General features: G+C 71.6%; 56 protein-coding genes, 1 pseudogene and 2 riboswitches (2 of these 59 only partly in view). Of the genes and pseudogenes, 26 read left to right on the top strand and 31 right to left on the bottom strand.

The window, feature by feature from the left end:
- Positions 1-687 carry the start of a CHAT domain-containing protein gene (locus ABT092_RS05250; protein WP_351239953.1) on the bottom strand. Its footprint begins 3045 nt before the window's first position, so only the first 687 of its 3732 coding nucleotides appear in the window; it begins with the start codon at positions 685-687; the stop codon falls past the left edge of the window.
- A gap of 54 nt (positions 688-741) precedes the next feature.
- Positions 742-1728 (bottom strand): hypothetical protein, encoded by a 987-nt coding sequence (locus ABT092_RS05245; RefSeq protein WP_351239951.1) that lies wholly within the window; start codon positions 1726-1728, stop codon positions 742-744.
- Positions 1729-2007: 279 nt separating this feature from the next.
- Between ABT092_RS05245 and ABT092_RS05240 the strand changes: the two genes are divergently transcribed.
- Positions 2008-3834 carry a caspase family protein gene (locus tag ABT092_RS05240; RefSeq protein WP_351239949.1) on the top strand — a complete coding sequence of 609 codons (1827 nt, stop codon included), beginning with the start codon at positions 2008-2010 and terminating at the stop codon, positions 3832-3834.
- A 21-nt stretch (positions 3835-3855) separates the two neighbouring features.
- Here the strand turns inward: ABT092_RS05240 and ABT092_RS05235 are convergent, their stop codons facing one another.
- The 3 genes from ABT092_RS05235 to ABT092_RS05225 are packed head-to-tail and all read right to left on the bottom strand — an operon-like array spanning position 3856 to position 6333.
- Positions 3856-4518 (bottom strand): RES family NAD+ phosphorylase, encoded by a 663-nt coding sequence (locus ABT092_RS05235; protein WP_351239947.1) that lies wholly within the window; start codon positions 4516-4518, stop codon positions 3856-3858.
- Between the two features lies 1 nt (position 4519).
- Positions 4520-5179, bottom strand: coding sequence for a hypothetical protein (locus ABT092_RS05230; protein WP_351239945.1), 660 nt, complete (start codon positions 5177-5179; stop codon positions 4520-4522).
- Entirely contained in the window at positions 5176-6333 is a 1158-nt protein-coding gene (locus ABT092_RS05225) for a macro domain-containing protein (protein ID WP_351239943.1), read from the bottom strand. Before ABT092_RS05225 ends, ABT092_RS05230 begins: the two co-directional genes overlap by 4 nt.
- Before the next feature lie 408 nt (positions 6334-6741).
- Here ABT092_RS05225 and ABT092_RS05220 point away from each other — a divergent pair, with 408 nt between their 5' ends.
- Positions 6742-7419, top strand: coding sequence for a hypothetical protein (locus ABT092_RS05220; RefSeq protein WP_351239941.1), 678 nt, complete (start codon positions 6742-6744; stop codon positions 7417-7419).
- A gap of 105 nt (positions 7420-7524) precedes the next feature.
- Here the strand turns inward: ABT092_RS05220 and ABT092_RS05215 are convergent, their stop codons facing one another.
- The 9 genes from ABT092_RS05215 to ABT092_RS05175 all read right to left on the bottom strand — a co-directional run bounded on the left by ABT092_RS05215 (position 7525) and on the right by ABT092_RS05175 (position 15449).
- Entirely contained in the window at positions 7525-8409 is an 885-nt protein-coding gene (locus ABT092_RS05215) for a 2-hydroxy-3-oxopropionate reductase (protein WP_351239939.1), read from the bottom strand.
- Between the two features lie 178 nt (positions 8410-8587).
- Positions 8588-9409 (bottom strand): PAS domain-containing protein, encoded by an 822-nt coding sequence (locus tag ABT092_RS05210; RefSeq protein WP_351239937.1) that lies wholly within the window; start codon positions 9407-9409, stop codon positions 8588-8590.
- A 22-nt stretch (positions 9410-9431) separates the two neighbouring features.
- Positions 9432-10172 carry an SDR family NAD(P)-dependent oxidoreductase gene (locus ABT092_RS05205; RefSeq protein ID WP_351239935.1) on the bottom strand — a complete coding sequence of 247 codons (741 nt, stop codon included), beginning with the start codon at positions 10170-10172 and terminating at the stop codon, positions 9432-9434.
- Positions 10172-10408 (bottom strand): acyl carrier protein, encoded by a 237-nt coding sequence (locus ABT092_RS05200; protein WP_351239934.1) that lies wholly within the window; start codon positions 10406-10408, stop codon positions 10172-10174. Before ABT092_RS05200 ends, ABT092_RS05205 begins: the two co-directional genes overlap by 1 nt.
- Before the next feature lie 15 nt (positions 10409-10423).
- Positions 10424-11581 (bottom strand): cytochrome P450, encoded by a 1158-nt coding sequence (locus tag ABT092_RS05195; protein WP_351239933.1) that lies wholly within the window; start codon positions 11579-11581, stop codon positions 10424-10426.
- On the bottom strand, positions 11569-12006 hold the full coding sequence (locus ABT092_RS05190; protein ID WP_351239932.1) for a hypothetical protein: 438 nt from the start codon (positions 12004-12006) through the stop codon (positions 11569-11571). The genes ABT092_RS05195 and ABT092_RS05190 overlap by 13 nt, the downstream gene beginning before the upstream one ends.
- A 60-nt stretch (positions 12007-12066) precedes the next feature.
- Positions 12067-13608 (bottom strand): amino acid adenylation domain-containing protein, encoded by a 1542-nt coding sequence (locus ABT092_RS05185; RefSeq protein WP_351239931.1) that lies wholly within the window; start codon positions 13606-13608, stop codon positions 12067-12069.
- Positions 13609-13643: 35 nt separating this feature from the next.
- Positions 13644-14027, bottom strand: a complete 384-nt coding sequence (locus ABT092_RS05180) for a cupin domain-containing protein (RefSeq protein ID WP_351239930.1) — start codon at positions 14025-14027, stop codon at positions 13644-13646.
- A gap of 195 nt (positions 14028-14222) precedes the next feature.
- Positions 14223-15449, bottom strand: a complete 1227-nt coding sequence (locus ABT092_RS05175) for an MFS transporter (protein ID WP_351239929.1) — start codon at positions 15447-15449, stop codon at positions 14223-14225.
- Between the two features lie 259 nt (positions 15450-15708).
- Here ABT092_RS05175 and ABT092_RS05170 point away from each other — a divergent pair, with 259 nt between their 5' ends.
- Positions 15709-16560 carry a class-II aminoacyl-tRNA synthetase family protein gene (locus tag ABT092_RS05170; protein ID WP_351239927.1) on the top strand — a complete coding sequence of 284 codons (852 nt, stop codon included), beginning with the start codon at positions 15709-15711 and terminating at the stop codon, positions 16558-16560.
- 56 nt (positions 16561-16616) lie between these two features.
- On the opposite strand, the gene ABT092_RS05165 is transcribed toward ABT092_RS05170, so the two are convergent.
- Together ABT092_RS05165 and leuA are read right to left on the bottom strand one after the other, a co-directional pair.
- Positions 16617-17426, bottom strand: a complete 810-nt coding sequence (locus ABT092_RS05165; protein WP_351239925.1) for an ABC transporter ATP-binding protein — start codon at positions 17424-17426, stop codon at positions 16617-16619.
- Complete coding sequence (gene leuA, locus ABT092_RS05160; protein ID WP_351239923.1) at positions 17423-19222, bottom strand: 2-isopropylmalate synthase; 1800 nt, start codon at positions 19220-19222, stop codon at positions 17423-17425. Before leuA ends, ABT092_RS05165 begins: the two co-directional genes overlap by 4 nt.
- A 184-nt stretch (positions 19223-19406) precedes the next feature.
- Between leuA and ABT092_RS05155 the strand changes: the two genes are divergently transcribed.
- Both ABT092_RS05155 and metE read left to right on the top strand, forming a co-directional pair.
- Positions 19407-20096 (top strand): FadR/GntR family transcriptional regulator, encoded by a 690-nt coding sequence (locus tag ABT092_RS05155; protein ID WP_351239921.1) that lies wholly within the window; start codon positions 19407-19409, stop codon positions 20094-20096.
- A 104-nt stretch (positions 20097-20200) separates the two neighbouring features.
- A riboswitch (cobalamin riboswitch) is annotated at positions 20201-20398 on the top strand.
- Positions 20399-20579: 181 nt separating this feature from the next.
- Positions 20580-22898: a 5-methyltetrahydropteroyltriglutamate--homocysteine S-methyltransferase gene (gene metE, locus ABT092_RS05150; protein WP_351239919.1), complete on the top strand. Its 2319-nt coding sequence runs from the start codon at positions 20580-20582 to the stop codon at positions 22896-22898.
- A gap of 81 nt (positions 22899-22979) precedes the next feature.
- Here metE and ABT092_RS05145 read toward each other — a convergent pair whose 3' ends face one another.
- From ABT092_RS05145 to ABT092_RS05125, 5 genes are all read right to left on the bottom strand, one after another.
- Entirely contained in the window at positions 22980-24053 is a 1074-nt protein-coding gene (locus ABT092_RS05145; RefSeq protein WP_351239917.1) for an enoyl-CoA hydratase/isomerase family protein, read from the bottom strand.
- On the bottom strand, positions 24050-25198 hold the full coding sequence (locus ABT092_RS05140; protein ID WP_351239915.1) for an acyl-CoA dehydrogenase family protein: 1149 nt from the start codon (positions 25196-25198) through the stop codon (positions 24050-24052). Before ABT092_RS05140 ends, ABT092_RS05145 begins: the two co-directional genes overlap by 4 nt.
- A gap of 6 nt (positions 25199-25204) precedes the next feature.
- Positions 25205-25468 carry a hypothetical protein gene (locus ABT092_RS05135; protein ID WP_351239913.1) on the bottom strand — a complete coding sequence of 88 codons (264 nt, stop codon included), beginning with the start codon at positions 25466-25468 and terminating at the stop codon, positions 25205-25207.
- A 178-nt stretch (positions 25469-25646) separates the two neighbouring features.
- Positions 25647-25820, bottom strand: a riboswitch (cobalamin riboswitch).
- Between the two features lie 142 nt (positions 25821-25962).
- Complete coding sequence (locus ABT092_RS05130) at positions 25963-27396, bottom strand: tyrosine-type recombinase/integrase (protein ID WP_351239911.1); 1434 nt, start codon at positions 27394-27396, stop codon at positions 25963-25965.
- 122 nt (positions 27397-27518) lie between these two features.
- Positions 27519-27788, bottom strand: coding sequence for a helix-turn-helix domain-containing protein (locus tag ABT092_RS05125; RefSeq protein WP_351239909.1), 270 nt, complete (start codon positions 27786-27788; stop codon positions 27519-27521).
- A gap of 514 nt (positions 27789-28302) precedes the next feature.
- Between ABT092_RS05125 and ABT092_RS05120 the strand changes: the two genes are divergently transcribed.
- On the top strand, positions 28303-29595 hold the full coding sequence (locus ABT092_RS05120) for a helix-turn-helix transcriptional regulator (RefSeq protein ID WP_351239907.1): 1293 nt from the start codon (positions 28303-28305) through the stop codon (positions 29593-29595).
- An 87-nt stretch (positions 29596-29682) separates the two neighbouring features.
- Here the strand turns inward: ABT092_RS05120 and ABT092_RS05115 are convergent, their stop codons facing one another.
- The 4 genes from ABT092_RS05115 to ABT092_RS05095 form a co-directional block, all read right to left on the bottom strand.
- Positions 29683-30393 (bottom strand): HAD family hydrolase, encoded by a 711-nt coding sequence (locus ABT092_RS05115; RefSeq protein ID WP_351239905.1) that lies wholly within the window; start codon positions 30391-30393, stop codon positions 29683-29685.
- Positions 30390-31889, bottom strand: a complete 1500-nt coding sequence (locus tag ABT092_RS05110) for a helix-turn-helix domain-containing protein (RefSeq protein ID WP_502968388.1) — start codon at positions 31887-31889, stop codon at positions 30390-30392. Before ABT092_RS05110 ends, ABT092_RS05115 begins: the two co-directional genes overlap by 4 nt.
- A gap of 255 nt (positions 31890-32144) precedes the next feature.
- Positions 32145-33326, bottom strand: coding sequence for a helix-turn-helix domain-containing protein (locus tag ABT092_RS05100; protein ID WP_351239903.1), 1182 nt, complete (start codon positions 33324-33326; stop codon positions 32145-32147).
- A gap of 6 nt (positions 33327-33332) precedes the next feature.
- Positions 33333-33776, bottom strand: coding sequence for an NUDIX hydrolase (locus ABT092_RS05095; protein ID WP_351239901.1), 444 nt, complete (start codon positions 33774-33776; stop codon positions 33333-33335).
- Positions 33777-33944: 168 nt separating this feature from the next.
- Between ABT092_RS05095 and ABT092_RS05090 the strand changes: the two genes are divergently transcribed.
- From ABT092_RS05090 to ABT092_RS05045, 10 genes and pseudogenes are all read left to right on the top strand, one after another.
- Positions 33945-34760, top strand: a complete 816-nt coding sequence (locus tag ABT092_RS05090) for a TauD/TfdA family dioxygenase (protein WP_351239899.1) — start codon at positions 33945-33947, stop codon at positions 34758-34760.
- A gap of 176 nt (positions 34761-34936) precedes the next feature.
- Entirely contained in the window at positions 34937-35473 is a 537-nt protein-coding gene (locus ABT092_RS05085; RefSeq protein WP_351239897.1) for an ATP-binding protein, read from the top strand.
- Between the two features lie 468 nt (positions 35474-35941).
- Positions 35942-37066, top strand: a complete 1125-nt coding sequence (locus ABT092_RS05080) for a hypothetical protein (protein ID WP_351239895.1) — start codon at positions 35942-35944, stop codon at positions 37064-37066.
- Positions 37053-38102 (top strand): enolase C-terminal domain-like protein, encoded by a 1050-nt coding sequence (locus tag ABT092_RS05075; protein ID WP_351239893.1) that lies wholly within the window; start codon positions 37053-37055, stop codon positions 38100-38102. The genes ABT092_RS05080 and ABT092_RS05075 overlap by 14 nt, the downstream gene beginning before the upstream one ends.
- Positions 38103-38107: 5 nt before the next feature.
- Positions 38108-38551, top strand: coding sequence for a hypothetical protein (locus tag ABT092_RS05070; RefSeq protein WP_351239891.1), 444 nt, complete (start codon positions 38108-38110; stop codon positions 38549-38551).
- A pseudogene (locus ABT092_RS05065) lies at positions 38548-39144 on the top strand (HAD family hydrolase); the annotation flags it as partial. The gene ABT092_RS05070 and the pseudogene ABT092_RS05065, both read left to right, overlap by 4 nt.
- 103 nt (positions 39145-39247) lie before the next feature.
- Positions 39248-40027 (top strand): class I SAM-dependent methyltransferase, encoded by a 780-nt coding sequence (locus ABT092_RS05060; RefSeq protein WP_351239890.1) that lies wholly within the window; start codon positions 39248-39250, stop codon positions 40025-40027.
- Positions 40028-40097: 70 nt separating this feature from the next.
- Entirely contained in the window at positions 40098-40868 is a 771-nt protein-coding gene (locus ABT092_RS05055) for a phytanoyl-CoA dioxygenase family protein (protein WP_351239888.1), read from the top strand.
- Between the two features lie 11 nt (positions 40869-40879).
- On the top strand, positions 40880-41533 hold the full coding sequence (locus tag ABT092_RS05050) for an L-threonylcarbamoyladenylate synthase (RefSeq protein WP_351239886.1): 654 nt from the start codon (positions 40880-40882) through the stop codon (positions 41531-41533).
- The gene (locus ABT092_RS05045) at positions 41523-43634 is read left to right on the top strand and encodes a phosphoketolase family protein (protein WP_351239884.1); all 2112 of its coding nucleotides are present in this window, start codon (positions 41523-41525) and stop codon (positions 43632-43634) included. Before ABT092_RS05050 ends, ABT092_RS05045 begins: the two co-directional genes overlap by 11 nt.
- Before the next feature lie 75 nt (positions 43635-43709).
- On the opposite strand, the gene ABT092_RS05040 is transcribed toward ABT092_RS05045, so the two are convergent.
- Positions 43710-44795 carry a helix-turn-helix transcriptional regulator gene (locus tag ABT092_RS05040; protein ID WP_351239882.1) on the bottom strand — a complete coding sequence of 362 codons (1086 nt, stop codon included), beginning with the start codon at positions 44793-44795 and terminating at the stop codon, positions 43710-43712.
- A 997-nt stretch (positions 44796-45792) separates the two neighbouring features.
- Between ABT092_RS05040 and ABT092_RS05035 the strand changes: the two genes are divergently transcribed.
- The 10 genes from ABT092_RS05035 to ABT092_RS04990 all read left to right on the top strand — a co-directional run bounded on the left by ABT092_RS05035 (position 45793) and on the right by ABT092_RS04990 (position 53920).
- Positions 45793-46140 carry a hypothetical protein gene (locus tag ABT092_RS05035; protein ID WP_351239880.1) on the top strand — a complete coding sequence of 116 codons (348 nt, stop codon included), beginning with the start codon at positions 45793-45795 and terminating at the stop codon, positions 46138-46140.
- A gap of 2 nt (positions 46141-46142) precedes the next feature.
- Positions 46143-47129, top strand: a complete 987-nt coding sequence (locus ABT092_RS05030) for a hypothetical protein (RefSeq protein ID WP_351239878.1) — start codon at positions 46143-46145, stop codon at positions 47127-47129.
- Entirely contained in the window at positions 47129-47842 is a 714-nt protein-coding gene (locus tag ABT092_RS05025; protein WP_351239876.1) for an ATP-binding protein, read from the top strand. Before ABT092_RS05030 ends, ABT092_RS05025 begins: the two co-directional genes overlap by 1 nt.
- Before the next feature lie 97 nt (positions 47843-47939).
- On the top strand, positions 47940-48512 hold the full coding sequence (locus tag ABT092_RS05020; RefSeq protein ID WP_351239874.1) for a WhiB family transcriptional regulator: 573 nt from the start codon (positions 47940-47942) through the stop codon (positions 48510-48512).
- Positions 48509-49471, top strand: coding sequence for a DUF2637 domain-containing protein (locus tag ABT092_RS05015; protein WP_351239872.1), 963 nt, complete (start codon positions 48509-48511; stop codon positions 49469-49471). Before ABT092_RS05020 ends, ABT092_RS05015 begins: the two co-directional genes overlap by 4 nt.
- Positions 49472-49586: 115 nt before the next feature.
- The gene (locus ABT092_RS05010) at positions 49587-49811 is read left to right on the top strand and encodes a hypothetical protein (RefSeq protein ID WP_351239870.1); all 225 of its coding nucleotides are present in this window, start codon (positions 49587-49589) and stop codon (positions 49809-49811) included.
- Positions 49812-49900: 89 nt separating this feature from the next.
- A complete protein-coding gene (gene mobC / locus ABT092_RS05005) occupies positions 49901-50437 on the top strand; it encodes a plasmid mobilization relaxosome protein MobC (RefSeq protein ID WP_351239868.1) in 537 nt (178 codons plus the stop codon).
- Positions 50438-50440: 3 nt separating this feature from the next.
- Positions 50441-52147 (top strand): mobilization protein, encoded by a 1707-nt coding sequence (locus ABT092_RS05000; protein ID WP_351239866.1) that lies wholly within the window; start codon positions 50441-50443, stop codon positions 52145-52147.
- A gap of 67 nt (positions 52148-52214) precedes the next feature.
- Positions 52215-52658, top strand: a complete 444-nt coding sequence (locus ABT092_RS04995; RefSeq protein ID WP_351239864.1) for a hypothetical protein — start codon at positions 52215-52217, stop codon at positions 52656-52658.
- Positions 52659-53284: 626 nt separating this feature from the next.
- Positions 53285-53920, top strand: a complete 636-nt coding sequence (locus tag ABT092_RS04990) for an Rv1352/Rv1906c domain-containing protein (protein ID WP_351239862.1) — start codon at positions 53285-53287, stop codon at positions 53918-53920.
- 147 nt (positions 53921-54067) lie between these two features.
- Here the strand turns inward: ABT092_RS04990 and ABT092_RS04985 are convergent, their stop codons facing one another.
- From ABT092_RS04985 to ABT092_RS04965, 5 genes are all read right to left on the bottom strand, one after another.
- Positions 54068-54460 carry an esterase gene (locus ABT092_RS04985; protein WP_351239860.1) on the bottom strand — a complete coding sequence of 131 codons (393 nt, stop codon included), beginning with the start codon at positions 54458-54460 and terminating at the stop codon, positions 54068-54070.
- A gap of 267 nt (positions 54461-54727) precedes the next feature.
- The gene (locus ABT092_RS04980; protein ID WP_351239858.1) at positions 54728-54949 is read right to left on the bottom strand and encodes a hypothetical protein; all 222 of its coding nucleotides are present in this window, start codon (positions 54947-54949) and stop codon (positions 54728-54730) included.
- 26 nt (positions 54950-54975) lie between these two features.
- The gene (locus ABT092_RS04975) at positions 54976-55353 is read right to left on the bottom strand and encodes an SPDY domain-containing protein (RefSeq protein WP_351239856.1); all 378 of its coding nucleotides are present in this window, start codon (positions 55351-55353) and stop codon (positions 54976-54978) included.
- A gap of 237 nt (positions 55354-55590) precedes the next feature.
- Complete coding sequence (locus tag ABT092_RS04970; protein ID WP_351239854.1) at positions 55591-55881, bottom strand: hypothetical protein; 291 nt, start codon at positions 55879-55881, stop codon at positions 55591-55593.
- 413 nt (positions 55882-56294) lie between these two features.
- Positions 56295-56409, bottom strand: partial view of an SPDY domain-containing protein gene (locus ABT092_RS04965; RefSeq protein WP_351239852.1) — the 3' end only. 740 nt of this gene lie beyond the right edge of the window; only the last 115 of its 855 coding nucleotides appear in the window; its start codon lies off the right edge, out of view — the gene reads right to left on this strand; the stop codon is at positions 56295-56297.

Below are 56409 nucleotides of genomic sequence, written 5' to 3'. Positions count from 1 at the left end.
GGCGAGGTGGACGGGGGAGGGGTCGACGCCCCGGTCGCGGAGCGCCCCCTCCAACCGGCGGACGGTCCGCTCCCGTTCCCCGGGGTCGCCGCCGGGCGCCGGGTGGTCCACGAGGAAGCAGACCAGCGTCACCAGGTCCCGGGGGTCCGCCGCCGCGAGGTGTGCCGGGGCGGCGACGAACGCCCGGAGCCGTCCGAGCTCCGCCTCGTCGGCCGGTCGGGCCCCCTCGCGGCACCGGCGCAGGACGGCCGCCCGCGTCCGCAGCCGTATGGAGTGACGGGCCCACTCCTCGTCCCCGGCCGGCGCCGACGCCTCCTCGACCTCGGCCAGCAGCACGTCGACGCGATCCGGAACGGCCTCCGGGCGCGGGCCCCGCTCCTCGCTCAGCAGCAGCTCCGCCAGGGTGAGGAGCCCGTCCGGCCGCAGGGGGAGGGCGGGGCCGCCCGGGGCGAGAGCGCGCTCCAGCGCGGCACGCGCCAACGCCCGGTCGTAGTCGGCCTGTTCGGGGTCCTCCTCGGCGGCCAGCCGCTCCCGGCAGAGCAGCCCCAACTCCAGCCAGTGCGCCCGGGCCGTCGCCTCCTCGACGGACCGCTGCGCCCGGGTCAGCAGCAGGTCGCGCTCCCACCGCGAGGCGTCGTGGGCGGCCCGCGGGGGCGGCGGCAGCGGGGGCGGGCGGTGCTCGGTCACGAGGGTGTCCCTGGGAGAGTGCCGGTCGGGGTGGATCGCGGAGGCCGCGGGCCGTCAGGCCCGGAGCACCACGCCGTGCCGGTCGGTCAGCCGGTGCACCTCCCACCAGGCCACGGCGGTGACCGAGAGGGGCCCGCCGAGCAGGAACAGCAGGGCGAGCGGCAGCGGGCCGGGCGGGAGTCCGGACAGCGCGGCGCCGATTGGGACGAACTCCCACACCAGCAGGGTGGTCAACAGGGCGGGCAGCGCCTGGTGGACGCCACTGGTGCCGAACCCGCTGCGCACGACCACCACGGAGGCGAAGAACGCGAAGGCCAGGGACCACAGCAGCGCGGCCACGCCGGTCAGCCCGACCAGGAAGCCCAGCAGGGCGTTGTCCCCGGTCGCCTCCGCGAGGGCGGAGAACCCGAACACGAGCAGCGGCACCGTGGAGAGGGCGCCGACGTACTGGGCGAAGGTGACCAGCGGGGTGCGCAGTTGGCTCCGCATGCGGGCGTACTCGCCCTCCGAGGCCCATCTCATCAACAGGTACACCAGGAGCGGCGCGGTGACGACCAGCAGCCAGGGCGCGACCAGCAGCCGCGCGGCACCGCCCGCCACCACCTCCTCGTAGTCCTGCTGGGAGCCGTAGGAGAACAGGAAGAGGGAGGAGGCGAGCACGGCGAGCACGGCCCGAAGCCGCTTCACCCGCGCCAGCGGGACGTCGTCGACCGGCCGGTGGGCGTGGGTGAACACGGCGTGCGCCCGGTTCCGCGCCGAGCTGACCAGGGCGTACGAGGTGAGCATCGGGATGCCCAGCGGGACCAGCAGCACGAACGCACTGACACAGCCGGGGACGCGCTGGAACAACTCCCGCACCGAACGCCACTCGCGGTACGGGGGCGCGGGCTCCGGCACGGCGCCGGGCCCCCACCCCTCGCCGGGGACCGCAGCCGGCCCGCCCCAGCCGGGGGGCGGCGGACCCGCCGTCCCGCCGCCCTGGAACGGGCCGGCACCGGGCGGGCCGTAGGGGTTGCCGGATGGTGGGTTCGTACTGGTCATCGTGTCCTCCCAGCGCACCGCCCCGAGACGGGGCGGGCGATGCGGTCGGTACGGGCCGCCCGGGGCGGTCCCGGCAGGGGCGCGCGGTGGTGCACGGGGGCGGGGCGGTACGCGACGGAGCACGGCACGGTCGATGGCGCGTTCCGTACGGTGCGGTGCGACTGCCGCCCCCAGTGAACCCCAACACGGCGACGGAATAAGCCATTTCGTCGTACCTAACCGGAGGGTGACCCGGATTCGCCCTGCATGTGCCCAAGGCCCGGTGTCAGGCTCGTTCCCATGCAGAAGGTCAACTGCCTCTTCGTGGGGATCGACGCCTACGCCATCCAGCCACTGCGCGGCTGCCGCAACGACATCGCCGCGGCGGAGCGCTGGGTGCGCTCCCTCCCCGACACCCGGGCCGCCGTCCGGGTACTGGCCGATTCCGAGGCCCGGTTGGACGCGGTCGTGGCGGCGATCGACACGCACCTCGGGGCCAGCGGCCCCGGGGACACCGCCCTCCTGTGGTTCAGCGGCCACGGCTCGCGCCGGACGTGCACGGACGGGCGGGAGGCCACCGGCATGGCCCAGGCCCTGGTCTGCCACGACAGCCAGGGCGCGGACGGGCAGGCGCTGACCGACGACGTCCTCGGCGACCTCCTCGACGGGATCGCCGCGACCGGGGCGCACGTGGTCGCCGTCCTCGACTGCTGCTACTCGGGGGGCGCCACCCGGGAGGAGGACCCGCGGGTGCGCAGCGTCCCCTGGCAGCCCTCCTGGGACCGCCGGGCCGAGCGCGGTGCCGGCGGGTCCACGGCGGGGCCCGCCGCCGGTCCCCGCCGTCACGTGCTGCTGGCGGCCAGTCGGCTCGACGAACCCGCCTACGAGACCGGGACCGACCCCGTGCACGGCGTCTTCAGCAAGGCGCTGCTGGACGCCCTCGCCGACCTGGGGCCGGGAGCCTCCTGCCGGGAGGTGCTCGACCTCGCCGCGGTCCGGGCGGACGACGGCACCGGACGGCAGCACCCCACCCTGCACGGGGTGGGCGACCAGGGGTTCCGAGACGGCCGCAGCACGCCCGTCTCCCGGTTCCGACTGCGCCGCGAACGCGGCTGCTGGACGGTCAACTGCGGTGCGGTGCACGGACTGCGCGCCGCCGGCGGCGAGTTCACCGCACGGCTGGCGTCCGGCCGGACGGGCACCGCCGTGGTGCGGGAGGTGTTCGCCGAGCGGTCGACGGTCGAGCCCCTGGGCGACCTCGCCGAAGCCCTGGACCCCCGCGGCACCACCCCGGTGGTGCCCTCCGCGCTGGCCTTCCCGCCGGCCGCGGTCACCGTCACCGGCGACCGCGCGTGGGCCGACCCGCTCGCCGCCGCCGTGGCGGCCCACCCCCTGCTCGCCACCAGCGCCGGCGGCACCCCGCTCGGGGTCGAGGTCCTCCGGGGCACCGCACGCATCCACGACGAGGTCCGCCCGCTGCCCCCGCAGCCGCTCCGGGACGCCGACGACCTGGCCGAGGTCATCGCCTCGCTGGCGCACCTGGCCCAGTGGCACCGGGTGCGCGACCTCACCAACCCCGACCCCTCGCTGTCGGGACTGGTCCACCTCACCGTCGAACCGCTCCGGGGCGGCCGGCGCGAGAGCGTGCTGGGCGAGTCGATCCACGAGTACACGGCCGACGGGCGTCCCCCGCAGGTCCGCATCACCCTGCACAACCGGTCCGACCGCACGCTGTGGTGCACCCTGCTCGACCTGACCGACAGCCACGGCATCGCGCACGAACTGTACGAGGGCGACTTCATCCGCTCCCAGGGCACGGCGCAGGCACTGCGGGGCGACCCGGTCTGGCTCTACCTGCCCGAGAACCGTCCGGTGCGACCCGGCGCCCAGGTCCGGGACTGGCTCAAACTCATCGTGGCGGAGAACGAGTTCGCCCTGGAGCCCCTGCTGCTGCCCCCGCTCGCGCCCGGTGGCGCCCGCGGCAACCGCCCGGACCCCGAGCCCCTGCTGCGCGTCGCCGCCCGCGACGCCGGGCGCGACGCCGGTCGGCCCTTCACCGATCCGGGCGACTGGGGCACCGCCGACCTCGCCCTGCGCACCGTGGTCCCCGAGCCGCTCGGGTGGTGAGCCTGACCCGGCACCGCCTGGTCAGGCCGGGGCGGGGGCCACCCGGGCCCCGTAGCCCAGGAGGACCTGGTTCAGCCACCGCTCGCCCCGCGGCGACGCGAAGTCGATCGGCGGCGTCGGGGCCGGCTCCAACACCCCCTTCGGACAGCGGTCCTCGAACAGCACGGCCACCCGGTCGGCGGGCTCCCGCTTCGAGGGCCACACGAAGCCCTGCGCCCAGGGCGCGGCCCGCTCGCGTATCCAACGCGCCCAGTCCCGGGTCTGCGGGTACTCCGGATGCTCCGCGTGGATCAGCCACGAGTCCTGCCCCACCGCGGCGAGGTCGCCGCCCGACATCAGCGACACCACCTCGACGTCCGTGGACAACCGCAGGACGGAGAGGCTGCGCCGGGCCACCGCGACCCGCGGCACCAGACGGAGCCCGCCGTCGGGCGCGAAGGGCAGCGACCTCAGCAGCACCTCGCTCACCGCGGAGCCCACGCCGAAACCGGCGTACAGGAACCCGAAGGGCGCGCGGGGCGTGCCGTCGAACCGGCCGCCCCCGTACAGCTCCTGCGCCGGGACCGGGTTGAACGCCGAGGCGGACCGGTGGGAGGCGTGCACCCGGTACACCAGGGTGCCGGCGGGTAGGGCCGCCCGGTGCGGAACGCCCGGCGGGGCGGCGGGCGGCGGCTGGTTGGGCACCTCAGTCCTCCTCCGCCCCGCCCGCGGCGGCGGCCGCCGCCCAGAGCGCGGCCTCCCGACCGGTTCCCAACAAGGCCGCGGGCGGCTCCCCCCACCACGGGTGGTCCGAGAGCCACCAGTCGGCGGAGCCCCACGGGTCCTCGGCCGCCCGCAGGAGCCCGTTCACCCGGACCACGAGCTCCCGGGGCGCGCCCCCGGCGGTGAACTGGAACGCCGGGTAGCGACGCCGTCCGCGGGCGTCCGACAGGGCGATCAGCCGCCCGCGGGCCGGGTCCGCTCCGCCGGCGGCCACCTGCTGTGCGGACAGCGAGGGGGCGCTCAACAGCCGTTCGCGGACCGGCCCGAGGAGCGGCCCCACCATCGGGTTGCCGTCGACGACCAGCATGCACAGGTCCAGGGCGTCGAAGCCGGCGGCCGCCGCGTCCGGCGGCCCGGAGAGCCGGGAGGGGTCCGGGTCCGGACGGAGTCGGGCCGCCTCCTCCTCGGGCAGGGCGGCCAGCACCAACCGAACGGCCCGCTCGGCCAACTCCTCCCGTGCGGCGCCCTCGGTCCGCAAGCCGGCCAGGAGCACGCCGAGTTCCCGCCGCACCGACGGGGGGAGCCGGTGCGCCAGCAGCTGCCAGCGGGCGGCGAACGAGCCCAGCAGTTCCCAGGAGCTCACGGTGCCGCCTCCCGCACCACCCGGTCGCAGCCGGAGACGCTCCGCCCCTCGGCGTCCGCCACCAGCCGACCGCCCAGCACCTGCAACACCGTCGCCGCGACCGCCGGCCGACGCATGACGAGGTGCACCTCGCGGCCCGTCGCGGCGGCGCGGGCCAGGGTCGGCCACAGGGCGCTCGCGCTCTCCCGCGCCGGCAGCCCGCCCCGCCCGGCCCCCAGCAGGCTGAAGCAGAGCGAGCGCAGCGTGGGTGCGAACGAAGGGGCTTCGCGGTCCATCAGGTCGAGGGCAGCGGCGGCGGCGGCGACCACGTCCCGCGGCAGGACGTCGTAGTCGTTGGAACCGGTGCGGGGGATGGCCACCGCCGCGTGGTAGATCCGGCGCACGCCCTGCCGGCCCAGGGCGCCCGGCTCGGTGGGGACGACCGTCCCCGGATCGACCGGGTGGGTCAGGCCGTGCCGCCGCCGCCAGGCGGTCAGGCCCTCCTGGACCGCGTCCCGCAGCACGGTGCCCGCCGGGTCCCGCACGGCGGCGGCGCGCCGCAGGGCGGCCGACACCGAGCCCTTGTACACGGCGGGCAGCTCCAGATGGGTGTTGGTCGGGGCCACCAACACGTCCACCCCGCGGACCAGTTCCACCGGATGGACGTGCAGCAGCACCCGCGCCCGGTGCCCGCCCCCGCGCAGCTCGACCCACTGGTGCTGGAGGTCCGGCGCCGGTAGCGCGGCGGCCCGTTCCTCGCCCCGGCTCCGGCCGTCCGCCCCGTGCCCGGCTAGCCAGCACACCCGCTCGGCCACCTGGCCGAGGACCACCAACTCCTGGAACTTGCGGAACCGTTCGGTGCTCACCCCGTAGACCCGGGCGGCCAGCCGCCGCCGATCGGCGGCCGGCCGGCCCCGCAGGGCCGGCCGGATGCCCAGCGAACACTCGGCGGCCTCCCGCAGATCGCCCTCGCCGAGCAGTTCCACGGCGGTCCGCAGCACTCCCTCGACGGCCAACGGCCAGGCCACCGGGTCGCGTTCCGCAGCGCCGGCCGCGGCGCGGCGCAGCATCGGGACCTCCAGTTCGCGCAACCGGGTCAGACCCTCGCGGCGCACCGTTCTGATTTCGGCCAGCATTGACGCCGGGTCGAGGGACTCCTCGATTGCCCATCGCATGTCCCCATCGTGGCACGGCGGTTGGGGGAACGCGACGGGCTTGCGGTTCCCGACCGAGCCGCCCCGCCCCAGCGGAGCCGGCCAGCGGGCGGTGCCGCGGGCGGCACGGGTGCCCGGGAGCGGCGGGGGCGACACCCGGGGCGGACACCGGTCCACCGGTGGCCCTGAGGTCGCTTTCACGCCAGGACGATCCTCGTGCGTGCGTTCGGGCGGGGAGCCCTGCACCTAGGGTGGTGCCGTGCCCGGCGGGCCCTGACCACGTTCGCCCCGCGGCACGCCACACGTCATGGGGGAATGCACTATGAGGGACTCCGCCTCGTCGCGGCTGTGTCCGCGCGCCCGTGGCGCGCGGCCCACCGGCCCCGTCCGGGCACCTCGGCCGCGGGCCCCGCGGGAGGTGGGCTAGCGGTGCCGGCCGTGGACCTCGTCGAGAGGCTGCCCGGTCGGATCGCCGCCGCCCTGGCGCTCGCCGGGATCGTCGCCGGGGTGTTCGTCGGCGACACCAGCCTGGAGACCGTGCCCGGCTGCGGTTACGCCGGCGACCCCTACCCGTCCCAGACCGCCCGGGACTGGGTCGACCACGCCGACCACGTCGTCGTGGCCACCCCGGTGAGGGAACGCGAGGTCAACCGGAAGGACTTCCCGCCGCCGAACCCCGTCCGGTACCGGACCGACCGCGCGCTGACCCTCCGCGCCGACGAGGTCCTGTGGTCGACCCGGAGCCCCGGCCGGACGATGGGCGAGGAGTTCGAGCTGACCGCCCCCGGCTGGCGGGTGTTCCGGCCCAAGGACCGGCGGGCCAAGAACAAGGCCGGCAACGCACCCCGCCTGGAGGCCGGACACACCTATCTGCTCGCCTTGCGCTGGAGCGGGGGCCGCTGGACCGTCCTCGGGGAAGGCGCCGCCGTCCCCTTCGACGAGGGCACCGCCGGTCGGGGCGAGTGGTGCGGCCGGGAACTCGGCGAGGAGGACGTGGCACGCGGCGAACGCTTCTCCCACCCGGACGACCGGAGCCTGGAGAAGGCCCTCCTCGGCAGCGGCGCCGAGGAGTTCACCCGGGAACTGGAGCGCGCGCGCCGGAAGTGAATCCGCGCCCGGAGCAGGGCCACGACCCGGTGGTGCGCCGAGCCCCGCAGACGGGCGGAGTGCCCTCGGGGTGGCCGCGCCCTGCCGTCCTCCCGGGCGGCGCCCTCAGGGGCGTTGGTGGCCGCTGAGGAGTTCGACCCCGCGCAGCAGCGCGGAGTGGTCGAGGGCCGCGTCTCCGCGCGCCACGGCGGACGCCAGGAGCTGCGCGGTGACCCCTCCGAGGGGGAGGGCCGCGCCGAGGGCGCGGGCCGTGTCGAGGACGATGCCCATGTCCTTGTGGTGCAGCCCCAGGGCGAAGCTGGGCGTGTAGTCGCGGTGCAGGAAGTTGTCCTTCTTGCGGGTGAGGACGTTGGACCCGGCGAGGCCGCCGCTCAGCACGTCGAGCGCGGCTTCGAGGTCCACCCCCGACTTCTCCAGGAACACCACGGCCTCCGCGCACGCCTGCATGGTGACCGCGAGGACGAGTTGGTTGGCGGCCTTCACCGTCTGGCCGAGACCGTGGGCACCGCAGTGCGTGACGGTCCTGCCGAGGGCTTCGAAGACCGGCTTGGCCTCCTCGAAGTCGTCGGCCTCCCCACCGACCATGATCGACAGGGTGCCTGCGACGGCCCCGGCCTCGCCACCCGCGACCGGAGCGTCCAGAACACGGACCCGCCGTTCGGCCGCGGTGCCGGCCAGCCTGATCGAGCTCCGCGGAGCGATGGTGGACATGTCGATCAGCAGGGCCCCGGGCCGGGCGTTGGCCAGTATCCCCTCGGGGCCGTAGGCGACCTCCTCGACCTCGGGGGCGTCCGGGAGCATGGTGATCACCACATCGGCCCCGCGGACCGCCTCGCCCACCGTCGCGGCGGTCCGACCGCCCGCCGCGAGCAGGGGCCCCGCCTTGCCGGCGCTGCGGTTCCAGCCGCGCACGGTGTGGCCGGACGCGCAGAGGTTGACGGCCATGGGGCTGCCCATGGTGCCGAGGCCGAGGAAGCCGATCGTCTTCACGGCGTGAGCTCCTTCGCGGGTGGTGACGGAGGGGAGCACGGACGGGCCCGGCGAGGCGTGCTCGCCGGGCCCGGCGTGGTGGTCGCGCGGCCCCGCCCCGGGGGAGCGGGGCGGGGCGGGCAGGACCGACGGCACCGGTGGCCGCCGGTCCGGAACGCGACCCGTGGCGCTTCGCGCCTCAGAAGTTGAGGTCCAGCGCCTTGACCTTGTCCCGCTTGCGGTCCGGGTGGCTGTCGGGGAACACGAAGCAGCGGGTGTTCCGCAGCTTGTTGTCCTCGACCTTGGCCGTGGAGAAGATCACCACCGGCACGCGGGCCCCCTTGTTGAGGAAGTCGGCGCGGAAGTCGATGATCGGCGCGTCCTCGCCCCAGCGGCCCAGGAAGTCCTCGACCACGTCCTGGTCGGCGTAGATGCGGCGGATGTGGTGCCCGACGTAGGAGTCCGGCTGCTCGCTCGCCCCGACGATGGCGATGTCCTTCCAGTTCGCGTGGGCGACCGTGCCGTCCTCCTCGATCAGGTGGATGGCGACCGGGCAGTGGTCGTAGTACGCCCGGATCAGCTCGACCGCCTCCTCACCGACCGGCAGGTAGGACTCGTTGGACTGGTCCACCTGTCGGATCCACGCCTGCGCGGTCGAGGAACCCTCCCCCGCCGTGGGCGAGGGCGTCGGGTGCGTGGTGATCGGCCGCAGGGCCCAGAAGCCGTGGGTGGTGCCGTTGACCTCGCCGAAACCGAGGTTGGCGTACCCGGAGGCGAAGTCGGGGTGCGCGAAGGCGACCTCGCGGTTCTCCACCGGCGCCCCGGCCGTCCGGAGCGCGTCGTGGTCGTCGATGCCCAGGACGCCGGCGAGCTGGGTGCCGACCGCGGCACCGTTGCCCAGGAGTTCCGTGGCGGCCTTGTTGGCCAGCACCACGGCGCCCGAGGCGTCAGTGACCAGCATGCCGGGAGAGGCCCAGTTGAAGAGGTCGAGGAGCTGTACGGAAGAAGGGTAGCTGGACATGGTCTGCCTGCCTTTCTCGCGGTTACAGAACCTTGCGGCTGTAGTTGAATATCTGACCGGTGGGTCCGTTCGACGGGAACTCGGCGATGGTGACGATCCACTCCGCCACGGTGCGCGGAGACTTGAGCCAGTCCGTCTTGAACCCCGCGTTGACGGCGCGGATGAGCTGCTCGTTGACCTCGCCGTCCAGCCCGGCCATGGTCATGGCGGTCGCCACGGGGCCGGGACGCACTTCGTTCGCCACGACGCCCTGGTCGGCGAACTCGACCGAGCACGCCCGCATCAGGGTGGTCATCGCGGCCTTGCTGGCGGCGTACGCCCAGCGTTCCGGCCGGTAGCCGTTGGCCAGGCTGGCCCCGACGAAGGTCAGGGAGCCGCCACCGTCCGCCCCGAGCGACGGCGCTGTCGCCTGGACCAGGTTGAGGGCCGTGTGGACGTTGGACTCGTAGGCGTCGGCCGCCACCCGCCACTCGACCTTGACGAGGTCGGCCGGATCGGGTGAGGCGCCCGCGTTGAGCACCACGGCGTGGATCCCGTTCCCGGTGGTGCCGGCCACGGACCCGAGCGCGGCCCGCACGGCATCGGCGTCGCGCAGGTCGGCGACGAGGTCGAGGTACCGGTCCTGCTCCGCGAGGGCCGGATTGCCCCGGCGGGACAGACCGACGACGGTGTACTCACGGCGGAGGAACTCCGCGGCCACCGCCGCCCCGATCCCGGACGAGGTGCCGGAGACCACGGCCACCCGGGTGGCTCCCGCGCCCATCAGCCGGCCTGGAAGACGGCCGTGTCGATGGACGTGAGCGTGCGCATCGACTCGATGTTGATCACGTCCGGTTCCAGCTTCTGCCCGTGGAGGCGTTCTATCTCGATCACCATCTGGACGAACTGGAGACTGGTCACCGTGCCGGACTGGATCAGATCGGTGTCGTCCTGGATGTCGAGCGGCTCCTCGTGCAGGTCGCCGAGCCACTTGCGCAGCATGACAATCTTGCTTTCCACAGTGCCCTCTTCCCGTTACCTGGTCAGGAACTCGACGGAGAAATCGGTGGGGTGGGAGAACGACTGGCTCTCCATGCCGAGCCGGTCACGAGTGATCACCACGTCCGAGCAACGGCGGACGACCTCCTCGATGAGCAGGGAGAACTCCGTCTTCGCGAGCATCGCCCCCGGGCAGGCGTGCGCCCCCACGGCGAAGGGCACGGACCCCTTCCTGCTCCGGTCGACCTGGAAGCGGTCGGGGTGCTCGAAGACCCTCGGATCGCGGTTGGCGCCCGCCACCGAGGCCAGCACCGCCGAGTGCCGCGGCACCGGCACGCCCTGCACCGTCAGGTCCTCGCTCGCGAACCGGACGACCGTCTGCACGGGCGGGTAGAGCCGGAGGGTCTCCTCGATGTAGTCGTCCCGGGCCGCCTCGTCGTGCAGTTCGTCCAGACCGAAGACGCCGCGCCCCATGCAGTACACGAGGGAGGTGATGAACGCGCTGCTCGTCTCGGTGCCGGCCAGGAAGAACAGCAGGGCCGTCGAGCGCACCTCGCCGTCGGTCAGCGAGATGCCCTTGCGGTCCCGGGTCCGCTCGATCGTCGCCAACAGGGACCGGGGGCCCGCGGACCCCGCCACCCGCTGCTCCTCGACCAGCTGCAGCAACTCGGCGACGTTGGCGTGCGTCTGGGCGGTCTCCTGAGTGGGGTAGTCGAGGAGCCGGGCCAGCGGACGGGTCAGTTCGTGGAACCGTTCCTCCAGGGAGGTGTCGATGCCGAGGATCGTGCACACGATGCCGTACGGCACCCGGTGGGCGAAGGTGCGGTGGAAGTCGGCGGTCTCGACGCCCGCGATGCCGTCGACCAGTTCGCGGATCAGTCCGGGCATCAGGGCGCGCTTGTACTCCTCGATGCGTCCCGCGGAGAGGATCGGTGCCAGGAGCGCACGGAACGCCCGGTGGCTCGGTCCGTCGGCGTCGAGGACGTTGGGACCGAAGGCGCGCGCGCTGGCCTTGAGCGGGTGCTCGGCCACGATCGCGGGGTGGGCGAGGGCCTCCTGCACGGCCGCGTTGCCCGTGACGGCGAACAGCCCGTCGTCCAACCGGTGCACGTCGGTGCCGCTCGGCAACAGCCGGTACCAGTACGGCTGTGACAGCAGGTGCGCCGGGGCGGCCGCCGCCGCTACCGCGGACATGTCGCCCGCCCCCCGAGGCCCAGGCCGGCAATGCCCGTCACCAACCGCATCGCGGTGTGCCATTCGGCGGGGGAGAGCCCCAGGGGGCCCGGTGGGACGTAGCGGGCGGTCAGTGCCCCGACCTGACCGTCGCGCCCGTGGACCGGGCAGTGAAAAAACGTTTCCCCTTCGGTCTCGTCGGGCGGTGCGGAGGAGGTGGTGGCCGCGCCGAGTGTCAGGTCCCCGAGGCGGACGGCCACGTCCGGGGCGAAGTTCCGCCGGATGAGTTCGAAGGCGAGCCGCAGGCGCTCGTCCGGGTCGTCCTCGGTCGCGTACCGGTCGAGGAGGGCGTTCGCCGCCTCCAGGACCCGCTCGATCCGCCGCTTGCTCTGGATGGATTCGAGCGCAACGGAGAATCTCTCTTCCGTGACGTTCTGTGTGCTCAATGTGATTCCTTTGCTGTGCGCAGTTTCTGGCACGTGCGATGAGGGAATCCGAGCGGGCACTCAGGAGCTGTAGCCGAAACGAGCCGAGAGCTCCCGCTTGTTTATCTTGGTGTTTTCCAGGAGCGGCATCGAAGAAACGAAATGAACCTTGGCGGGCACCATGTAGGCGGGCAGCGTTTCCCTCAGCCGCTCATGCGCTTCCCGTTCGGTGATGACCTCTGCCGGCTTTTCGGCGAACAGAATGATGCGCGGCGTTCCGCTGCGATCGGGAATGGGGAGGGCGACCGATCGCGCACTGCCCAGGGCGTGGATCGCCGACTCGATCTCGGCCGGCTCGATCCGGTGCCCGGAGATCTTTATCTGGGTGTCCTTGCGTCCCGCGAAGTGCAGGACGCCGGAGTCGTCGAGTCGGCCCAGGTCGCCGGTCAGGTAGACCGGGACCTCCTCGGGGTCCGCCCCGGTGGTCGAGACGTTCCGGAAGGCGGCGGAGGTCTGCGCCGGTGCGTTCAGGTATCCGAGGGCGAGCCCCGAACCGCCGATCGCGATCTCGCCCGTCTCGCCCCGCGGGACCGTGGTGCCGTCCCGCACGACGTGCAGTTCCGTGCCGGGCACGGGCAGCCCGGCCGGGATGCCGGACGCCCGCTGCGTGTCGTCCTCGGTGATGCGGTGGACCGTGGCGAACACGCAGGACTCGACGGGGCCGTAGCCGTTGTACAACTCGATGTCCGGGTGGGCGTCGAGGAACTTGGCGCAACTCGCCGGAGACGGCCGGTCCCCGCCCAGGAGCACCGCACGCAGACCGCGCAGGCAGTCGATGTCCCCGCCCGCGATCACGTCGAAGAGCGAGGGCGTGAGGAAGAGGTGGGTGGCGCCCGCGTCGCGGACGTACCTGCGGATCGCGGGCGGGAGCAGGAGGTCGTCCTGGTGCGTGACGGCGGTTCCGCCGTTCAGCAACATGCTCCACAGCTCCAGGCTGAAGGCGTCCCAGGCGACCGCCGCCGCGTGGATCATCACCGGACGGTCGCCGAAGTCCATGAAGCCGTGCGGGGTGAACAGCCTGGTGGTGGCCCGGTGCGGGGACATGACGGCCTTGGGGCTGCCGGTGCTGCCCGAGGTCCAGAAGAGCGTGGCGCAGGAGTCCGGCGACACCTCGGGAAGGTCCACCGGCCTGGTGCCCGAGGTCGTCCCGCGCAGTGCGTCGAAGGTGGTGTGGTCGATGCCGGCCCCGTCGAGGAGGGCGGCGCCCGAGGCGTCCGTGAGCACGACCGGGGACCGCATGTCGTGCAGCAGCCGGGCGGTGCGGGACGCCGGCCACCGCGCGTCCAGGACGCCGTACGCGCCGCCGGCCATGAGGATGCCGAGGAGCGCTGCGGCCAGCTCCGGCGACCTGCGGGCCACGACGGGAACGATGCTGCCGGGCCGTACGCCGAGTCCGACCAGGTGGCCGGCGATCCTCCGGGACTCGGCGGCGAGTTCCGCGTAGGTCACCGTCCGGTCGGAGGAGACGACGGCGGCGCGGTCCGGGAACTCCCGTGCGACGTTTCCGAACGCGTCGTGGACGGTGGTCTCCGGAGTTCCCTTTCCGTACACACTGCTCTGCACGATCCGTCCCCCAGTGGTCGTTGACGATCGACGGGTCATTCCGACGGGTTCTCGTCGAACACCATGGACGACGGGACGAGGGAACCGGGTGCGAGGTCGAGCCGCGGGGGAGCGGAGAACTCCAGGAGGACGGCCCCCTCCGCTCCGACGAAGGTGGCCGTGTGGCGCTTCCGGGCCGGGATGTAGGCCACGTCGCCGGCGTTGAGCTCGTACTCCGTCCCCTCGCAGACGAAGCGGATGGATCCCTCGGTGACCACGACCCACTGTTCGTTCTCATGCCAGTGCGGCGGGAGGTTCAGGTCTCCGGACTGGTCGGCGACGACCTTCAGGCAGGACATCTCCTGGCCGAAGGTGAATCGTCTCGACAGCGCGATCCCTTCTGCCTTCAGCTCTTCGTGCTCATCCCAGTCGATCTTCATTCGGACTCCCGTTTTTTCGACGCGCGGATTACATGCATCGGACCTTATGGGTCTGTGTGCAATTGCTTTGGTCGAGCTTTTTCGGGTCCGTGATGAACGGTACGTAGCGGTGGTGCGGACTTCAATAGCCATCTCATATTCTGGGCAAGAGTTGACGGATCAATTATTATTTCTCTTGAGAGATGGCCGAGATTCTCATTGCCTGCCGATATTTTCTTTCTCGGTCAACTCCGACGGCTGCGGGGGAGACGAGTCCAGTACGCGGTCGGGGAGCCTGAGCGACAGGAGGACGGGCACGACGAAGATGAGGAGCAGGGTGGAGAAGGCGGACCGCAGCCCGTTGGAATCGGCCAACCAGCCGAATGCGGGGGAGCACAGGCCGCCCGCCGCCATCGCCAACCCCAGGGTCAGGCCGCTGGCCGTGCCGGGGCGGTGCGGGAGGTAGTCCTGCGCGAGGGTGACCTGGGCGGCGAAGGGGAGGAACATCGCCGCGCCGAAGAGCGTGGCGCTCAGCACCAGGACCGGGTACGTCGGCGCCCAGGCGATGCCGAACAGGGCCGGGAGCGCCGTCAGGTAGCCGAGCCGCACCGAGGTCATCCGCCCGTACCGGTCGCCCACCCAGCCGCCCAGCAGGGTGCCCACGGCCCCGGCCGCGGTGTAGGCGGTCAGCACGGCGGCGCCCGCCGCCGCGGACCCGCCCAGGTCGCGTTGGGCGTACAGGGACACCAGCGTGGTGACGGTCACGAAGGGGACGGACCAGCCGATGATGACGACCACCAGGCGGCCGAAGGCGGACCAGTCGTCGGTCCGCGGGGCGCCGTCGGCCGCGGACTTCGCCGACGCGACGGCGGTCAGTGCGGGCGCCTCGGTGTGGCCGTGCCGCCGCATCCACGGCCCCTTGAGGGCCCACAGCACCGCCATGACCAGTGCGGGGACCGCCAGGAGGTGGCTGCCGTCGAAGCCCGCCGAGCCGATCACCAGCGTGACCAACGGGGGTGCGAGGGCCCCGCCGACCGTCCCGCCGACGGAGAAGACGCTCATCGCCTTCTGGGAGGAGCCCCCGGCGGCGCGCGCCTGGCTCGTGGCGGGCGGGTGGTAGGCCGCGATGCCGATGCCGGCCAGCGCCACGCAGATCCAGGTGATCAGGTAGCTCTGCGCCAGACCGGCCGCGGCCACCCCCAGACCGGCGGTGGTGAACCCGGCCGGCACCAGCCAACTCCGCGGTTTCCGGTCGGAGAGGACGCCGAACAGGGGCTGGAACAGGCTGGAGAGCCCGCTCGACGCGAAGGCCAGACCGGACACCGCTGCATAGCTGTAGTGGCGCTCGGACATCAGGAACGGCAGCAGCGCGGGGATCGCGCCCTGGTACAGGTCGTTGACCGCATGGGTGCCGGTCAGGAAGCCGAGTTGTCCCTTTTTCATGAAAAGTCTGTTCCGTTCGGAGGTGGCGAGATCGAAAACCACTCAGGTGCTCAGGTCCTCAGAGGTGTTACTTTAGCGAGTGCCGCGGAGCACGGAAAGTCCGCACCGACAAGGGGTGTTGGGCTCCACGCACGCATGACGCGCCCCTGTCCGTCGCCACCCGAACGAGTGACCGCGGCGTGACCCGCCAGGCGATCCGCCCCGCTGCCGCCGACGGGTCTTCCCCACCCGACGAGGCATCACCCCCGAGGAGTTGCTGATGAGCATCACGACCGGCGTCCGGGTGTCAGAAGGGCTTGTCGCACTGGAGGAGGAGCCGACACGACTCGCCGAGACGCTGGACCGCATCCACGTCCGATGGGCCCGAGGAGCGGGCGCGGTCGCCCTGACCGTTCCGCCGCTGTTGCCGGTCACCGACCTGGCCGTCCTCGACGTCTACCGGAACTTCCCCCACCTCGCCCTCGTCTCCTCCGCCCTGGAGGTCGCCGGGAACGACCGGATCGAACGGGAGGCCGCATCGGGCGCCTTCCCTCCGGCCTCGCTCGGTCCGGCGGACCTGGCCCTTCCGTCCAGCGCCTGTTACGGGGTGTACCTCCACTACCGGAACCGGCAGGTGTCCCGGGAGGTCGAATTGGTGACCCTGCAAGGACAGTGCTTCCGCAACGAGAGCCACTACGACGGGATCCGACGTCTGAAGGCGTTCCGGATGCGCGAGGTGGTGGCGTTGGGAACCCCGGAACGCACCGCGGCCCACCTCGACCACTCGGCGTGGTTCCTGGACGCGCTGGCCGGTGAGATCGGTCTGCCGCTGGAACGCCGCGTGGCCTCGGACCCCTTCCACGACCGGGCCGGCGCGCGCGCCGCCTTCCAGCAGATCGTTCCGGTCAAGCACGAGTACGTCTACAAGGACCTGGCGATCGCCTCCGTGAACACGCACCACACCTTCTTCGGCGAACGCTGCGCCATCTCGCTGGCCGGCGGGGGCCCGGTCTCCACCAGTTGCGTCGGCTTCGGCGTCGAGCGGTGGCTGCACGCCCTCGCGGACCACTTCGAGGGGGACTGGGAACGGGCCCGCGGGGCCGTCGAACGGGCCGAGGAACAGCTGACCTGAGCGGACCGGTCGCGGTCGGTGCACCCCGGAGTGCGGGCACCGACCGCGACCCGGCTTCAGTCGACGAGCGGTCCGACCGAACGCCTCGCCCGCACGTTCCACCGGCCGTCGACGCGGGTGAGCCGGACGGGGTGGTCGAAGCACGCGCTCACCCGGTCGCTGGTCAGGACCTCGTCGGCGGTGCCGGAGGCGAGGCAGCGCCCGTCGCGCAGCAGCATCACATGGGTCGTGCCCGGGGGGAGCTCCTCCAGGTGGTGGGTGACCAGGACGGAGGCGAGTTCCGGGTGGGCGCGTTGCAGCGTGTCGAGCCGGTCGATGAGTTGCTCCCGGCCGGCGACGTCCAGACCGGTGGCGGGCTCGTCGAGCAGCAGCAGCCGGGGACTGGGCATCAGCGCCCGGGCGATCAGCGTGCGCCCGCGCTCCCCCTGCGACAGGGTCGGCCAGCGTGCGCCGACCCGGTCGGCGAGGCCGAGCAGGTCGATCAGCCGGTCGGCCGTCGTCCGCTGCGCGGGCGTCGGCTCCCAACGGGGCACCCGCTCGGTGGTGTTGGTCAGCCCGGTCAGCACCACGTCGCGGACCCGCAGGGGCGAGCGCAGGTCGTGGCGCGGGTTGACGTGGCCGACCAGGGAGCGGAGCTGGCGCAGGTCCACCCGCCCCAACCGGTGGCCGAGCACCTCGACGGTGCCGCGGGTCGGATGGGTGAGTGCACCGAGGAGGCTGAGCAGGGTGGTCTTGCCGGCGCCGTTGGACCCGAGCAGTGCCCAGTGCTCGCCGGCCCGCACCGTCAGCGACATCTCGCGCAGGATGGGGTTGCCGTCGCGGACGACCTCCGCGTCCTGCACCCGGAGTACGGGGAGCGCGTTCACGAGGCGGGGTGTCCCACCCGGTTGACGGCGGCCATCACGGCGTGGACCGAGGCGGTCAGGACCGAGGTGTCCCAGCCGGCGCCCCAGCGGGTGACGCCGTTGACGCGGCACTCGACGTAGGCGACGGCGGGGCTGTCCGGGCCGCTGGTGGTGGAGTGCTCGCTGTAGCCGAGCACATCGATGTCGATGCCCAGGGTGCGCAGGGCGTCCGCGAGGGCGGCCAGCGGCCCGTTGCCGGTGCCCCGGCAGGTCCGCTCCGCACCGTCGACGTGCAGGACGCCGGTGAGGTGGTGCTCGCCCGGGCGGGGTTCCGTGGCGCTCCAGGAGTCCAGGCGGACCGGCCCGTCGAGGGCCGGGGAGAGGTAGGTCGTGCGGAAGAGCTCGAACAGTTCCTTGGGGGAGAGCTCCTGACCGGTGGTGTCGGTGGTGCGCTGCACGGCGCGGGAGAAGTCGGGGCGCATCGCCTGGGGCAGGTCCAGGCCGTGGTGGGTGCGCAGGAGGTGGGCGATGCCCCCCTTGCCGGACTGGGAGTTGATGCGGATGACGGCCTCGTAGGTGCGGCCGATGTCCGCCGGGTCGATGGGCAGGTAGGGCACCGACCACGGGGCCAGTTCCACGGGCAGGCCCGCCTCGGCGGCCTGCTTGGCGTGGTGGGTCAGGCCCTTGGAGATCGCGTCCTGGTGGGTGCCGGAGAAGGCCGTGTGCACCAGGTCGCCGCCGTACGGGTGGCGGGGGTGCACCGGCAGCCGGTTGCAGTGCTCCACCACCTCGCGCACGGCGTCGATGTCGGAGAGGTCGACCATCGGGTTGACGCCCTGGGCGTGCAGGTTCAGGGCGAGGGTGACCAGGTCGACGTTGCCGGTGCGTTCCCCGTTGCCGAACAGGCAGCCCTCCACGCGCTGGGCGCCCGCCAGGACGGCGAGTTCGGCGCAGGCCACGCCGGTGCCGCGGTCGTTGTGCGGGTGGACGGAGAGGATCACGGACTCGCGGCGCGCCAGGTGGCGGTGCATGTACTCGATCTGGTCCGCGTACACGTTGGGGGTGGCGATCTCCACCGTCGCCGGCAGGTTGTGGACCACCGGCCGGTCGGGGCTGGCCTCCCACAGCTCGGTGAGGCCGTTGCACACCTCCAGGACGAAGTCCGGTTCGGTGAGGTTGAAGACCTCGGGGGAGAACTCGAAGCGGATGTCGGCGCCGGCCTGGGCCTCGGCACCGCGCAGGACGTGGGTGGCGGCGTCCCGGATCAGTCGGTGCACCTCGTCCCGGGAGCGGCCCAGGACCACGTTGCGCCAGGTGGGTGCGGTGGCGGTGTAGAGGTGCACGAGGGTGCGGGGCAGACCGACGACGGAGGCCAGGGTCCGGTCGATCAGATCGGCGCGGGCCGCGGTGAACACGGAGATCGTCACGTCGTCGGGGACCGCACCGCTCTCCGCCAGGTGCCGCACGAAGTCGAAGTCGGTCTGACTGGCGGACGGGTAGCCGACCTCGATCTCCTTGAAGCCCATGGTGACCAGGAGGTCGAAGAACCGGCGCTTGCGCGCGGTGTCCATGGGCTCGGCGAGCGCCTGGTTGCCGTCGCGCAGGTCGACCGGCACCCACAGGGGGGCCCGTTCGAGGTTCCGGGACGGCCAGGTGCGGTCCGTCAGGGGGAGGGCGACCCGTTCCTGCACGGGCAGGTAGCGCTGGTGGGGCATGGCGCTCGGGCGCTGGGGGTTCCAGCGCGGAGCGTCCGCCGGAAGGTCGCCGGAGGGGATGCGCAGGGTGGGGAACGTCGTGCCGGAGAAGGGGGATTCCATGATGCGGGAGCTTCTTTCGGTCGGTCACCACACGACCGGCGCAGCCCGGCACCCGCTGCGGGGTGCCGGTCGCTTCAGACCCCGCAGCGGCAACCGAGGAGGAGCCCGTGCTGCAGCATGCGGGTACAGTAACGACAACTCAGCTCCTCAGACAACTCAAGGGGTGCGGGAAGGTGAATTTCACATGTCACTAGGTGCTTTGCGGCCGTCACCCTTGGTCGAGCAGGCCACGGACCATCTGCGCGAGCAGATCACCGACGGCGAATGGGGCGTGGGGACGAAGCTGCCCGGTGAGAGCACCCTGGCCAAGTCGCTGGGGGTGGGGCGCTCGACGGTCCGGGAGGCGCTGCGGGCCCTGGCCGGCGCCGGGCTGGTGCAGGCGCGTCAAGGGGCGGGCGTCTTCGTGATCGCCACCGAACCCAGGGAGAACTGGTCCGCCCAGCTCCGGCAGGCGGCCATCACCGACGTCTACGAGGTCCGGATGCTCATCGAGGTCGAAGCGGCGCAGTTGGCCGCGCGACGCCGGACCGACCAGGACGTCGTGGCCCTACTCGACGTCCTGGCCAAGCGCCGCGAGGCGGCGCACGCGGGCAACGCCGAGTTCGTCGTGGCGGACATCGCCCTGCACCGGGCAGTGGTCGCCGCGGCGCACAACCCGGTGCTCACCGGCCTGTTCACCGAGTTCATACCCGTACTGCAACAGCGGTTGCTGGACCTGGTGGAACTGTTCAACCTGCGCTTCGACGACCCGAACCACGGCGAGGAGGGGCACGCCGCACTGGTGGAGGCCGTCGTGCAGGGGGACGCCGAGGCGGCCGGGCAGGCACTGCGCGACGAACTCGAACGGACGTTGGAGCTGTTGCGCTCGCTCTGATCCGCCGTGCGCCCCGCTCCCGCGGAGTGTGGTCCGCATCACCTCGCGGGATGCCGGCCGGTCGGTTCGCCCCGTGGTCGCGCCCCGTAGGCTGACCCGCAGCAGTCGGTTCGCCCCGCCCGCCAGGCGGGGTGTCGCAAGAGGGAACCCGGTGGGAATCCGGGACTGCCCCGCAGCGGTGAGTGGGAACGACCGCCGTCATACGCACTGGGTCCGAGGTACCGGACCTGGGAAGCGACGGCCAGTAGGGGTCCGCCGGAAGGTTCCGGCGGGCGCGCCCGCGAGTCCGAAGACCTGCCGACCGCCCGCGCGCGGACCGTTCCGCGCGTGGACATCCCGGTGACCTCGAGGGCGGGTCGGCGCACACACCAGACGGAACGGCCGTGCTCTTGCACACGGGTCGTCGCCGTCCGGTCCGTCGTTCCTTCGCGTTCTCGTCCCGTCCCCGGGACCCCAGGGATCCATCTCGCGAAGGAGATCTCCGTGACAGCGACGTCCGCAGCCGCGGCAGCACGGGCCACCGTGTACGGCTACCCCCGCCAGGGCCGGCACCGGGAACTGAAGAAGGCGATCGAAGGGCACTGGAAGGGTCGGGTCACCGCCGACTCCCTCCGTGCCACCGCCGCCGAACTGCGCGCCGCCCACTGGCGCGCCCTGGCCGCCGCCGGCATCGACGAGGTCCCCACCGGGGACTTCTCGTACTACGACCACGTCCTCGACACCACCGTCATGGTGGGTGCGATCCCCGAGCGGCACCGCGCCGCCGTCGACGCCGATCCGCTCGGCGGCTACTTCGCGATGGCCCGCGGCACCCAGGACGTGGCGCCGCTGGAGATGACCAAGTGGTTCGACACCAACTACCACTACCTGGTCCCCGAACTCGGACCCGACACGGTCTTCACGGCGAACCCGGCCCAGCAGGTCGCCGAGTTGAAGGAGGCCCTCGCCCTGGGCCTGACGGCCCGGCCGGTCCTGGTCGGCCCGATCACCTACCTGCTCCTCGCCAAGCCGGCCCCCGACGTGGCCGGCGACTTCGACCCGTTGACCCTGCTGGACCGTCTCCTGCCGGTGTACGCCGAGGTCCTCGCCGACCTGCGGGCCGCCGGCGCGCAGTGGGTGCAGGTGGACGAGCCCGCCCTGGTCCAGGACCGCACCCCGGCCCAACTCGACGCCGCCGCCCGCGCCTACCGCGCCCTCGGCGCCCTCACCGACCGCCCGAAGCTGCTGGTGGCCTCGTACTTCGACCGGCTCGGCGAAGCGCTGCCCGTGCTGGCCAAGGCGCCCGTGGACGGCCTGGCCCTGGACTTCACCGAGGCCGCGTCCGCCAACCTGGACGCCCTGGCAGCGGTCGGCGGACTCCCCGGCAAGCGCCTGGTGGCCGGAGTCGTCAACGGCCGCAACATCTGGATCAACGACCTGGAGAAGTCCCTCGCCACCCTCGGCACCCTGCTGGGTCTCGCCGACCGGGTCGACGTCGCCGCCTCCTGCTCCCTGCTGCACGTGCCGCTCGACACCTCCGTCGAACGCGACATCGACCCACAGATCCTGCGCTGGCTGGCCTTCGCCCGGCAGAAGACCGCCGAGATCGTCACCCTCGCCCGGGGACTGGGCCGGGGCACCGCCGCCATCGAGGGCGAACTCTCGGCCAACCGGGCCGCCCTCGCCTCCCGCGCCGCCTCGCCCATCACCCGCGACCCCGCGGTGCGCGCCCGCGCCGAGGCCGTCACCGACGCCGACGCCCGCCGCTCCCAGCCGTACGCCGAACGCGCCGCGGCCCAGCGCGCCCGCCTCGGGCTGCCGCTGCTGCCCACCACCACCATCGGCTCCTTCCCCCAGACCACCGAACTGCGCACCGCCCGCGCCGACCTGCGCGCCGGTCGCATCGACACGGCCGGCTACGAGGAGCGGATCAAGGCGGAGATCCAGGAGGTCGTCTCCTTCCAGGAGAAGACCGGGATCGACGTCCTGGTGCACGGCGAGCCCGAGCGCAACGACATGGTGCAGTACTTCGCCGAGCAGCTCACCGGCTACCTCGCCACCCAGCACGGCTGGGTCCAGTCCTACGGCACCCGCTACGTCCGCCCGCCGATCCTCGCCGGGGACATCTCCCGCCCCGAGCCGATGACGGTCCGCTGGACGTCCTACGCCCAGTCGCTCAGCGACCGCCCGGTCAAGGGCATGCTCACCGGGCCCGTCACCATGCTCGCCTGGTCCTTCGTCCGCGACGACCAGCCCCTCGGCGACACCGCCCGCCAGGTCGCCCTCGCCCTGCGCGAGGAGGTGAACGACCTGGAGGCCGCCGGCACCGCCGTCATCCAGGTCGACGAACCCGCGCTGCGCGAGACGCTGCCGCTGCGGGCCGCCGACCACGGGGCGTACCTGGCGTGGGCCACCGAGGCGTTCCGGCTCAGCACCGCCGGCGCGGCCCCCGGCACCCAGATCCACACCCACATGTGTTACGCCGAGTTCGGCGACATCGTCCAGGCCATCGACGACCTCGACGCCGACGTCATCAGCCTCGAAGCCGCCCGCTCCCACATGCAGGTCGCCCGCGAACTCGCGGCCCACGGCTATCCGCGCGAAGCCGGCCCGGGCGTCTACGACATCCACTCCCCCCGGGTGCCGAGCGCGGAGGAGGCCGCCGAGCTGCTGCGCACCGGCCTGGAGGCGATCCCCGCGGAGCGGCTCTGGGTCAACCCCGACTGCGGTCTGAAGACCCGCGGCTGGCCCGAGACCCGTGCCTCGCTGGAGAACCTGGTCACCGCGGCCCGCACCGTCCGGGGCGAACTGCCCTCCGCCTGACCTCCGGTCCTGCGGGGCCGGGACGCTCCGGCGTCCCGGCCCCGCCCGTGCGTCCGCCTCCGGGGACCAGGACGGTCCGGCTCACCAGGGCACCTCCTCGGTGGTGCGGGACCGGTCGGCGAGACCGAGTTCCCGCTCGCCGAGCGGGGCGAAGAAGCCCTCCACATCCGCTTCGGCGACTTCCGCGAGGGTCGCCGGCGACCAGCGGGGCTCGTGGTCCTTGTCCACGATCCGGGCACGGATGCCCTCCACCAGGTCGGGGTGGCGCAGGCAGGCGCAGGAGACGCGGTACTCCTGGTCGAGGACCCGCTCCAGCGGTCCGAGCCGACGGACGCGGCGCAGCGCGGCGAGGGTGACCTTGAGGGCGGTCGGGGACCTGGCGAGCAGGGTCTCGGCGGCTTCCGCGGCGGCGGGGCGGCCCCGGGCGAGGAGGCGTCGGAGGATCTCCTCGACGGTGTCCGCGCGGTAGCAGTCGTCGATCCACTCCCGTTGCTCGGTCAGTTCCCCCGGCAAAGGGGCCTGGACGTGACGCGCGAGGGCCTCGTGCACCGGCAGCCGGGCGAGGTCGTCGACGAGGGGGCGGAGCGAGGCCGAGGGCACGTAGTGGTCGGCGAGACCGCACAGCAGGGCGTCCGCGGCGCCGATCCGCGCGCCGGTCAGGGCGAGGTGGGTGCCGAGTTCTCCGGGGGCGAGGGCGAGCAGATGGGTGCCGCCGACATCGGGGACGAACCCGATGCCGGTCTCGGGCATGGCGATGTCGGAGCGCTCGGTGACGACCCGGACGCTGCCGTGCGCGGAGACGCCCACGCCGCCGCCCATGACGAGGCCGTCCATGAGGGCGACGTACGGCTTCGGGTAGCGGGCGATCCGGGCGTTGAGGCGGTACTCGTCGCGCCAGAAGGCGGCCGAGGCGGTTCCGTCGCCGTCGCCGTCGCGGGCGTCGTCGTGGATGGCGCGGATGTCGCCACCCGCGCAGAGACCGCGCTCCCCGGCGCCGCTGATGACGACCGTCTCCACGGCGGGGTCGCGCTCCCATTCCGTGAGCGCCCCGTCGATGCGGAGCACCATCTGGTGGGTGAGGGAGTTCAACGCCCGGGGGCGGTTGAGGGTGATGTGGGCGGCACGGCCCCGCGTGTGGAACAGGACGTCGCTCATCCGAACGCCTCCGTCATCCCCCGGGCCACGATGACGCGCATGATCTCGTTGGTTCCTTCCAGGATCTGGTGGACCCGCAGGTCGCGGACGATCTTCTCGATGCCGTACTCGTTGAGGTAGCCGTACCCACCGTGGAGCTGGAGTGCACGATCGGCGACCGAGTAGCCCGTGTCGGTGGCGAACCGCTTCGCCATCGCGCACAGGTAGGGCGCCTGCGGATCGCCCCGGTCGAGCGCCTGTGCGGCCTGTTGGACCAGGGCCCAGGCCGCGGTGAGTTCGGTCGCCATGTCGGCGAGCCGGAAGCGCAGGGCCTGGGCGTCGAGGAGGCGCTGGCCGAACGCCTCGCGGTCGGCGAGGTGGGCGAGGCTGCGGTCGAGGGCGCTGCGGGCCCCGCCCAGGGAACAGGCGGCGATGCCGAGACGGCCGCTGTCGAGCCCGTGCATGGCGATCCGGAAGCCCTGTCCCTCACGACCGAGGAGCCGGTCGGCCGGCAGGCGGACCCCGTTCAGGACCACCTGACGGGTCGGCTGGGCGTTCCAGCCCATCTTCCGTTCGGGCCGCCCGAAGGAGAGGTTCGGGTCGTCCCGGTCGACGACGAACGCGGACACCCCCTCGGCGCCCGCGCCGCCGGTGCGGGCCAGCACGACGTACAACCGGGAGGCCCCCGCACCGGAGACGAACTGCTTGACGCCGGTGAGGACCCAGCCGTCACCGTCCCGTACGGCGCGGGTCGTCAGGGCCGCCGCGTCGGAACCCGCGCCCGGTTCGGCGAGGCAGTAGCTGGCGAGGTCGTCCATGGTGCACAGGCGCGGCAGCCACCGTTCGCGTTGGGAGTCGTCGGCGTAGTGGTCGATCATCCAGGCGGCCATGTTGTGGATGGAGAGGTAGCCCGCGATGGACGGGCAGCCGGAGGCGAGCGTCTCGAACACGAGGACCCCGTCGGACCGGTTGAGACCGGAGCCGCCGGACTCCTCGCGGACGTAGATGCCGCCCAGGCCCAGTGCGGCCGCCTTGCGCAGCACGTCCACCGGGAAGTGCTCGTCGCGGTCCCACTCCAGGGCACGGGGCGCGAGGTGCTCCCGGGTGAAGTCGAGGGTGGCCTCGACGAGGGCTTGCTGGTCCTCGTTGAGCAGGGCGCTGGTCACGGCCGCTCAACCCGCCGTGGGAATCGTGGAGCCCGCGCCTTCGCGCAGCCCGGCCGGCCGGCGGGAGCGGACGGCGTGCGGACCGTACCGGTCGCGGTGGCCGGAGTCGGACCCCTTCCCGGCACCGGAGGGGTGGTGGGCGAACGGCACCGGGACGGGCACGTCGAGGGCGCGGACCTCGCCGTGGGCCTCCGCAGCACCCGGGGTGCGCTCGTCGCCGACGAAGGGCGTCCATGCGCGCAGGGAAGCGCGTTCGTGCTCTGGGACCATGACTACCTGCTCTCGTCAGGAGGGAGCCGGGGATGGCGCGCACGAGGGCCCGCACCCGGGCGGGTGCGACGAGGGCCGGGGCGCGGGATCGCGGATGGCCGGAATCCGTCAGAGCGCGGGTTCAGCGGAGTCGTGGGTGCGCAACGGTGCCATGCGTGTCAGCTCCATCCTCGTGGACAACACGGAACGTCCCGCGGCCGGTATCCTGACTCCCGGATCAGCGCACGCCGTCCGCCTTCCCGACGTCCAACTCGTCAGTGGCGTCCTGCTCGACGACGCGCTCCCCGGTCACAGTGGCGGGACCGTGCCGGAATCGCACCGGCTTCCCTGCACCGCGGGCCTTGCCTCGCGATTTTATCGTCGTCCGCCCCGGCGAATCCACTGGACGTGACCCCGGATCGGGTCACACGGGGCTCCGGGCCGACGCGCGCCGTGCGGTCCGGGAGGCCCTGAGCGTGCCGAAGGACGCGGAAGGGCCGGCCGGGGCCCATCCTTCAGCACTCGATGATGTTCACCGCGAGCCCGCCGAGGGCGGTCTCCTTGTACTTGACGTTCACGGTGTCGGTCATGTTGATCATGCCCCTGAGCTGGGGTTTCAGGGTGAGACCGGTGGCCCAACCGGCGGCCAGGGACTTCTCAGGGACTTTGCGTCCGGCATCGGCGAGCCAGGAGTCCATCGCCGCCAGACCGCGCCGCCCGGCCCCGGGCATGAAGTGAGCGTAGTGGTCGAGCGTGATCTTGGGGGAGGAGTGCCCGAGCCAGGCCGCGAGGCTCACCACGGACTCGCCGGCCTCCAGCTGCACGCTGGCGTAGGTGTGCCGCAGGACATGGAACATGTCCGACCGCGACGATGCGTAGACGGGGTAGCGGCGGACCCGACCGCCGTACCGCTGGACCTTCTCCCCGATGACGGTGAGCAGTCCGACGGCCGCGAGTGCGGGCCGCCAGCTCCGCTCGTTCCAGGTCCTGTAGTAGATCCGGTTCCCGTGGGAGGTCGTGAGGACGAGCTGCGCGGTGATCGGTCGCCGCTGCCGCTCCTCCAGAGGGTTGGTCGGCGGCTCCGGGTTCCGCCAGGGGAGAGTGCACGCCGTCGAAGGGAAACGGCGGAAGTGCGCGCGAGCACGAGCCGCCAGGTTGGGGGAGAGCGGCACCTCCCGCGTCTTGCCGCCCTTGGGCAGACAGAGGTACGGACGCCCCTTCGTGTCCCACCGGAGCTGACGCCGGATGCGTACGACCATGTTCGTGAAGTCGAAGTCCTCCTCCGCCAGACCGAACGCCTCGCCCTGGCGAAGCCCGAGCCCGAGCCCCAGGTCCACGGCGAACCGGTAGCGCTCCTGAAGGTGTTCCCGGACGGCGTCGACGGTCGTGCGGGACCACGCCTTGGCCTTCTTCTCCTTGGCGCGCGGGGCCTTGACGCTCTTGTGGACCTTGAGCGGGTTCCGCAGAAGCCGCTGATCGTCCACGGCGCTGTTGAGGACGGACGAGAGGTGCCCCCAGATCACCTCCGCGGTCGAGTCCTCGACCCGTGTCAGCAGGGTCGCCTTGAAGGTGCGCAGGGTGGACGCGTCGATGTCCCGCAGCGCCACGTCGCCGAGCAGCGGGATGAGATGGTTGTTGATCCGGCTGGCCATCGTGCCGGCGGTCGAGGGCTCATCGGTACGGCCCGGCCACCAGTGCTCCACGATGTAGTCGCCGACCGAGATCGCGCCGTCGCGGGGGTCGATGAACTCGCCTCGGCGGGAGTCCGTCGTGGCGGTCGCCAGCCACTTCTTGGCGTCCTCGCTTGTGGTGAACGAGCGGTCCTGGATGCCAGGTATGCCCTTGACCCGGTACCGCTTGCCCGTGCCGTACAGGGCGGTGCGCTCGCGTTTGCCGGTCTCCTTGTTCGGCCGCTTCTTCAGCCATCGGTCTTCTATGTAACCGGCCATGCGCTGGGTGCTCTCCTTGTGGTGCGGTGGCTCCTCCGACTGGGTGTGGTGAACGCTGACCTGGGCTGGCCCCTATCCCGGATTCGGAGGTCTCTTTGAGAAGTTCTTCGAGGAGAGTCGCGCTATGCGACCCTGCGCGCCCGTGGTTGAGGTTTTTGGGCAACAGGGTCAAGAGAGGGGTTTGAACGAGAATCGGACAGCTCTTGTTCTCGAATCCACTCGTCAAGAGTTGTGATCCGATACATGACGCGACGGCCCATGCGGAAGCTCGGCGGTCCTTGGCGCCGGTGACGCCAGACGTAAAGGGTGTTCGGGGAGAGTCCCAGGTACGTGGCTGCCTGGGGGAGGCTCAAGAAGGCCGTTCCATGCTGTGAGGTTGTTGTCTGAGGCATGGCTACGTTCCTGTCGTCCAGCGGTGAGGTGACAGGAGGATGTTCTGGAGAAAGACAAGCTTGGGTGAGCCGGGTCATCGGTGATAGAGGAACCTGGACGGCCCTCTCGACGAGCGCCCGCTTCTGCGGGGTCTCGGTCGCGACGCGTGCTAGGAGCTGCGAGGAATCAGCGAGGCTGGCGATGGCATTATCCGCGCCGCCGAGGTCGTTCCGGAGACACAGCCGATCGCTCTGGCTCCGCCCTCGCGTCCGGTGCTACAGCCTCACCAGCCCCGCACTCGCCCGACAGGTGTGCGACCACTTCCCCGTCCTCGACACCCTCGTCGGCCCCCGCGCCCAGCTCTACGCCACCGCTAGCCTCCATCGCACCCGGTTTGGCGGGGACCCTCACCTCGTCCAACCACTCGAAGACCGTGCATAACGACTCATGCACCACGTCCCCTCGTAAACTCCGAGAGTCGAATCGCGTAATATCTATTCGATTTTTCAGTTTGCGCAAGATCAAGGAATTGCCGTGAGTGCTCCTCCTGTGGGTCGTCGAACCCGCGACGGCGAGGGTGACCGGCCGACGTCGCCGGCCGCCGCTCCACGGATCGGCCGGGCGCTGAGGCTCGGCGATCTCGTCAAAGCGTGGCGGACAACTGCTGGCGAGCACGGTCAGCCGATGACGCAGAAGGCGCTTGCCGCTGCGGTGGGCCGGTCCGAGAGATGGGTGCGCGACCTGGAAACCGGTGCCGCTCCCGTTCAGGTTGCCCGGTGCCTGCCCGCGCTCGCCGATGCCCTCCGACTCGACCCCGCCGAACGCAAGACCCTCGCTGCCCTAGTCGGCCGCTCCGTAGACGTCTCCAAGCCTCCCGAGGACGACAGCACGCAACCGACGGCTCTTTTGGACCTGCTGGTCGCCACGCAGACCGCTCCCGCCATCGTCTACGACACTTCGTGGACCGTCACGTCCTACTCCCGCGCCGCCGCCGCGCTGTGGCCCGGGCTGCTGGACCCCGGGGCCAACCTGATGCGCTGGCTCCTGCTCAGCCGAGAGGCACGCACACAGGTGCACGACTGGCACCGCCACGCATCGGAGATCGGCGTGCAGCAGCTCAGGTACGCCCTCGTGCACCGGGGCGACACCGACCCCCGGATCGCCGCGCTGGTCGACGAGGTCTGCACCGACCCGGATGTTCGGGCGATCTGGGACGCGTCCACCCGCGTCCGCAAGCACGCCGACGGAGTCACCCTGCGGATGAGCTTGCCCGCCCTGGGCTGGGAACCGGTCACCGCCGTCGTCCACGTCCTCAGTCCGGCCGCCAGCCCGAACCACCGAATGGCCATGGTGAGCTGGGCCGGGGCGGAGGACCACGCCCGCGTCGCGAACGCGACCCCCCTGCACGACCTCGTCGAGCGGCGACGCCTCGTTCAGAACGCGACCGCTCGCGTCAGCGTCGCGACTGCTCGCGCGGCAGCCGACCTCGCCGGCTCGCGCGGCATCCCCCTGCCGGAGCTCGCCCGGCTGATCGGGCCGGGATGCAGCCTCACCCTCGTACCCGACAGCGGCACGGTGATCTGGGCGACCAGTGCGCCCGACGGGAGGTGGGACGTCAGCGAGATCGCCGCCTATCCGGTGATGGTCCGCCTTCCCGAAGCCGCACTCGAACCCGCCCTCCGCGAGGAGTTCACGGCCCTGGCCCGAGCTTGTCTGCCCGCCGAGCCGGACGCGGCAAGAAGGCAAGCACGAGCACTGACAGCTCAGTTGAAGGCCCGGATCAAGGTTCTTGACGGTATCGAACGGAACCTTCGGCCTGAGACGTGACCGGCACGGTCGTGGACTCCGCCAGGGTGGCGAGGGCGCACAGGACGATGGTGAGGGACATGGAGTCCGGGGTGGCGGGTAGTTCCGCTAGGACGTGGGGTGTGCCTCGTCGATGAGGTGGAGGAGGGTGGTAGCCGAGGTGAGGTCGGACAGAACGTGCGATGCTCCTGCGTCGCGCAGCTGCTGAGCGCTGGTGGTCCCTGATGCGACCGCGATGATCCTGGCGCCGCCTTCCAGGCCGGTGCGCACGTCTTCAAGGGAGTCCCCCACGATCACTGTGTTGTCGCGGGTGAACCGGCCTCCGTGCTTCGCGGCAGCCCGGTCCTGCGCGATGCGAACGAGAGCGGGACGATGGGGGTCGTCGGACGCGTAACCGCCGATGCTGGTGTCGAGGTAGCCGATGAGTCCCAGCACGGACAGCTTGGTCTCGGCGCTGCCTCGCAGGTTGCCGGTGACGACGGTGGGGATCAGGTGCTCTGACTGCTGGACCGCGGCGAGCGCGTCCACAGCTCCGGGCAGGATGATCCCGTCACTGGCCAGCAACTCCCGATGGCTGGTGAGGCGCTGGGGAAGTTCGGCGACGATGCGGGCGGCGAACGTCTCCACCTCCTGTTCCGGAACCTGGTTGGCGCGCAGGAGTTCGCGGACGGCCAGGGGCATGGTGACCCCGGTACCACGGGCAGGCAGGGCTGTCGGGGCACGGCCCACCACGCTGGTGAAGGTCTCCCTGTAGACGCGTCGGTCGATGTCGCCGGTGTAGAGGAGAGTGCGGTCGATGTCCCACAGGACAAGGATCACGCGGCACGCTCCTTCAGGACGGCCTGGCCGCGCTCCAGGAGTTCCTGGGCGAGTCCCACCGAGGGGTAGCGGCCCGCCTCGGAGAGCATCAGGGCGAGGTTGTCGTCCAGCCGTGCGGAGCGGACCCCGGCGACGAGGGAGAACACTTCGTGCCCGGTGGCAGAGCCTCCGTCGACGTCGCCAGCGCGCATCTGGGCTGTCGCGGCGCGGGAGAGGAACTGGGCGCGGGTTCGGGTCTCGTCCGGGCTGAGGGTGTTGCGGGCAGCGGCAAAGATGCGGGCGGCTTCGTCGGGGCGGCCGAGGTCGAGCAAGCAGCTGCCGGTCTGGCCCAGGATCTCGCCGGGGTTCATCCAGTACAACCAGTGCGGGTCGTCCTCTCCGCGCCCGCGGGCGCACAGGACCTGCGCCTCTTCCAGGGCGATGCGGGCCTCCCGGTCCTCTCGCAGGCGGGCGTGGCCTCGGGCCTGGCGCGTGAGGAGCATGGCGTGCAGCGCGGGTGCGTCCCGGCCGGCGATGATTTGACGGCCTGTGCGCGCGGCGGTGATGGCGTCGCGGGGGTTGCCGGCGGAGTAGCCGTGGATGGCGAGGAAGGACAGCGCCCCGGCTCGCAGCCTGCTGTCGCCGCTGGCATGGGCAGCGCGCAGGGCGCCGAGAAGAAGGTTGTGGGCGACGGAGTGGGCGCCGCTGTCGAAGTGGTACCAGCCGGTCTGCATCGCGGTGTCCGCTGTCACCGCTGCGAGACGTCGACCCGTCGCCTCGTTGAAGTCACCTTCCTTCAGGAGCCGAAGGAGGACTCTCAGGTGCGCCGTGGCGGCACGGGCGAGGTTGCCGCTGCCGTGGTTGGCGTCGGCCTGACGCAGAGCGTCGGTGGTGGACTGCAGACCGGTGAGGAGTTGGTCGGAGACGTTGATTCCGTTCCGGGCGGCGGCCATGGCCTCGGGTGGGGCGACGGCCGCCTGCAGGATGTACTGCGTGAGTCCGGTCCCGCCCAGAGCGGCGATCGCACCGCGGCGGTTCAATCCGTTCATGGCCCCTCCGGCGGCTGCTTCCAGTGACGCCACCATACGAGCCGCTGTCCAGGGCTGAGCCGGGTCGAGGGCCTCGACGCGCCTCCGCGGTTCGGCCTGCGCGAACGGGGAGAGGAGGAGAGAACGCAGGTCTGGCGGAAGGCCGAGCCCGGACAGGACATCGATGATCGCCTCGCGGCCGTTGACCTGCTTGTGGCCGCGTTCCACGTCCGAGATGAAGCTCTGGGTCAGCCCCGTCAGCTCCTGTACGGCCTTCTGTGAGAGCCCGGAGCGGCGCCGAACCAGACGGAGAACCGTCCCGAAGTCCCAGGTGGCAAGGGCCCGGTGCACTTCCTCATCACGCCAGGCCCGGTCCGGAATCGTTGGTGTGCCCCCACCTCGGGCGCAGGCGGAACAGCGCGTATCCGGGTTGTACCGGCTGATCGGCTGCCCGCACCGCACGCATGCACGCCCGACCTTCTCTGACATGTCCACCTCGGCTCTTCTGCTCGCGGTCCAGCATGCCCCAACCGTGAGCCCAGGCTAGGTGGAGACCGATATCGCTGCAGCGATATCGCCACGGCGATGCCCGCGATGCTCACCCGCCTCCAAACTCGTGGCACTGCACTGGACGTTCACCACCGAACCGGGCTGGAGAAGGGTGTCTTGATGTCCGTTCGAGAGGTCTGCTCGATGGGAACGCGGCACCCGGGTGCACTCCAGTCGCGAGGCACTCGACCTCGGCTAGGCAGCGATCTCGGTCCGGAGCTGAGCCAGGGCATGAGTGGCCGCGTCATGGGTGTCGGGCAGTTTGCCGGCGGTAGCCCGTTGGACGCGCTGGAGCTGGTGCGGGAGACGCTGGGCCTGGGCCTCACGCACAGCCGTTGCCAGGAGCTGGGCAGCCTCACGGCTGTCGCCGGCGAGAAGGCGGACGCGGCCGGTGGTGATGAGTTCGATGACACGCCACTGGGGTGCGACCGCGATGGTCGGGGCCGGTGGGGCGGACTCGGCATGCCGTATTGCCTCGCGGGTGCGGCCGGTGGAGACGAGGCCCCGAAGGCGGATTTCGTAGAGGGCGCTGGGGTTGACGAGGCTGGTGTGCTCGACGGTGTCGAGGAGCTGGTGGGCCTCGCGGACGGTGTGGTCGAACAGCACCGCGTTGCCGAGGGCGCCGGCGGCGCGGGCCAGGAGCGGCAGTACCGCGGCCCGATCCTCGGGACTGGGTGCGATGGCCGCAGCACGGGTGAGCCGGTCGACGGCGGCGCCGATCAGGCCCGCCTTGCGCAACTCGTTGCCGTGCATGCGCAGGGCGGAGGCGATGAGGACCTGGTCGTCGAAGGCACGGACGACATCCACGCTCTTGGCGGTCCAGTGTGCGGCGGTGGCCAACCGCTCCTCGGGCAGTACGTTGCCCAGGGCAGTCCCGAGACTCATCCGGGCGTGCGCAAGGAGCCGCAGGGCGTCGCGCTCGGTGCCTCCGTCCCGGGCGCGGGCTTCCAAGCGAGCGACGAGCGGCCACAACTCGGCGACGGCCTCGGCAGCGTGCCCGCACTGGCGGGCCACCTCGGCGAGCCGCACGGTGGAGGCGCCGAACTGGATCATGGACCTGTGATCGGTGTCGGCCGGGTCGGTGACGCCCAGGACGTGTGCCGGCAGAGCGAGCTTCTCGGCGACATGGCGCAGGCTTCCCACATCACTCAGCTGCCGTTTGCCCAACTCGAGCGCGGAGACGTACGTCTTGTCGTAGCCCAGGAGTTCGCCGGTCTGCACCTGGCTGCTGCCGTGCACACGCCGGTAGTACTTCAGGATCGAAGCCAGATTGCGCGTGGCGAGGACGGCCTGGGCTTCCGGTGTCGCCCAACGCCAGGAGACCAGCCGCATCGATCGGCGCACGGCCGATACCGAAGCGGAGGCGGTGGCATCCACGGCGGATTACCTTCCGGGGTGGGCGTACCAGGACGCGACGGACCGCTTGTAGCCGTCCGGCATGGTCAGGCCGGCTACCTCGTGCTCGTGGAACAGCCCGATCTCCTTGTGCTCGTGGCTCAGGACCGGAACACGGCTCGGGGTCAGGACCGTGCAGCCGTAGGTGACGATCAGCACCCGACGGCCGGGAAGCGGCTCGTAGATCCAGGCGCCGCCATCAAGCAGGGGCCCGGCCTTCACCGTCCAACCACTCTCCTCGGACAACTCCCGTTCCAGCGCCGTGCCGGGACTCTCGTCAGCAGGAGCCGACCCGTTGCCCTCGGGCCCGATCTCCAGCCGCCCGCCCGGCAGCTCCCACTCGTCCCGCTCGTTGTGCAGGAGCAGCACCCGCTCCTGTGCATCGAGGGCAACGCCCTTGACGGACACCGGCCACAGCGACGGTTTGTACATGGGCTGTCCCTGAGACGTGAGGGCGGACATGTCCCGTGGAACGTAGCACCCGCCCGCAGAGCGAAGCCGGGCTTGCCGCTTTTGCCCGGGTCGACAATCTGTCGCTTTACGCCAGCCGCTGCTCGTACGAATGCTGGGCGTCCAGCCGGATTCCAGAGGAGCACGTCGATGACGACCCGTTCGCTCACCTCCGTCGGGGTGCAGCCCGAGCCCTTCACTACCGACTCCGGGCGGCCCTCCACCGTGATGCAACTCCTGCACTCACAAGGGATGGTCACCGTCGAGGGCCTGGACACCCGAACGAAGGTCCTTGCCTTCGCCCGACAGGTGATGAGCCTGGTGCCGCACCGCGACAGCGACTCGGACGGGTTGACCACCATCAGCGACAGGGGTGCCGCCTCCCGACGTCCCGGACTTGCGGGGCTGGGCGCCGGAGAACTGCTCGCGCACACCGAGCGCTCCAGCCTTCCCTGCCCTCCCCGCTTGATGCTCCTGGTCTGCCAACAGCCCGCGCTCTCCGGCGGGGACGTGCTCCTGACTGACGGCCGTGCCCTCCACGCCCTGCTCCTCGAACGCGCTCCCAAGGCGCTTGAGACGATGACCCTCCCGGGTACCGCCTTCTACGGTGACGGCGGCGGACACCCCTCTCAGGTCTTCACCCGCTATCGAGGAGAACGGGTTTCCGTCCGCCTGCGCCAGGACGCCCTCGCCTCGTTCAGTCCTCTCCTCGTCCCGTACCTGCCCCACCTCCGCTCGGCGATCGAATCGCTTCAGCAGCGCATCACCCTGCGCGCCGGACAGGGCTACCTGATCGACAACAGCCGCTGGCTCCACGCCCGTACCGGGTTCCGCGGCGACCGCGTGTGCTTGCGGGCCCTGGGAAACCCCCTCACACCCATGCCCCCCGGATTTCCCGTCCCGGTGGCCGGCGCCGTACCGGAGGGTACGGGCGACGGCTCTGCCAGGTCGGAGTCCTGCGACTGACCCGCTGGGAGTCGTCTGCACGGCACGGCTGCCGAGGACGCAGGCTCCGGTCGCCCCCAGGGCCGCCAGGGGGAGCGCTGACCTTCGACGTCTGCCAACCGACCTGCCGCCTGCCGAGAAGGTCTTCCCGCCAGGTGGCGACCGGATCGAGCCCGACCAGGGCTGAGAGAGAGCTGATGAAGGTGCACCCCCTCGACGCTGCTTGTCAGCGACCGGACAGCGCCCTGGAGACGACGGTCCGACACCTCGCCGGCGCTGATCCCGGTACTCGGGCCGGGACCCTGCCGATCTCGACTGGCGAACGTGCCTTCGAAGTGGTGACGGAGTACCCGGCGGAAGCGGTCGCGGTCACCCGCGGACGGCATCAGCTTCGCCATCTGATGGCGGACAGGGGACTGTCGAACATCGCGGACGCGGTGGTCCTGGGGGCCCATGAGCTGATGGCGAACGCGGTGACCCACGGCTGCCGACACCAGGTGCTGATGACGTTCACGGTGAAGGTCATCCACTCCAGCGGAGTCCTTCGGGTCGAAGTGCAGGACCCCTCCAACGGACAGCCGTTCCAGCGCCCTCCGAGCGAGGAGCGTGAAGGAGGCCGGGGCCTGTTCCTGGTCGATGCGTTGGCCACGCGCTGGGGGGTCGAACCCGGCCCGGGACAAGGGAAGACGGTCTGGATGGAGTTGGACGTCCCGGGCGAGGAACCCCCGCCGTGAAGCCGTCTCTGTCTGCCGTCCGTCCGGTATCGGGAGCATTCGACTGTCCAGCACCGGACCCGTGCCCCCCGCCCTGCGGTATCGAGCGGACCCACGTGAACGACCAACACCCCACCCTTCTACCTCACTACGGAGCGATATGACTGCTTCCCTGGGGGCCTCATGAGCCGCTCGCGCTTGCCCGCCGGGGCGAAGACCTCCCGGCACCGGCGATCGGAGGACCGTACGTCCGGACTCGTCCTGATCGGGGCGAACCTGGCTGGCCTCATCCTGACCGGACACGTGGTGGTGACCGAAGCCGGGCCTTCACCTGGTCCCGATACCGCCGCCACGGTCCCGGACCGGACACCTGTCGACGAGTAGTGGGCGTCGTCCATTCCCAGGCCGGACCTCCGGAGGGGAACGGCGTGGCCCACTGCTTCGCACCGAAGCAACGACCCGACGTACCAACTGCAGTTGGAGTACTTCATGACGCACCTACCCAGGAAACAGGCCACAGCTTCGAAAGGCGCGGCCGGTGCCGTCCGCCTCCAGGACCTGGAATGGGCCGCACTCTCCCATGGGCTGCCCGTCGAGGACGTGCTGATGATCGCCGTCAACCTGCACGGGATCGCTTCCGAACAGGACCGCCACCGGGCCCGGGTCAACCTGCGTCTCACGCGCCGCCCCGAAGTCCCCTGGCAGATCATCGTTCCGCTGAACCGGTCGACCAGTCCGTTCCGGCTCCGGGGCGACGAGCTTTCGCTGAACGGTGAGCTGGTCGCACACGTCGAGCGCATCGACGCCGACGAGGCGGTCGGGGGCTACTTCCGCAACAACGGTCGGGCCGCGACCCTCAACCCCAACGCCCGGAGCCGGTGCGTCGGGTGCGGGTGGTGTCCCAACACCCTGGAAGCCGCGGCCGATCCGCGGCTCCAGGAACAGCAGGGGCTTGACGAGCTCCTGCGCGCACTCGGTGCGCAGCACCCCCGCCGGAACCTGGCCGAACTGACCGAGGTCACCGTCTCCACCGGCTGCTTCGAGCGGGAGGAGGCCGCAGTCGCCCACCTGACTGCCCTGCGGCCAGCCCTGGAACGCGCCGGTATCGGCGCGCGAGCCCGGATCGGCTTCCTCACCTCCGTGCTGCGCAGCGACGAGGCGTTCGCGGCCATCGCGTCGCAGGTTTCGCCGTTCGTGCTCAGACTCACGGCCGAGCACTTCACCCGACGGGCGGCCCTGATGAAGTCGACCAAGGCCGACCTGCGGCCGGAGCAGATGCCGGACCTGCTGGCGCGGGCGCGGGCAGCGGGGCTGGACACCTCGTACACGTACATCGTCGGACTGGACCCGATGCACGACCTCGTGCGCGGGGTGAACGCGCTGGCGAGCGTGGTGAGCGCCTTCCCGAACTTCCAGGTGTTCCAGGCGCACACGGTGATCATGCAGGCCATGCGGACGCCGGGCGGGGAGAACCTGGAGTACTACCTGCGGGCGCGTGTGGCCATAGAGCGGGCCATGGCGCCGACCGGGCTGAAGCCGGTGGGCTGGGAGTGCTACCGGCCGCTGTGGTACTTCACCTACGCGGGAGAGGACCTCGTCGATGGACCCCGCTGACACGGTCATCGAACGGGTCCGGGTCGAGTGCCTCGACGACAGGGTGGCTGGCCCGTACCAGGCGGGCGACAGCCGGTTCGCGGTGGTGGTCGAGGCCCGCGGGGAGACCGGTGTGTTCGCCCCGGTCGACGAGCTGCCCGCCGCGCTCGTCGCCACCCGGCTCGGACAAAGGGCGCTACGACACGCGGTGATCGACCACACGGGTCTGCTGCGTGGGCTCCTCGCCGAACTCGGCCCGCACGCAGCGGGACTCGGTCGCTGGGCGGTCGGGGCGCTGGACTGCGCGGTGTGGGACCTCCACGGTCGTCTCGCCGGCCTCCCGGTTGCGGCGCTTCTCAGCGACCGGCCCGTACAGCGGGTGCCGGTGTACGCCTCCTGGCTCTCCCTGGACCTGGCCCGTGCATCGGCCGCCGAGTCGGTGAAGGCCACGGTCGCCGAGGGATTCGCCTTCACCAAGTGGGCGCTGCGCGAAGCGGAAGCCGACGAAGTCGTCCTGCTCGCCGAGCGAGCGGCGGCGTGGGCGGGGCAGAGCGTGGCGGTGGACGCCTTGGGTTCATGGGGCCACCGGCTGGCCGCGAAGGTGGCACCGCTCCTCGCCCCTGACGTCGTGCGCTGGGTGGAGGACCCGCTGGCGCGGACCGATCGGGCGGGTTACTCGCAGCTGCGCGGCTGGACGGAAGGGCTGCGGGTCGCGTTCGGCGAGCGGCTGGCCCACGCGGAGGATGCCGTGCCGTTGCTGGAGCACTGTCGACCGGAAGCGTTCACGTTCGACGCGGTGTGGTGCGGCGGCATCACCGAGGCGCGGAGCTGGCTGAGTGCCGCCCACGAGGCGAGAGTGCCCGTCCACCTGCACGGACGGGCCTTTGTGCCCGCCGTGCACCTGGCCGCCGCCTTCCCTGACATGGCCGGCGCGGTGGAGTACCAGATGGTGTGGGAGCCGCGCCGCCAGCGCGCGCTGCGCGGCACGCTCCAGCCGGACGGCGGGCACGTCGCCCTCCCCGACCGGCCCGGCCTCGGGATGGCGGTGCGCCGATAGTGCCCATGCATACCGATGAGTTGACGGTCCACGGGAGTCTGGAGCATCGCGAGGGACTGGTGCTGCTCTTCGTGGACGAGCGGTTGAACGGATACGACACCTTCCTGTCCACGACCCTGTGCCTCGACCACCCGGTACGCCTGCCTGAACTCCCGGTTCGCATCCTGACGTTCGACGACGTCACCGTTCTCTCGCCGCTCGGCCTTGCGCTGCCGCGGACACATGCAGGCAGGGCGTGGAGCGGCACGCTGCGGATGCCGCACGGGTCGCGTGTGCCCACGATTCCCGACGACCTCGCCCTGGCAGCTGCCGAGGCCGGTGTCGACACCAACGGCTGGACGCCGGTCGAAGCCCGACAGCTGTTGTCCTTCCTCCGCGAAGCTGTCCCGGGTCCCGTGCGCACCGAACGGATAGGAATGATCATCGCAACCCTGGCGGATCGCTCGTGAGCCCGGTGGCGCCGGTGAGGCTGGTGAGCCTCGACATCGGGCACACGTTGGGCGAGCCGTTCGGAACTACGCTGACGCAACGCCTCGTGGCCCTGTCTCCGTTACCGGTCCGGAGGGCGAAGCGGATCGTGCAGCAGATCCTGCACCCCTTGGACCCGCGCAGCGATGAGACCGGACCGCGGACGGTGTGCGCCGCCCTGGGCATCACGCCGTCCGCTTTCCCTCGCGACCACCGTCCACCCCGCTTCGCCCTGTGGCCCGGCACGGTGGAGGCGGTGGCGCGGATTGCCCGGTTCGTTCCTGTGGTCACCCTGTCGAACGTGAGCTACTGGGACGAACGAGGGACCGACGTCTCCGCCCTCTTGGCCCCCCATCTCCGGGCCCATCATCCGTCGTGGCGGCTCGGGTTCGCCAAGCCGGACCCCCGGGCCGTGCAGACTGTCGCTCGATTGCACGGACGCGACCCCGCAGAGGTGCTGCACGTCGGAGACAGCCTCGACTACGACGTGCGCGGTGCTCTCGCGGCCGGGGCCCAGGCCCTGTGGATCACCTCGCGCCTGCCGTCGGCCGGAGAGTTCCGGCTGCTGGCCGAGCACCCCGGCCGGGTCACCGTCGTGCCGGACCTCGTCGGTGCGGTCCGGCACATCGAGCAGACCTTCCTCCCGTCAACACCCGCACCGCCAGGAGTGATACCCCATGAGCAGGTTCGAGAGCACTGCCCCGTACTACGCCGCCTACCGACCCGGACTCCCGGCCGAAGCCGTCGAACTGCTCGCGCTGCGGTTGACCGGCCGAGAGCACGCGGCCCTGCTCGACCTGGGGTCCGGCACCGGACAGGTCCCCCTGGCTCTGGCGGGGCAGACGAAGGAGATCGACGTCGTCGAACAGGACGAGGACATGCTCGAGGAGGCCGGCAAGGCCCTCGCCGGGCTGCCGATCAGTGTCCGCCTGCACAACACCAGGGCCGAGATGTTCACCCCACCCGCCTCCTACCAGGCCGATCTCGTCACGATCTGCCGTGCGTTCCACTGGATGGACCAGGGTGTGGTGCTGTCGCGGCTCGAAGGCATGACCGCACCGGACGCGACCGTCGCGATCATGGGGGACGGCAGCCTGTGGACCGCGCGCACCGAGTGGACCGACGCCCTGCGGGCCCTGATCCAGGAGTACCTCGGTGTCGAGCGACGGGCCGGCAAAGGCCGGACGTACGCGGCCCATGACCGGCCTTACCGCGAGGTCCTCGCACGGTCCGCGTTCGGTCGGGTCGAGGAACACACCATCGCCGTCGAACGGGAGTGGAGCACCGAGACGGTGATCGGCTACCTGTACTCGACCTCGTTCGCCGCCCGGCCGTTGTTCGGCGAGCGGGTCGACGACTTCGAACGCCGCGCCCGCGCCCTGCTCGACGAGCACACCACCGCCGGCGGCCTGGTCGAACATGCCTCCTTCCGAGTCGTCCTCGGCCAGCGCAGCTGACCCGCACTTCCTCTCTCGCCGGGGCGACCCCTCTCCGCCCCGGCTGTTCCCCCTCCGGAAGGAGATCCGCATGCACCGATCCGCGACATGGAGCGACAACGAACTGCGCCGGTTCGTGGACGACGGAGTCCTCATACGCCGTGGCCTGATCCCGCGCGACCTGCTGTCCCGGGCCCGCGACCTCGTCGGCGATTGGCTGGAGGAGGCGTACGACCCCGCACGGCTCACCGCCTACACCGAACGCAGTTTCGCCCCCGAGCTGGAAGAGCACCCCGACCTGCTCGACCTCTACCAGCGGAGCGGCCTGGCGGACCTGGCCAGTGATCTGCTGCGACCCGCGACGACGGCTCCGGTCAACCAGGCGCAGATCCAGATCCGACTGCCGGACGGCGCACGACAACCGGTGAAGTCGATGCACGTCGACGGCGTCTCCTGCCCCCACCTGGAGCCCCGTGACTTGCGTACGTTCACCTTCATCATCGGCGTGGTCCTGGAGGGCGGCGCCACCGCGGACGCTGGCGCTCTGCACTACGTGCCCGGCGGGCACCACCGGATGGCCGACTACTTCGCCACGGACTGGGTCCTCGGGCAACCGGCCCAGACCCCCGACGACATCGACGTCCAGGGCGGCACCGCCCTCACCGCCGATCCAGGCGACGTGATCGTGATGCACCACCTCGTCCCCCACCGGGTCGGCATCAACGTGAGCGGCACGCCCCGGGTGATGGCGTACTTCCGGGTCAGCCACGTCCACCATCTGGACCTCGCGCTCAAGGCCCTATCGGACCCGTGGTTGGAGTACCCGACGCTCGCCGCCCTCGCCCGCCCCGGAACCAGGTGAGGGAGAGCGCGGTGAAGGTCCTCACCATCGGCCAACTGCCCCACGCCGCGCGGCTCCTGGTCGCCGGAGAGGTGGTCGCCCTGCCCACGCCCCGCTGGTACATGCTGTGTGCCCGCGCCGCCGACTCCGCCGCCACCGACGCAGTCTTCCGCGCCAAGCAACGCCCCGACACCAAGCCGTTGCTGCTCCTGCTCGACTCCCCGGCCACGGCCGACGCCTGGTTCGACCTGAGCGACGACGCCCGCCTGCTGGCCAGCGGCCTGTGGCCGGGGGACCTCGCACTGCGTCTTCCCTGGAAAGCCGGTGTGAAGCGCTTCGCGGCGGTCGGCTCGCCTGCGCTCGTCGGATGCCCCGAGGGGGTCCTGGGCGACCTGGTCGGCGTGGTCGGCGAGCCGCTGGCCGCCGCCGTGTGCAGCGTTTCCACCCCTGCTGCCGGCGACGAGGACCACCCGGCGCTCACTCCCGGACAGGTCGCCGCCTTCGATCGGACCACGGGGGCGGGTATCGCCGCGGTCGTCGACGACGGGATCTGCCCGCACGGTCGGCACATGACCGTCGTCGACTGTCCCGCAGGTGCCGCGGCCCGTCTGCGGCGGCAGGGCACCGTACACGCCCGCGCCGTCGAGGCCGCTCTGGCCCAGTCAGGAGGACCGGATGTGGGCTGACCTCGCCCGCCGAACGAACCGCCTGGTGTCCGACGCGTCGGTGTCCGCCGTCGCTGACGCGCTCGACTACCTCTGCCTCGCCCAGCTCTACCTACGCGACAACCCTCTCCTGGCACGGCCCCTGACTCCGGCCGACGTCAAGAGGCGACCGGCCGGCCACTGGGGGGTGTGCCCGCCCGTCAACCGGATGCTCGCTGCCCTGGGCCCGCTCCAGGCGGCTGTGCCCGACGGCTACGAACTGCACGTGCTGCACGGCGCCGGGCACGCTGGCCCGTCCGCCCTCGCCCACGCCTACCTCACCGGCTGGCTCGGCCACGTCCACCCCGACCTGCGCCGAGGCACGGCGGGCCTGCATGAACTCGTCACCGGCTTCCCCAGGCCCGACATCGGAGGGGAGATCACCCCGATGGTCCCCGGTCACCTGCACACCGGAGGCCAACTCGGCCCCGCTCTCGCGATCGGGCAGGGCACCGTGCTCGACGCGCCCCATCGGCTGACCGTGGTCCTGGTCGGGGACGGGGAGTGCGAGACAGGGACGACCGCCGCCTCCTGGCTCGCCGTCCGAGCGCTGCAGGGTACGGGCGATCACGGCACCGTCCTGCCCGTCGTCCTGCTCAACGGGATGCGCATGGGCGGGGCGAGCATGCTGTCCACCCTGACCCGCGCCGAACTGACCACGTACTTCAACGGCCTTGGCCACCGACCCGTCTACAGCGATGGGCGAGACGTCACTCAGCTTCGGCAGGCGCTGGCCGAAGCGCTCACCGCCGCCCAGCCCCTGGGCAGCCGCGGCCCGTCGAGCGTGCTGGTCCTCACCCTGGACAAGGGTTATGGCGCCCCCACCCCTTTCGTGGGCACCCCAGCGGTCCACAAGACGCCGCTGCGCAATCCTGCCAAGGTCCCCGCAGAGTTCGACGTGCTCGCCGACTGGCTGTCCTCCCACCAGCCCGGACAACTCCTGACCGCTGGCGGCTGGCCACAGCCGCACCTCCTGCCCGCTCTTCCCCGCCCCCGGCCCGAGTCCGACGTCCTTCCGGCGCCCCGCGGATGTATCGCTGCCTCCGCTCAGGTTGCCGACCAAGCCGTCGGGCGCCCGTTCACACAGGTGATTCCCGAGGTCCTGCGGGCCCGCGCTGAGCAAGGTCCGTTCCGCGTGTTCAGCCCCGATGAGCTGGCCTCCAACCGCATCGACCTCACTGACGCCCACGGCCACCCGGTGCCGTGGGCGGTGGAAGTGCTCAACGAGGAGCTGTGCCACGCCTGGGCCCAGGGCTACACGGAGACCGGTCGGCACGCGCTCGTCGCCACCTACGAGGCGTTCGCGCCGATCACCCTCAGCCTCGTCCAACAGCAGCTCAAACACCGCGCGGTGCGCCGCCACGCCGGGCTCGCTCCGCTGCCGAGCCTGGTCTACCTCCTGACCAGCCTGGGCTGGCACAACACCTTCACTCACCAGAACCCCAGCCTCCCCACAGCACTCCTGGCCGGAGGCGACCCCACGCTCCACGTCCTCACCCCGGCCGACCCCGCGCGCACTGCCGCAGCCCTCACCTTCGCCCTGCGCAAGCTCGACCGGTGCACGCTCGTCGTCGCCGGCAAGCACACGGCCGTTCACCATCCGTTGGCGACCCTCGACGAGGAACTGCGGCACGGCATCGCGATCTGGCCCCACCTCAGCCACACCGGCGCCGCCGAGCCCGATCTGGTCCTCGCCTCCGCGGGCGACCTGCCCGCCGAGGCCCTGACCACTCTGGCCCAGCGGATACGTGCCGAACGCCCTGACCTGCGCCTGCGGTACGTCCACGTGCACGACCTCACCGTCCTCGCCGAGGAAGGCATCCACCCCTTCGCCCTCGCCCCGGGCGCGTTCGCCAGGCACTTCGGTACCCGGGCCCCGATCATACTGGCCACCAGCGGGCACCCGGCCGATATTCACGCCCTCCTCGGCCACCGTCACCCCGGGTCCCGGCTCACCGTCCTCGGCTACCGCGATCCGGGGCGCCCGGTCTCCCAGGACGGCCTCCGTCGTCTGTGCGGTCTCGACGACGACAGCCTGTGGCAGCTTGCCAGGACTCTCACCACTGCACACGATCGTCAGTGACACGGTCACCCTGACCTGCGCGCCTGGCTTGTGACCGTCACCGAGACCTTGAGCCGTCGAGCAGAGCAGTGGTGGTCAGGCTGACGCTCTTGGTGTGTTCTCCGAGCCGTTCGACTTGGACAACTCGTCGCGTACCTGGATGAGGGCCTCGGCGCGTTTGCGCAGGTTGCGGAGCCGGGCGTCGCAGACCTGGATGGCTTCGGCGGGGCTGGCGGGGAGGTCGGCGCGGAACTCGTCCATCAGGTGGTGGCGGGCGGTGTACTCGGTCACGGCCGGAGGCACGAACGACCAGGGTGCGGTGGTCTCCTGTCCGGCGAGGGCAGCGGAGGTGTCGCCCTTGTCGGTTCCGGCCCAGGTGATGACGGTGGCGCGGCTGCCTGGCAGCGAGGCGGGGAACAGCACGTGGCTGATCACCTCGATGGGTTGGTTGTCCAAGGACGGCAGGAGCATCTGGAAGTAGTGGCCGTCACGTGACCGGGAGACAGCGGCCACGTCGGTGTCCCACAGTTGCCCGCACCGCGGGTCCGCCTTCACCTCCGTGATGAGCCTCAGCAGGTCGGGGTCGTGCGGGTAGCGGGTGCTCGCGAACCGGAGGAGCTTGACGTACTCGGTCGCGTGGTGGTCCCAGTCGACGTACTGGACGCGGGCTTCCGGGCTGAGCATCGCCCAGCGGATCAGGTTCGCGCGGGGCTCGCGTACCCACGGCCACAGCGCCGCCATCGCGGTGTTGTAGCCGATGATGTTCCAGACCTGGTCCGTGAGGTAGGCGGGAGCCGGCAACTGATGGTCGAGCAACTGCTGGAGGTCACGTCGAACGGTCGGATCAGCCAGGGACGCGGGGATCGTCGTCAACGCCCCGTCCATGAGTGCCAACACCAGGGCCTGGTACTCGTCGGGTCCGAGCCGCAGCGTCTTCGCCAGCGCGTCGAGGACCTCCCGCTCCATCTTCGGCCGGGCCCCGCGTTCCAGATTCTGGTACCAACCCCTGCTCCGGCCGATGGCTTCCGCGACCTCGGTCTGCGACAGCGGTCTGCCCAGTCCGAGCTTCTCGCCAGCGACCGCGCGCCAGGCGCGCAGGAGGCCGGGGTGGCCGAGGAGCTGCCCGGGGGACAGCGGCTCGGAGCCGTGATCCGGGAAGGGCGCGGGGGCGCCGACGGCCATTAGTTCCTCCAGGACGCGAGGGGTGGAGTGGTCGCCACCGGGGGGTGACCACGAGGCGCAATTGTGGTGGCCTGGTCATCAATATCAACCGGCGCAAAGAGATTGCAAAGCGATCTTGAAACCGCAGCGGGGTGGGGGATCTGGTTGTTTGAAGTTGAACTTGAAGCCGACCTTCTCACGTGCCCCCTCCATCTTCCCGTGGGCTGTGGTGTGCCCATTTTTTTGAGCGCACTAAATTTTCCGGACATTGATCGGTGGATAGACGGGTTTCTGGGTCTGATTGACTTCTGGCTTCATCGTCTACGTGCGGGTAAGTCCGGCTACTGTTTTGAGTGTTGACGCTTTGCGGATGACCGGCAATTTACCTGCCGGTCCTGGCTGTTGCGTCCCCTTGGAGGGCTTTCCCGTCGTTGACGGGATAGTGAACTCCCGCTTAAATCCGAGATGCCGCCAGGCAGCGGCTGTCGGGCGCGTCCGAAGGGGGAGTGATGGGGTGCCGCGCTGGTCCCGTGAGCATGCTCACTGATGCATGACCTGCCCAAGTGGCTTCTGCGGGTGTTGCTCCAGCGTCGTGCTGCTGGGTGGCGTGAACGGTCGTGGGACGGACGGCGTGCGGGTTTGGGGCTTGCGCTCGTTCCCGTAGCGCCGACTGCTTTCACGCTTCCGTAGAGCCCTCTGTGGGTGTATGGCGATCGACCGCTCACTCTCTATGTCGTGTTGGTGTCGATGCCCCCGAACGCCCTGTGTGCGCTGGAGTGTTGGACGGGTCACGCATATGTTGTTGGTCCCGGCAACGAAGACCGGACGAAACCAGAAGAAGGAGGGGGAGGGTGAACGGCCCACCGCAGCAAGGCAGGTAAAGGAAACGGCGCCCGGGAGTTAGCCGCTCCCGAGCGCCGAACCGGCACCCCGAAGGATGCCCATAACTGAAGCGGGTCGGCTGGCCTTTTCGACGAGAACGGCCGATCCGCTCCACCTACAAGTAGGGAATTCTCGCATGCCCGCGCACCACAGCGGAAGGGCCCGCACAAGCCTGCCCACCGCAACCCCCTCCGACCGCAGCCAGCGCCTCGCCCGCGCCCTCGCCGCAATGCTCCCCGGGGCCACCACCGCCCGGGTCTCCCAGCGCGACCCCGGCAAGACGTGGCCCAGCCCCCACCTGCGCGCCTACGACGCCCACGGACACCAACTCCCGGTCACCCGGGCCAAGGCGCTGACCGCCGCCCGCTGGATCATCCGCGCCCACCCCACCACGGACTGGACCGGCGAGGCCCACGACCTCGACCTCACCACCGGCACCCTCCGCCCCGCCGCCGACGCGTACGCCACCGCCGGGGGCCGCTGACCATGGCACGGATTCGCACGATCAAGCCCGAAGCCTTCGTCTCCGAGTCCCTCGCCGCAGTCTCCCTCACCGCCGAACGCACCTTCCTGGGCCTCCTCACCGAGGCCGACGACCACGGACGCTTCCCTGACCAGCCCGTCGTCATCGCCGGACGCCTCTGGTGCACCCGCCCCGGCCACGGCCCCGTCGGCGTCGAAGACGACCTCCTCCAGCTCGCCGCCCAGAACCTGATCTGCCGCTACGAGATCGCCGACGGTGACACGGCCAAGCGCTACGCCCACGTCGTCTCCTTCCGCAGGCACCAGCGGATCAACCGGGCCAGCGCCTCCCGCTACCCCGCCTGCCCCCACCACGACACCCGGGACTCCGCGACCGTGCCGCACACGGTCATCACCAGCCCGGTGCCGGTCAGGGCGGCTCACGGAGGGCTCACGGAGGACACGGTGAGCCCTCACGGAGCACTCACTGAGGGCTCACTGAACCCTCACGGAGGGAGCGATGAGCCCGCCGTGAATCACGAAACCGCAGGTCAAGCAGCATTCAGTGAGCCCTCACTGAGCCCTCACGGAGCAATCGGTGAGCCCTCCGTGAGCACTCACCCCCTGGAACTAGGAACTAGGAACAGGGAACTAGGAACTACTGCTGGGGGCGCAAGCGCCCCCACACCCGGCAACCGTCCCTCGGCGAAGCAGCTCATCGACGAGTACGCCGCCGCCTGCACCCACACACCCCCGAACAGCGTGCTCGGACACCTCGGCCGCGAGACGGCCAAACTCCTCGCCGAGGGAATCCATCCGGACCACGTCCGCGCGGGACTCGCCCGCCACCGGGCCAAGGCCCTGCACCCCAGCACGCTGCCGAGCCTGGTCCACGAGGCCATGAACGCCAGGGGCGGCTTGGACCGGCCGGGCTTCCCGGCTACCGTGCCCGCACGCCGCGCCTGGGCGAACCCCGCCGACCCTGCCGCCGCCTACGCCGAGGAGCTGTGATGCGCGCACCGAACGCCCAGCCCCAGCCCGTCGGCGGTCTCGCCCGCCGCCTCGCCCACATCCTCACCACCCGGGGCATCGACCCCACCAGCACGGCGGAGGGCGGACCGGAGCCGGTCCCGGCCCTGCTGGCCGCCGAGTCCCGTATCCCCGCCCGCTACCGGGCGGCCACGGCGGACCACCCGGCGGTCGCCGCCTGGGTCCAGGGCATCGCCGCCGCCGGACGCCCGGGGCCGGGCGGGGCGCCGGGGATCGCGCAGGGCCGGTCGCTGCTGATCGCTGGGACCACCGGCACGGGCAAGACCCACCAGGCGTACGGCGCCGTCCGCTCGCTGATCGGGGCGGGGGTGCGGTTGCGCTGGAAGGCGACGACGGCCGCCGACCTCTACGCCGAACTGCGCCCCCGCCCGGGGCACGACGGCGAACGCGAACTCCGGGATCTCGCCCGCTGCCCGCTGCTGATCATCGACGACCTGGGTGCGGCGAAGCAGTCGGAGTGGACCGAGGAGATCACGATGCGGCTGATGAACCGCCGCTACAACGAGATGCTCCCGACCCTGGTCACCACCAACCTCGGCATGGCCGACCTGCGCGCCCACACCGGGGACCGCGTCGCCTCCCGCCTCGCCGAGATGACCGACAAGGTCATCCTCGACGGCCCCGACCGCAGACGCACCCACACTGCCGGGCGACGCCCCGTCACCGCAGCCTGACCCCCACCTGCCATCCTCCGGGCCCGGGACACCACGGGCCCGCCTTCACCGACCCCGGCCGCGCACACCCTGCCCCGGGGCCCTCTGGAGAACCCCCATGCACAACACCACGAGCACCAGCACGGTCGACGGGCCGCGCACCCTCGGCGACCAGACCTGGCAGGACCAGGCCGCCTGCCGTACCGGCACCAACCCCGAGCTGTTCTTCCCCGAGCCCGACCAGATCGACCGCATCCGGGCGGCCAAGACCCTCTGCGGCCGGTGCCCGGTCCGCCGGACCTGCCTGGACGCCGCGCTGGAGAACGGCGACCGCGACGGCATCCGGGGCGGCCTCACGGAGCAGGAACGCGACGCCCTCCACAGCAAGCTCGCCCAGCGCGTCGACTACACCCGGATCAACACCGTCCTCGCCGGGGGCGACGTCCACCTCAGCCGGGCCGAGCGCCGCGCGGTCGCCCGCGACGCCTACCAGGCCCAGATCCCCGCCGAGGAACTTGGCCGCCTCCTGAAGGTCACCAAGGAGCACGCCCAGAAGCTCTATCGCCACGCTCGGCGGGAGATCAGCCACCGCAACACCAAGCCCAAGCCCGCCAAGAACACCAGGACCGGGACGGTGCCGGTCACCCCGGCCAAGGCCCCGGCCCGTGCCGACCTCGGGACGGCCGCGTGAGCGCCCCGGCGCCGATACCGGCGCACGCCACCACCGCCTGGGACAAGGCCGCGGTCGTCACCCTCGGCGCCGCCGCCTGCGCCCTCTCCTACGACGCCCTCCAGCAGATGGCCGCCTCCATCCACATCAGGGGCGCCCTGACCTACCTCTTCCCCCTGATCATCGACGGGTTCATCGCCTACGGCGTCCGAGGGCTCCTCGTCCTGCGCACCGCCCCGTTCACCGCCCGCCTCTACACCTGGTTTCTCTTCGGCACCGCCTCGGCGGTCAGCATCTGGGCCAACGCCCTCCACGCCGTCCGCCTCAACCAACAGGGCCCGCCCGGCATGGGGCTGAAGCTCGGCGACCTCACGGTCGGCGTCCTGTCCACGGTCGCCCCGCTCGCCCTCGCCGGTGCCGTCCACCTCTACATCCTCATCGCCCGCCAACCGCCCGCGACCACGTTGACCGACCGGCCCGGACACTCCGGACAGCCGGACAGTCCGGTTGTCCGGGCCGCCCAGGTCACCGCCGATCGTCCGGGGCTGACCGACCCGGTCGGCCAAGACCGTTCGGAGCTGACCGGCGTCCCGGACACCGGCCGCCGGGTCGCGGTGACCGCCGGAGGCCCGGCGGCCGAACTGACCGCATCCGCTCCTTCCACCACGGACACCCGCCCGGTCACCACGGTCACCCTGTCCGACCCGGAGCCCGAGCACACCGGCCGCGATGACGCCGGACCGTCCGGGGAGGCGGACAGCAGACCCGCCCTGGACACCGCACCGACCGGGCCGGAGGGCGAGGACGAACTCCTCCCGATCGCCCGCGCGGCGGTCACCCGGGCGAACCGGGTCACCCGCCAGATCGTCGCGGACGCCATCCGGGGCCAGGGCATCCCGCTGGCCAACGACCGGCTGACCGCCCTGGTCACCCAACTCCGCAACGAGAACCGACCGCCCCAGGTCACCCTGACCGGCTGACCGACCGCCCCACGGGGTGACCGGCCCGGACACTGACCGGCCCGGTCACCCCGCCCCCGGACACCCGGACGCCCCGGACACCGACCGACCGCCCCTGTCCGTATCGGAGACCTTCGTGCGCACCAACCCGGTCACCCCGGCCGAAGCCGACGCCTGGATCACCACCCTCCACCGGCACGGCCACCTCCACGACGTCGAACGCGGCCCGGACGGGTCCTGGACCGTCCGCCGCACCGCCGCGAGTCGGCCATGGACCCTGCACCACCCGGCCCTCGCCCTCGACTACGCTGCCGAGATCCTCCGGGACCTGCGGCGAACCGCCCCGGAGACCCGCCGATGACCCTCCCTCCGGCCACCGAGCCCACCACCGTGGTGGAGGCAGGCGACTGCCCGGCGCGAGGCCGAGCAAGCTGTAGCGTCCGAAACTCCTTGGCAGCCCAGGGCCGCCAAGGAGTTTCGGACGCGCATGCCCCCGCCCCCAATGGGGCGGGGGAGCCCTCCCGGCACCAGGGGGCGCCGGGAGGGGAGGCTGCGACCGGGGGCGGACCGCAGCCAGGACAGGACAACCCGCCGCCGCAACAGCGTCGTCAGCGTCCGCGCCTGCGCCAGACCGTCCAGCGCGACCACGTCCGCAGCGTCCGCCTGACCGCCGACGAACTCGCCACCGTCCAGCTCGCCGCCCGCGCTGTCGGGCTGACCACGGCCGGGTTCCTCGCCGATGCCGCCGTCGCCGTCGCACGCAGCCACGGCGACGCCCGCGTGTGGCTGACCGACCAGCGGGCCCTGGTCGAAGAGCTGATGACCGTCGGCGTCCAGCTCGCCCGCGCCGGGAGCAACCTCAACCAGGTGGCGAGGATCTTGAACTCCGGCGGTCACAGTGACCACGTCGACCAAGCGGTCGCCCGGGTCCTGAAGGCGGCCGTCCGCGTGGAGACCGCCGCCGTCGAGATCGCCCGGCGGCGGTGACCCGTGGTTCCGGACATCTCCACCGGCCGCCGCACTTACGGCCTGCTCGCCTACCTCTACGGTCCCGGCCGCCGAGACGAACACACCGACCCCCACATCGTCGCCGCCTGGGAATCTGTCCTCGCGCCCGACCCGGGCCGGGAACCGGCGGCCACGCTCAAGCAACTGACCGACCGGCTCGACCTCCCGGTCCTAGCCCTCCCCGCCGGTCGCCGACCCCAGCAGCACGTCTGGCACTGCCCCGTCCGCACCGCCCCCGGCGACCGGCTCCTCACGGATACTGAGTGGGGCGAGGTCGCCCGCCGCATCGTCCACGCCACCGGCATCGCCGAACACGGCGACGATCAAGCGTGCCGGTGGATCGCCGTCCGCCACGCACCGGATCACATCCACATCGTCGCCACCCTCAAACGCCAGGACGGCCGAAGCCCCCGCCACCACCAGGACGCCATCCGCGCCCAGGCCGAATGCCGCCGGATCGAAGCCGACTTCGGACTCCAACGCCTCAACCCCGGCGACCGCACCGCCGCCAAGCGCCCCACCAGCGCCGAGCGCTCCAAGGCAGAACGCACCGGACGGACCGAGCCACCACGCGAAACCCTCCGCGACGCCGTCCGCCAGGCCCTGGCCGGAGCCGCCACCGAAGACGAGTTCTTCACCCGGCTCACCGCAGCCGGACTCCGCGTCGAACAGCGGATCGCCCCGTCCGGCGACACCCTCGGCTACAAGGTTGCCCTCCCCGGCGACCGCAACCGGGCAGGCCAACCCATCTGGTTCCCCGGCTCCAAACTCGCCCCCGACCTCTCCCTCCCCAAGATCCGCCAACGCCTCACCGACAACCCCCTCGACCCCGAGGACGGACCCCGGCCGCGCCCGGCCCGCGCCCACCGCGACGCGGTCACCCCCGCCATACGGGCCGCCGCCACCCTCGACCAGGACGACGACGGCACTGCGGTCGCCCAGCTCGTCGGCACCGGGGAACTCCTCGACGCCCTTGCCCAGACAGCCCCGGCCGCCACCCGCACCGAACTCCGAGCAGCGGCCCGCGCCTTCGAACGCGCGACCCGCAGCCACGAACGCGCCGCCCGAGCCGACCACCGCGCCCTGCGCACGGCGGCCCGCGGAGTTCTGCGCGCCGGGGACGCGCTTGGCCGGGGCGAGGACGGCGGTGCCACCGCCATGGTCCTGTCCACCCTCGTCCTCGTCACCCTCGCCGCCGCCCGCTGGCACTCCGCCCACCACCACGCCCAACAAGCCGCCGCCGCCCGCCAGGCCGCCCACCACCTCCGCACCGCTTACCGGACCACCGCCGCAGTGCCGTTGAGGGCGATGCGCAACCACGGTCAGCGGCTGCCCGAACCCGTACGGCAGCAGCACACGACCGCCGTCGGGGACGCGCTCCCGGGGTATGCCGACCAGCTTCGCGGCGGGCCCGGCTGGGACGCCCTCCTCGCCACCCTCGACCAGGCCCAGGCGGCTGGCCACGACCCGACTGCCCTCCTGAAGACGGTGGTCGGGCAGCGCGAACTCGACACCGCCGACAACATCACCGACGTCCTCATCTGGCGCATCCGCCACACCACCGGCCTCCCCGCCGCACCGAAGCCGGGCACCCACCCGGCACCGACCCGCACCCGGGCCACGAAGCCCGAAGAGACCCCCGCCCACACCACTCTGGCCCCGACCGAACAGCGGCGGACCCGTCGCTGACCACCCCAAACCCCTGGACTCCCACCAGCCCCACTGCTACGACTCGAAGAGAGCCCCGAGGAGAACCGTGATCCACAACCACACCCACCAACAGCCCAGAACCACCCAGCCCCCCGCCCCGGCACCAGAGCCTGCCCGGTCCCCGGTGCCCGCCCCCGGCGACGACCCGGTCCTCCGGCTCCAGCAGGAGTACCGCCCCGAGGGCACCCGCGTCCGCATGCGCAGCGTCAACCACCCCGAGGAACTGTTCATCACCGGCCTCGTCGTCATGTGCCCGAACTGCGGAGCCCGCCGAGACTGGATGGTCATCAGCGACGGACCCCGTATCGACATCCGCTGCCGCTGCGCACACCAGTGGCACGAGCCCGAACTCACCCGCGCCGACTTCGAAGTGATGACCGGTGGTGGTGCGGGCCCGGTCTACCCGAGCCTCGAAGACGCCGCCCGCGCCACCGGCTTCGACGGCACCTTCACCGGTATGTACCTCAACGAGCGCCGCCCCACGGAGTGACGGCCAACTGAGCGGACTGTGCTGGCTGCCCCGGACCGAACCGGAGACAGCCAGCACAGGGGTGGACTGACCGGGTGCTGCTCTAAATGATTCATTCCAGGTCAGTGGTCGTAGGCGGTCAGGGCACTGCGTCCCCAGAGGGGCAAGAGCAAGCCACTGGGGCCGTGCCGACGAGCACGGCCCCGGTGCCCGGCCCCGAGCGGTTCCTCACCGCTGTCGGCCCGGGCCATCGGCTCTTCCCGCGTACGGCTGCCGAGGGGGCTGGCGTGATGGGGACGATGACTCGGACGACGGTTCAAGAAATGGCAAAGTCCCTCTGAACGCCCAGGTCAGAAAGGGTGCTTCCCGCGCGAGCGGGGGTGGACCGGCGGAGCCGGACCAGACCGGCTCGGCGTTCGGCGGTTTCGGCCTGCTGGGCTTTCGAGGCTGACATGGCGGTCGGGGCTCCCACTGTAGGCCCCGCGCCCTGATACGGATCATCCCCGATGTCCCGGGTTTCGTTCCCCCGGCTGACGATGCGGGGGAAGATGCGCGGCATGACGGTGATACGCAGGGCGGGGGCCGCGACCGCGGTGTTGGTGGCGTTCGGGTTGGCGGGGTGCGGCGCTGCGGAGGAACGGCCGCCGGTGGCGGCCAGCGCGTCGTCGTCTCCGGCGTTGAGCCCAGAGGTGGAGGAGAAACTCGACGAGCTATTCGAAGTGCCGCCGGAGGAGCCGGAGCCCGACACCGCGGACGAGTACCCGGACACCGGGAAGTCGGCGGCGTTCGACGCGGCTGCGGTGAAGGGGGGTTGGGTTCCGGAGGGGTACGAGCAGGCGGCGGAGTACGTGCTGATGATGTGCGAGTCGATGGACGCGTGGCGCCCGGGGGTTGCCCAGACCCTGGTGACGGGGCACGTCGACGAGATGACCGGGGCGATGCGGAAGGCGATGAGGAAGGGGGTAGGGCGGTTCTGCCCGGATCACGGGGCGGCGGTGCGGGAGGCCCTGGCGGGGAAGGCGTCGGTCCGCACGATGGGTGACGGCACGTACGAGATCGTGGCGCGCCCCGGGTTCAGCACGGAGGACGGCGAGTTGCAGGCGCCGCCGGGGACGTACCGGGTGGAGGGGGACTTGGAGGACTGCTACTGGGAGCGAGCGCGGCGGGACGGCTCGGTCATCGACAACGGGTTCGTGACGGCGGCCCGGGAGGTGACGGTGACGGTGCGGGTGGGCGAGCTGTTCACGGCGCGGAACTGCGGCGGGTGGGTGCCGGTCCGGTGAAGTAGCCCGCCGCCGAGGGGGAACGGTGAAAGGGGTGCTTCCCGTGCGAGCGGGGGTGGACCGAAGCTGAAAAAGACCGGCGGCCTCGTGAAAGGCGAAGAGGGCTGCCCGGACAGGGCAGCCCTCAGATGGCCAGGAAGTCTCGGATCAAGTGTCTGCACGGCTGTTGGCGAGGCGGAGTGCGTCGGTGGCGACGCGCAAGGCGGCGTGCAGCCCGAGAACTTCGTAGACGGTGGGGTGGACGGTGGTGGTCCAGTCGCCGTGGAGGCCGGGCCAGGTGGCGAGGGTGACCTCCACCGTGTCGAGGCCGAGGCGGGCGGTGACGTCCATGCCGCCCGAGGGACTCGGGGTCCAGGTGAGGAGGAGCGCACCGGGGCCGAGCCGGTCACGGCACGACCTGGGGTCGGCGGGGTACCAGGTGGTGCGGAGGAGGTCGCCGGGGCACGGGGAGATCTCGCGCACGAGGGCTCCCCGCACGCCCTCCGGCATCGGCCGCAGGGCGGCCACCCGCAGAGGGAAGAGGCTGGTGGGCGGGTTCATTCGCCGGTCCAGCCCAGCTCGGCGGCGACGTCGCGCGGGAGGTAGTCGTCTTGGCCGTTCTCGGCGAGATAGACGGCGGGGCCGTCCCTGCCGGTGCCCTCGATCACCTGGCCGATGGTGTGGGCGAAGGGCCAGTCGGGGTTGACGGCGAGGAAGACGGGGAGGGAGGGGTCGAGGGTCTGGAGCCGGTGGATGAGCTGGGCGACGGTCAGCTTCTGGGACAGGGCGGTGCCTCCTGGTGCGGAAGACGGGAACAGAGGTGGAGGGTTAGCGGGCGGCGGCGGTGCGGTGGCGGCGGCCCATCTCGGCGGCGTAGCCCTTGGTCGAGGAGGGTGTTCCGGTCCAGGTGCCGCAGGCGCAGGTGGCCACGAACCGGTTCCGGCCGGTGCAGTCTTCGGCGAGGGGTCTGTTGCCGGTGGTGAACCGGTGGTCGGGCGGGCAGACGGTGCCGTCGGGGTGGTAGGCGTTCACGGTGACTTGGTGACGCACGAGCGGTCCTCCTGGGAAAGGGGCGGTCAGGAGCATTGGGGGCAGAGGGCGTTGGGGGTGGCGATGAGGGCGGCGAGGAACCCGGCGACGGCTTGCGGGGGGATGCTGGCGGGGAAGGTCTGCTGCCAGGCGGGGGCGCCGTTCGCGTCGAGGGTGAGGATGTGCCAGAGGTCGCCGTGGCGGGCGGCGGGGGCCTCGGGGAGGAACCCGACGTAGAGGCCGCCGTCCGGGCTGGTGCAGTGGACGTTGGCGTCCGGGTCGCTGATCACGGTCCAGCCCTGGGCGTCGAGCATGCCCAGGACCGGGCCCGCGCAGCCGCAGCTCAGCGCCCACTCCCGGACGGTGGAAGGGAGGACGGGGCTGACCTGTGTGCGGCGGGGGACCAGGGAGATGGAATGCGTCATGGGTAAGGGGTATCCCTTCGTTGACCTGCGGTTTTTCCCGGCATCCGTACTTGAACATGGGTCCGCAGGCGTGTTCCAGTCCGTTCGGGCGGGTGGGTGTCTGCCGTGGGCGAATCCCGTCCGGAACCGACGGGTGGCGTCGCGGGCGCGGGCCCGAATCGCGGACGGCCGCCGTGTCGAGCTGCCCCTGGACGAACTCGTCCCTCTCGTGCGCCCGGAGGACGAGCCCGGGGAGTCCTAACGTCGTCCGGGCCGGGGAACCACGGGTTTGCCCGCTTGTGCCACCCCAGGAGCAGGAGCAGGAGCAGGAGCAGGAGCAGGAGCAGGAGCGGTGGGGGTGGTCCTGATGCCGGTGGTCGTGCGGGCGAGGGCGGCATCGGCGCGTGGCTCGCCGGTGCGGGCCAGATCGCGTGTCAGGTTGTCGGCGAGCTGGCCTTCGGGGTGGGCGTCGATCACGGAGCAGATGGCGCGGAGGCGGGCGTGGGCCTCGGCGTGGGCGATGCGGAGCTGGGTGGTGGAGGAGGTCATGGTGTCCAGCTCGTGGAAGTCGGGGACGTGGCCGGGGCGGGTGAGGTGGTGGAGCAGGTTCTGGTGGGCGGTGATCTGGGCGTCGGAGAAGAGGAGGCTCTGCCGTATCCGCAGCGCCGTGACCAGGGTGGGATCCGTGGTGCGGCCTTCGCTCCGGAGGGTCTGCAGGGGGCCGCTGCCAGGCGGCCTTGATGGAGGAGTCGGCGGTGGCGAGGGCGGTGGGCTGGGACACGAGGTGGTCCTTCCAAGAGGGGGGAGGCCGCAGTCAGCGGCCGCGCGAACGGGGCGGGGGCCTGGGGCGCGGGGCGCAGATGCCCGGTCAGCTCGGGGTCTCGGTCGCCCGGGCCACCGGTGGGAAGGGTGGCGGCGGACCACCGGGGGCGGGGTGGGGGTGTCCATGGCGGACGGCTTGGTCAGCGGTGTCGCGTTGACGTGGTGCCCGGGGGCGTGGTCGTCGTCCGGTACACGAGGGCCGGTGAGGGGATCAGCGTCCGGGTCACGGTCGAGCGGGAGCGGGCGACCGCCGCG

Origin of the sequence: Streptomyces sp. NPDC002490, assembly GCF_040296045.1 — a bacterium.
Classification (GTDB): Bacteria; Actinomycetota; Actinomycetes; order Streptomycetales; family Streptomycetaceae; genus Streptomyces.
This window is presented reverse-complemented; position numbering and strand designations above follow the sequence as displayed.

What these genes read in the sequence shown, in the direction of transcription:
- ABT092_RS05245 (WP_351239951.1), bottom strand. Translation starts at nt 1,728, where the DNA reads ATGACCAGTACGAACCCACCATCCGGCAACCCCTACGGCCCGCCCGGT.
- ABT092_RS05240 (WP_351239949.1), top strand. Translation starts at nt 2,008, where the DNA reads ATGCAGAAGGTCAACTGCCTCTTCGTGGGGATCGACGCCTACGCCATC.
- ABT092_RS05225 (WP_351239943.1), bottom strand. Translation starts at nt 6,333, where the DNA reads ATGCGATGGGCAATCGAGGAGTCCCTCGACCCGGCGTCAATGCTGGCC.
- ABT092_RS05210 (WP_351239937.1), bottom strand. Translation starts at nt 9,409, where the DNA reads ATGTCCAGCTACCCTTCTTCCGTACAGCTCCTCGACCTCTTCAACTGG.
- ABT092_RS05205 (WP_351239935.1), bottom strand. Translation starts at nt 10,172, where the DNA reads ATGGGCGCGGGAGCCACCCGGGTGGCCGTGGTCTCCGGCACCTCGTCC.
- ABT092_RS05195 (WP_351239933.1), bottom strand. Translation starts at nt 11,581, where the DNA reads ATGTCCGCGGTAGCGGCGGCGGCCGCCCCGGCGCACCTGCTGTCACAG.
- ABT092_RS05180 (WP_351239930.1), bottom strand. Translation starts at nt 14,027, where the DNA reads ATGAAGATCGACTGGGATGAGCACGAAGAGCTGAAGGCAGAAGGGATC.
- ABT092_RS05175 (WP_351239929.1), bottom strand. Translation starts at nt 15,449, where the DNA reads ATGAAAAAGGGACAACTCGGCTTCCTGACCGGCACCCATGCGGTCAAC.
- ABT092_RS05170 (WP_351239927.1), top strand. Translation starts at nt 15,709, where the DNA reads ATGAGCATCACGACCGGCGTCCGGGTGTCAGAAGGGCTTGTCGCACTG.
- leuA (WP_351239923.1), bottom strand. Translation starts at nt 19,222, where the DNA reads ATGGAATCCCCCTTCTCCGGCACGACGTTCCCCACCCTGCGCATCCCC.
- ABT092_RS05155 (WP_351239921.1), top strand. Translation starts at nt 19,407, where the DNA reads ATGTCACTAGGTGCTTTGCGGCCGTCACCCTTGGTCGAGCAGGCCACG.
- ABT092_RS05145 (WP_351239917.1), bottom strand. Translation starts at nt 24,053, where the DNA reads ATGAGCGACGTCCTGTTCCACACGCGGGGCCGTGCCGCCCACATCACC.
- ABT092_RS05135 (WP_351239913.1), bottom strand. Translation starts at nt 25,468, where the DNA reads ATGGTCCCAGAGCACGAACGCGCTTCCCTGCGCGCATGGACGCCCTTC.
- ABT092_RS05130 (WP_351239911.1), bottom strand. Translation starts at nt 27,396, where the DNA reads ATGGCCGGTTACATAGAAGACCGATGGCTGAAGAAGCGGCCGAACAAG.
- ABT092_RS05125 (WP_351239909.1), bottom strand. Translation starts at nt 27,788, where the DNA reads ATGCCTCAGACAACAACCTCACAGCATGGAACGGCCTTCTTGAGCCTC.
- ABT092_RS05110 (WP_502968388.1), bottom strand. Translation starts at nt 31,889, where the DNA reads ATGTCAGAGAAGGTCGGGCGTGCATGCGTGCGGTGCGGGCAGCCGATC.
- ABT092_RS05095 (WP_351239901.1), bottom strand. Translation starts at nt 33,776, where the DNA reads ATGTACAAACCGTCGCTGTGGCCGGTGTCCGTCAAGGGCGTTGCCCTC.
- ABT092_RS05090 (WP_351239899.1), top strand. Translation starts at nt 33,945, where the DNA reads ATGACGACCCGTTCGCTCACCTCCGTCGGGGTGCAGCCCGAGCCCTTC.
- ABT092_RS05085 (WP_351239897.1), top strand. Translation starts at nt 34,937, where the DNA reads ATGAAGGTGCACCCCCTCGACGCTGCTTGTCAGCGACCGGACAGCGCC.
- ABT092_RS05080 (WP_351239895.1), top strand. Translation starts at nt 35,942, where the DNA reads ATGACGCACCTACCCAGGAAACAGGCCACAGCTTCGAAAGGCGCGGCC.
- ABT092_RS05075 (WP_351239893.1), top strand. Translation starts at nt 37,053, where the DNA reads ATGGACCCCGCTGACACGGTCATCGAACGGGTCCGGGTCGAGTGCCTC.
- ABT092_RS05070 (WP_351239891.1), top strand. Translation starts at nt 38,108, where the DNA reads ATGCATACCGATGAGTTGACGGTCCACGGGAGTCTGGAGCATCGCGAG.
- ABT092_RS05060 (WP_351239890.1), top strand. Translation starts at nt 39,248, where the DNA reads ATGAGCAGGTTCGAGAGCACTGCCCCGTACTACGCCGCCTACCGACCC.
- ABT092_RS05055 (WP_351239888.1), top strand. Translation starts at nt 40,098, where the DNA reads ATGCACCGATCCGCGACATGGAGCGACAACGAACTGCGCCGGTTCGTG.
- ABT092_RS05045 (WP_351239884.1), top strand. Translation starts at nt 41,523, where the DNA reads ATGTGGGCTGACCTCGCCCGCCGAACGAACCGCCTGGTGTCCGACGCG.
- ABT092_RS05040 (WP_351239882.1), bottom strand. Translation starts at nt 44,795, where the DNA reads ATGGCCGTCGGCGCCCCCGCGCCCTTCCCGGATCACGGCTCCGAGCCG.
- ABT092_RS05035 (WP_351239880.1), top strand. Translation starts at nt 45,793, where the DNA reads ATGCCCGCGCACCACAGCGGAAGGGCCCGCACAAGCCTGCCCACCGCA.
- ABT092_RS05030 (WP_351239878.1), top strand. Translation starts at nt 46,143, where the DNA reads ATGGCACGGATTCGCACGATCAAGCCCGAAGCCTTCGTCTCCGAGTCC.
- ABT092_RS05025 (WP_351239876.1), top strand. Translation starts at nt 47,129, where the DNA reads ATGCGCGCACCGAACGCCCAGCCCCAGCCCGTCGGCGGTCTCGCCCGC.
- ABT092_RS05020 (WP_351239874.1), top strand. Translation starts at nt 47,940, where the DNA reads ATGCACAACACCACGAGCACCAGCACGGTCGACGGGCCGCGCACCCTC.
- ABT092_RS04985 (WP_351239860.1), bottom strand. Translation starts at nt 54,460, where the DNA reads ATGAACCCGCCCACCAGCCTCTTCCCTCTGCGGGTGGCCGCCCTGCGG.
- ABT092_RS04975 (WP_351239856.1), bottom strand. Translation starts at nt 55,353, where the DNA reads ATGACGCATTCCATCTCCCTGGTCCCCCGCCGCACACAGGTCAGCCCC.
- ABT092_RS04970 (WP_351239854.1), bottom strand. Translation starts at nt 55,881, where the DNA reads ATGACCTCCTCCACCACCCAGCTCCGCATCGCCCACGCCGAGGCCCAC.